64 protein-coding genes (2 of these 64 running past the window's edge) are annotated in these 57,252 nt (G+C 45.0%); 21 read left to right on the top strand and 43 right to left on the bottom strand.

Features of this window, described 5'->3' with window-relative positions:
• Positions 1-392: the 5' portion of a reverse transcriptase domain-containing protein gene (locus ACZ45G_RS04480; RefSeq protein ID WP_464175478.1), read on the bottom strand. It extends 382 nt beyond the left edge of the window; 392 of the gene's 774 nt are visible here — the first part of the coding sequence; it begins with the start codon at positions 390-392; the stop codon falls past the left edge of the window.
• Positions 393-1,183: 791 nt separating this feature from the next.
• Here ACZ45G_RS04480 and yjjJ point away from each other — a divergent pair.
• On the top strand, positions 1,184-2,509 hold the full coding sequence (gene yjjJ / locus ACZ45G_RS04475; protein WP_464175477.1) for a type II toxin-antitoxin system HipA family toxin YjjJ: 1,326 nt from the start codon (positions 1,184-1,186) through the stop codon (positions 2,507-2,509).
• A gap of 222 nt (positions 2,510-2,731) precedes the next feature.
• Here the strand turns inward: yjjJ and tig are convergent, their stop codons facing one another.
• The 4 genes from tig to dpaL form a co-directional block, all read right to left on the bottom strand.
• A complete protein-coding gene (gene tig / locus ACZ45G_RS04470) occupies positions 2,732-4,012 on the bottom strand; it encodes a trigger factor (RefSeq protein WP_464175475.1) in 1,281 nt (426 codons plus the stop codon).
• A 441-nt stretch (positions 4,013-4,453) separates the two neighbouring features.
• Positions 4,454-5,074, bottom strand: coding sequence for a hypothetical protein (locus tag ACZ45G_RS04465; RefSeq protein ID WP_464175474.1), 621 nt, complete (start codon positions 5,072-5,074; stop codon positions 4,454-4,456).
• A 123-nt stretch (positions 5,075-5,197) separates the two neighbouring features.
• The gene (locus tag ACZ45G_RS04460) at positions 5,198-6,256 is read right to left on the bottom strand and encodes an integrase core domain-containing protein (RefSeq protein WP_464175473.1); all 1,059 of its coding nucleotides are present in this window, start codon (positions 6,254-6,256) and stop codon (positions 5,198-5,200) included.
• Between the two features lie 83 nt (positions 6,257-6,339).
• Positions 6,340-7,545, bottom strand: a complete 1,206-nt coding sequence (gene dpaL, locus ACZ45G_RS04455; protein WP_464175472.1) for a diaminopropionate ammonia-lyase — start codon at positions 7,543-7,545, stop codon at positions 6,340-6,342.
• Between the two features lie 199 nt (positions 7,546-7,744).
• On the opposite strand from dpaL, the gene ACZ45G_RS04450 reads away from it, so the two are divergent.
• Positions 7,745-9,475, top strand: a complete 1,731-nt coding sequence (locus ACZ45G_RS04450) for a glutamine--tRNA ligase/YqeY domain fusion protein (RefSeq protein ID WP_464175471.1) — start codon at positions 7,745-7,747, stop codon at positions 9,473-9,475.
• Between the two features lie 170 nt (positions 9,476-9,645).
• Here ACZ45G_RS04450 and cysS read toward each other — a convergent pair whose 3' ends face one another.
• Both cysS and ispF read right to left on the bottom strand, forming a co-directional pair.
• The gene (gene cysS / locus ACZ45G_RS04445) at positions 9,646-11,079 is read right to left on the bottom strand and encodes a cysteine--tRNA ligase (protein WP_464175470.1); all 1,434 of its coding nucleotides are present in this window, start codon (positions 11,077-11,079) and stop codon (positions 9,646-9,648) included.
• 26 nt (positions 11,080-11,105) lie between these two features.
• Positions 11,106-11,597 (bottom strand): 2-C-methyl-D-erythritol 2,4-cyclodiphosphate synthase, encoded by a 492-nt coding sequence (gene ispF / locus ACZ45G_RS04440; RefSeq protein WP_464175469.1) that lies wholly within the window; start codon positions 11,595-11,597, stop codon positions 11,106-11,108.
• 154 nt (positions 11,598-11,751) lie between these two features.
• Between ispF and ACZ45G_RS04435 the strand changes: the two genes are divergently transcribed.
• The 5 genes from ACZ45G_RS04435 (at position 11,752) to ACZ45G_RS04415 (ending at position 17,147) form a co-directional block, all read left to right on the top strand.
• Positions 11,752-13,086: a DUF945 family protein gene (locus ACZ45G_RS04435; protein WP_464175467.1), complete on the top strand. Its 1,335-nt coding sequence runs from the start codon at positions 11,752-11,754 to the stop codon at positions 13,084-13,086.
• 145 nt (positions 13,087-13,231) lie between these two features.
• Positions 13,232-13,804 (top strand): DNA-3-methyladenine glycosylase I, encoded by a 573-nt coding sequence (locus ACZ45G_RS04430; protein WP_464175466.1) that lies wholly within the window; start codon positions 13,232-13,234, stop codon positions 13,802-13,804.
• Entirely contained in the window at positions 13,801-15,417 is a 1,617-nt protein-coding gene (locus tag ACZ45G_RS04425) for an NAD(P)H-hydrate dehydratase (protein WP_464175465.1), read from the top strand. Before ACZ45G_RS04430 ends, ACZ45G_RS04425 begins: the two co-directional genes overlap by 4 nt.
• 10 nt (positions 15,418-15,427) lie before the next feature.
• A complete protein-coding gene (gene tsaE, locus ACZ45G_RS04420) occupies positions 15,428-15,895 on the top strand; it encodes a tRNA (adenosine(37)-N6)-threonylcarbamoyltransferase complex ATPase subunit type 1 TsaE (RefSeq protein ID WP_464175464.1) in 468 nt (155 codons plus the stop codon).
• A 31-nt stretch (positions 15,896-15,926) separates the two neighbouring features.
• On the top strand, positions 15,927-17,147 hold the full coding sequence (locus tag ACZ45G_RS04415) for an aspartate kinase (protein ID WP_464175463.1): 1,221 nt from the start codon (positions 15,927-15,929) through the stop codon (positions 17,145-17,147).
• Positions 17,148-17,168: 21 nt separating this feature from the next.
• Here ACZ45G_RS04415 and pyrF read toward each other — a convergent pair whose 3' ends face one another.
• Entirely contained in the window at positions 17,169-17,909 is a 741-nt protein-coding gene (gene pyrF / locus ACZ45G_RS04410; RefSeq protein WP_464175462.1) for an orotidine-5'-phosphate decarboxylase, read from the bottom strand.
• A 726-nt stretch (positions 17,910-18,635) separates the two neighbouring features.
• On the opposite strand from pyrF, the gene ACZ45G_RS04405 reads away from it, so the two are divergent.
• Positions 18,636-19,010: a hypothetical protein gene (locus ACZ45G_RS04405; RefSeq protein WP_464175461.1), complete on the top strand. Its 375-nt coding sequence runs from the start codon at positions 18,636-18,638 to the stop codon at positions 19,008-19,010.
• A 416-nt stretch (positions 19,011-19,426) separates the two neighbouring features.
• Here ACZ45G_RS04405 and ACZ45G_RS04400 read toward each other — a convergent pair whose 3' ends face one another.
• The gene (locus ACZ45G_RS04400; protein ID WP_464175460.1) at positions 19,427-20,002 is read right to left on the bottom strand and encodes a YkgJ family cysteine cluster protein; all 576 of its coding nucleotides are present in this window, start codon (positions 20,000-20,002) and stop codon (positions 19,427-19,429) included.
• Between the two features lie 203 nt (positions 20,003-20,205).
• Here ACZ45G_RS04400 and recQ point away from each other — a divergent pair, with 203 nt between their 5' ends.
• The 11 genes from recQ to moaA all read left to right on the top strand — a co-directional run bounded on the left by recQ (position 20,206) and on the right by moaA (position 32,553).
• Entirely contained in the window at positions 20,206-22,386 is a 2,181-nt protein-coding gene (recQ, locus tag ACZ45G_RS04395) for a DNA helicase RecQ (protein WP_464175459.1), read from the top strand.
• Positions 22,387-22,492: 106 nt separating this feature from the next.
• Positions 22,493-23,014, top strand: coding sequence for a response regulator (locus ACZ45G_RS04390; protein WP_464175458.1), 522 nt, complete (start codon positions 22,493-22,495; stop codon positions 23,012-23,014).
• Positions 23,008-24,054 carry a diguanylate cyclase gene (locus ACZ45G_RS04385; RefSeq protein WP_464175456.1) on the top strand — a complete coding sequence of 349 codons (1,047 nt, stop codon included), beginning with the start codon at positions 23,008-23,010 and terminating at the stop codon, positions 24,052-24,054. Before ACZ45G_RS04390 ends, ACZ45G_RS04385 begins: the two co-directional genes overlap by 7 nt.
• Positions 24,055-24,101: 47 nt before the next feature.
• Positions 24,102-24,587, top strand: coding sequence for an acetolactate synthase small subunit (gene ilvN, locus ACZ45G_RS04380; protein ID WP_464175455.1), 486 nt, complete (start codon positions 24,102-24,104; stop codon positions 24,585-24,587).
• 167 nt (positions 24,588-24,754) lie between these two features.
• A complete protein-coding gene (locus ACZ45G_RS04375) occupies positions 24,755-26,095 on the top strand; it encodes an HDOD domain-containing protein (RefSeq protein WP_464175454.1) in 1,341 nt (446 codons plus the stop codon).
• A gap of 20 nt (positions 26,096-26,115) precedes the next feature.
• Entirely contained in the window at positions 26,116-27,522 is a 1,407-nt protein-coding gene (gene selA, locus ACZ45G_RS04370) for an L-seryl-tRNA(Sec) selenium transferase (RefSeq protein ID WP_464175453.1), read from the top strand.
• On the top strand, positions 27,519-28,754 hold the full coding sequence (locus ACZ45G_RS04365; protein WP_464175451.1) for a tetratricopeptide repeat protein: 1,236 nt from the start codon (positions 27,519-27,521) through the stop codon (positions 28,752-28,754). Before selA ends, ACZ45G_RS04365 begins: the two co-directional genes overlap by 4 nt.
• 101 nt (positions 28,755-28,855) lie before the next feature.
• Positions 28,856-29,098, top strand: coding sequence for an FmdB family zinc ribbon protein (locus tag ACZ45G_RS04360; protein ID WP_464175450.1), 243 nt, complete (start codon positions 28,856-28,858; stop codon positions 29,096-29,098).
• 5 nt (positions 29,099-29,103) lie between these two features.
• The gene (hemC, locus tag ACZ45G_RS04355; protein WP_464175449.1) at positions 29,104-30,045 is read left to right on the top strand and encodes a hydroxymethylbilane synthase; all 942 of its coding nucleotides are present in this window, start codon (positions 29,104-29,106) and stop codon (positions 30,043-30,045) included.
• Positions 30,038-31,573: a uroporphyrinogen-III C-methyltransferase gene (cobA, locus tag ACZ45G_RS04350; protein WP_464175447.1), complete on the top strand. Its 1,536-nt coding sequence runs from the start codon at positions 30,038-30,040 to the stop codon at positions 31,571-31,573. The genes hemC and cobA overlap by 8 nt, the downstream gene beginning before the upstream one ends.
• Entirely contained in the window at positions 31,570-32,553 is a 984-nt protein-coding gene (gene moaA, locus ACZ45G_RS04345) for a GTP 3',8-cyclase MoaA (protein ID WP_464175446.1), read from the top strand. The genes cobA and moaA overlap by 4 nt, the downstream gene beginning before the upstream one ends.
• A 30-nt stretch (positions 32,554-32,583) precedes the next feature.
• On the opposite strand, the gene ACZ45G_RS04340 is transcribed toward moaA, so the two are convergent.
• Complete coding sequence (locus ACZ45G_RS04340) at positions 32,584-33,642, bottom strand: AI-2E family transporter (protein ID WP_464175445.1); 1,059 nt, start codon at positions 33,640-33,642, stop codon at positions 32,584-32,586.
• Positions 33,643-33,892: 250 nt separating this feature from the next.
• Between ACZ45G_RS04340 and ACZ45G_RS04335 the strand changes: the two genes are divergently transcribed.
• Complete coding sequence (locus ACZ45G_RS04335) at positions 33,893-34,909, top strand: sensor domain-containing diguanylate cyclase (RefSeq protein ID WP_464175444.1); 1,017 nt, start codon at positions 33,893-33,895, stop codon at positions 34,907-34,909.
• Positions 34,910-35,087: 178 nt separating this feature from the next.
• Complete coding sequence (locus tag ACZ45G_RS04330; protein WP_464175443.1) at positions 35,088-37,823, top strand: cache domain-containing protein; 2,736 nt, start codon at positions 35,088-35,090, stop codon at positions 37,821-37,823.
• Positions 37,824-37,909: 86 nt separating this feature from the next.
• Here the strand turns inward: ACZ45G_RS04330 and rplQ are convergent, their stop codons facing one another.
• The 33 genes from rplQ to rpoC form a co-directional block, all read right to left on the bottom strand.
• Complete coding sequence (gene rplQ, locus ACZ45G_RS04325) at positions 37,910-38,266, bottom strand: 50S ribosomal protein L17 (protein WP_464175442.1); 357 nt, start codon at positions 38,264-38,266, stop codon at positions 37,910-37,912.
• Between the two features lie 5 nt (positions 38,267-38,271).
• Complete coding sequence (locus tag ACZ45G_RS04320) at positions 38,272-39,294, bottom strand: DNA-directed RNA polymerase subunit alpha (protein WP_464175441.1); 1,023 nt, start codon at positions 39,292-39,294, stop codon at positions 38,272-38,274.
• A 48-nt stretch (positions 39,295-39,342) separates the two neighbouring features.
• Positions 39,343-39,969, bottom strand: coding sequence for a 30S ribosomal protein S4 (gene rpsD, locus ACZ45G_RS04315; protein WP_464175440.1), 627 nt, complete (start codon positions 39,967-39,969; stop codon positions 39,343-39,345).
• Positions 39,970-40,011: 42 nt separating this feature from the next.
• On the bottom strand, positions 40,012-40,407 hold the full coding sequence (gene rpsK / locus ACZ45G_RS04310; protein WP_464175439.1) for a 30S ribosomal protein S11: 396 nt from the start codon (positions 40,405-40,407) through the stop codon (positions 40,012-40,014).
• A 24-nt stretch (positions 40,408-40,431) separates the two neighbouring features.
• Positions 40,432-40,800: a 30S ribosomal protein S13 gene (gene rpsM, locus ACZ45G_RS04305; protein WP_464175438.1), complete on the bottom strand. Its 369-nt coding sequence runs from the start codon at positions 40,798-40,800 to the stop codon at positions 40,432-40,434.
• 12 nt (positions 40,801-40,812) lie between these two features.
• Positions 40,813-40,926 carry a 50S ribosomal protein L36 gene (gene rpmJ, locus ACZ45G_RS04300; protein WP_464175437.1) on the bottom strand — a complete coding sequence of 38 codons (114 nt, stop codon included), beginning with the start codon at positions 40,924-40,926 and terminating at the stop codon, positions 40,813-40,815.
• A 60-nt stretch (positions 40,927-40,986) separates the two neighbouring features.
• Positions 40,987-41,205: a translation initiation factor IF-1 gene (gene infA, locus ACZ45G_RS04295; RefSeq protein ID WP_006963723.1), complete on the bottom strand. Its 219-nt coding sequence runs from the start codon at positions 41,203-41,205 to the stop codon at positions 40,987-40,989.
• 38 nt (positions 41,206-41,243) lie between these two features.
• The gene (gene secY, locus ACZ45G_RS04290) at positions 41,244-42,563 is read right to left on the bottom strand and encodes a preprotein translocase subunit SecY (protein ID WP_464175436.1); all 1,320 of its coding nucleotides are present in this window, start codon (positions 42,561-42,563) and stop codon (positions 41,244-41,246) included.
• Positions 42,564-42,612: 49 nt separating this feature from the next.
• Positions 42,613-43,047 (bottom strand): 50S ribosomal protein L15, encoded by a 435-nt coding sequence (gene rplO / locus ACZ45G_RS04285; RefSeq protein ID WP_464175435.1) that lies wholly within the window; start codon positions 43,045-43,047, stop codon positions 42,613-42,615.
• A gap of 1 nt (position 43,048) precedes the next feature.
• A complete protein-coding gene (rpmD, locus tag ACZ45G_RS04280) occupies positions 43,049-43,231 on the bottom strand; it encodes a 50S ribosomal protein L30 (protein ID WP_464175434.1) in 183 nt (60 codons plus the stop codon).
• Between the two features lie 11 nt (positions 43,232-43,242).
• Complete coding sequence (rpsE, locus tag ACZ45G_RS04275; protein ID WP_464179867.1) at positions 43,243-43,722, bottom strand: 30S ribosomal protein S5; 480 nt, start codon at positions 43,720-43,722, stop codon at positions 43,243-43,245.
• Between the two features lie 31 nt (positions 43,723-43,753).
• Positions 43,754-44,122, bottom strand: coding sequence for a 50S ribosomal protein L18 (gene rplR, locus ACZ45G_RS04270; RefSeq protein ID WP_464175433.1), 369 nt, complete (start codon positions 44,120-44,122; stop codon positions 43,754-43,756).
• Between the two features lie 20 nt (positions 44,123-44,142).
• A complete protein-coding gene (rplF, locus tag ACZ45G_RS04265) occupies positions 44,143-44,685 on the bottom strand; it encodes a 50S ribosomal protein L6 (protein WP_464175432.1) in 543 nt (180 codons plus the stop codon).
• 14 nt (positions 44,686-44,699) lie between these two features.
• On the bottom strand, positions 44,700-45,098 hold the full coding sequence (gene rpsH / locus ACZ45G_RS04260) for a 30S ribosomal protein S8 (protein ID WP_464175431.1): 399 nt from the start codon (positions 45,096-45,098) through the stop codon (positions 44,700-44,702).
• A gap of 67 nt (positions 45,099-45,165) precedes the next feature.
• Positions 45,166-45,351 carry a type Z 30S ribosomal protein S14 gene (locus tag ACZ45G_RS04255; protein ID WP_464175429.1) on the bottom strand — a complete coding sequence of 62 codons (186 nt, stop codon included), beginning with the start codon at positions 45,349-45,351 and terminating at the stop codon, positions 45,166-45,168.
• A gap of 19 nt (positions 45,352-45,370) precedes the next feature.
• On the bottom strand, positions 45,371-45,910 hold the full coding sequence (gene rplE / locus ACZ45G_RS04250; RefSeq protein ID WP_464175428.1) for a 50S ribosomal protein L5: 540 nt from the start codon (positions 45,908-45,910) through the stop codon (positions 45,371-45,373).
• 21 nt (positions 45,911-45,931) lie between these two features.
• Positions 45,932-46,261: a 50S ribosomal protein L24 gene (gene rplX / locus ACZ45G_RS04245; protein ID WP_464175426.1), complete on the bottom strand. Its 330-nt coding sequence runs from the start codon at positions 46,259-46,261 to the stop codon at positions 45,932-45,934.
• Positions 46,262-46,287: 26 nt separating this feature from the next.
• Positions 46,288-46,656: a 50S ribosomal protein L14 gene (rplN, locus tag ACZ45G_RS04240; protein WP_464175425.1), complete on the bottom strand. Its 369-nt coding sequence runs from the start codon at positions 46,654-46,656 to the stop codon at positions 46,288-46,290.
• 16 nt (positions 46,657-46,672) lie between these two features.
• Positions 46,673-46,933, bottom strand: coding sequence for a 30S ribosomal protein S17 (gene rpsQ, locus ACZ45G_RS04235; RefSeq protein ID WP_464175424.1), 261 nt, complete (start codon positions 46,931-46,933; stop codon positions 46,673-46,675).
• 16 nt (positions 46,934-46,949) lie between these two features.
• A complete protein-coding gene (gene rpmC, locus ACZ45G_RS04230) occupies positions 46,950-47,147 on the bottom strand; it encodes a 50S ribosomal protein L29 (RefSeq protein ID WP_464175422.1) in 198 nt (65 codons plus the stop codon).
• Positions 47,148-47,149: 2 nt separating this feature from the next.
• The gene (gene rplP / locus ACZ45G_RS04225; protein WP_464175421.1) at positions 47,150-47,560 is read right to left on the bottom strand and encodes a 50S ribosomal protein L16; all 411 of its coding nucleotides are present in this window, start codon (positions 47,558-47,560) and stop codon (positions 47,150-47,152) included.
• Between the two features lie 22 nt (positions 47,561-47,582).
• Positions 47,583-48,236 (bottom strand): 30S ribosomal protein S3, encoded by a 654-nt coding sequence (gene rpsC, locus ACZ45G_RS04220; protein ID WP_464175420.1) that lies wholly within the window; start codon positions 48,234-48,236, stop codon positions 47,583-47,585.
• Positions 48,237-48,252: 16 nt separating this feature from the next.
• Positions 48,253-48,588: a 50S ribosomal protein L22 gene (gene rplV, locus ACZ45G_RS04215; RefSeq protein WP_464175419.1), complete on the bottom strand. Its 336-nt coding sequence runs from the start codon at positions 48,586-48,588 to the stop codon at positions 48,253-48,255.
• Positions 48,589-48,621: 33 nt separating this feature from the next.
• Positions 48,622-48,900 (bottom strand): 30S ribosomal protein S19, encoded by a 279-nt coding sequence (gene rpsS / locus ACZ45G_RS04210; RefSeq protein WP_464175418.1) that lies wholly within the window; start codon positions 48,898-48,900, stop codon positions 48,622-48,624.
• Between the two features lie 13 nt (positions 48,901-48,913).
• Complete coding sequence (gene rplB / locus ACZ45G_RS04205) at positions 48,914-49,747, bottom strand: 50S ribosomal protein L2 (protein ID WP_464175417.1); 834 nt, start codon at positions 49,745-49,747, stop codon at positions 48,914-48,916.
• A 12-nt stretch (positions 49,748-49,759) separates the two neighbouring features.
• Entirely contained in the window at positions 49,760-50,047 is a 288-nt protein-coding gene (rplW, locus tag ACZ45G_RS04200; RefSeq protein ID WP_464175416.1) for a 50S ribosomal protein L23, read from the bottom strand.
• A 2-nt stretch (positions 50,048-50,049) separates the two neighbouring features.
• The gene (rplD, locus tag ACZ45G_RS04195; protein ID WP_464175415.1) at positions 50,050-50,670 is read right to left on the bottom strand and encodes a 50S ribosomal protein L4; all 621 of its coding nucleotides are present in this window, start codon (positions 50,668-50,670) and stop codon (positions 50,050-50,052) included.
• 123 nt (positions 50,671-50,793) lie between these two features.
• Entirely contained in the window at positions 50,794-51,426 is a 633-nt protein-coding gene (rplC, locus tag ACZ45G_RS04190; RefSeq protein WP_464179865.1) for a 50S ribosomal protein L3, read from the bottom strand.
• 17 nt (positions 51,427-51,443) lie between these two features.
• A complete protein-coding gene (gene rpsJ / locus ACZ45G_RS04185) occupies positions 51,444-51,752 on the bottom strand; it encodes a 30S ribosomal protein S10 (RefSeq protein WP_413831741.1) in 309 nt (102 codons plus the stop codon).
• A 15-nt stretch (positions 51,753-51,767) separates the two neighbouring features.
• Positions 51,768-52,961, bottom strand: coding sequence for an elongation factor Tu (tuf, locus tag ACZ45G_RS04180; protein ID WP_464175414.1), 1,194 nt, complete (start codon positions 52,959-52,961; stop codon positions 51,768-51,770).
• A 48-nt stretch (positions 52,962-53,009) separates the two neighbouring features.
• Entirely contained in the window at positions 53,010-53,477 is a 468-nt protein-coding gene (gene rpsG, locus ACZ45G_RS04175) for a 30S ribosomal protein S7 (RefSeq protein WP_464175413.1), read from the bottom strand.
• A 49-nt stretch (positions 53,478-53,526) separates the two neighbouring features.
• Positions 53,527-53,898 (bottom strand): 30S ribosomal protein S12, encoded by a 372-nt coding sequence (rpsL, locus tag ACZ45G_RS04170; protein ID WP_041279619.1) that lies wholly within the window; start codon positions 53,896-53,898, stop codon positions 53,527-53,529.
• A gap of 105 nt (positions 53,899-54,003) precedes the next feature.
• A protein-coding gene (gene rpoC, locus ACZ45G_RS04165) for a DNA-directed RNA polymerase subunit beta' (RefSeq protein WP_464175412.1) crosses the window boundary here: on the bottom strand, positions 54,004-57,252 show its 3' portion. Its footprint extends 1,131 nt past the window's final position; 3,249 of the gene's 4,380 nt are visible here — the last part of the coding sequence; the start codon falls outside the window, past its right edge; it ends in the stop codon at positions 54,004-54,006.

Here is a 57,252-nt window from a genome sequence, read left to right as displayed (position 1 = left end):
AGGGGCTCATAAATGCTTTCCAAAACCTTTTGCATCATTTTCTGTACAATTTTATCCTCAAAATTACCGATTCCTAACGGCCGTGTCGCTCCCGGTTTTCCCTCTTTCGGGATAAGTGTTTGTCGCACCGGTCCAGGCCGGTATCCCATCCGCTTCATCCTTTCGACCAGGTTATACAGGTTTGCGTCCAATTCGGCCTCGTAGTGGGCCTTATTCACTCCATCTATTCCAACGGCTTTTCCTCCGTCCAGCTCGTTGAAACAGCTTCTGAGAGATTCTTTGTTAAACAGGTGCATCAAATTGTTGAACACCTTCTTCTTATCTCTCGATGATAACCAGGCTATTCTATTCAATTTCGTTTCCGTCGAAACTTGAAACTCGGTTGGTTCCATGACGTTTCCTCTTATAGATCGATTTCACCCAGGGTCCTTCCCTCCACAGGCATTACCCCGCTTCATCGGTACTATGACCCATCTGACTTCCTGACTGCCTTCTCAGCATCCTCGCTTTTACACTTGTCTGCTGATACTTTCCTCCTTGAAAGAGCGGTCAGGATCTCCCACGTTCACCTATCTACTTTTGTTACATGCCATGCTCTCAGACCCCGGGAATGCCACATATATCTGCCCATTATCGACATATGCGGTATTGCTTTCTGATAAATCGACATCATCAGCCATTCCAACAATTAACTTTACGGGGCTCAATCACTTCAGCCCTTGGCTTACGGCCTGCAACCTCCCTGTCTACGCTTAACCCATGCCGTTACCGACATGTGCTCAAGACTCGGTACGGAATGCGTTGAGTCAACACTTTTCCGATGGAACTTTCATCCACGAGTAGTATAGGCGCCTCGTGGCGCACCGATCTTTTTCAATAAAATCCAGACTATTTCCATCCCCCCACTTAATGCCTATGTTTTATTTCAGGAATGTTAAGACTCAACCAGGTACTGGCACAACATGTTGTGCTAGTACCTGGTTGAGTGCATATTTCAACTCTTAAATAATTTTTCATACTTTTCTTGACTAAAAGCATCTTCCTATCTGTTATAAGTCATGTTCTAAGCCAAATCAATTTAAGCATATAAAATAATATATTGATTTTACAACTTATATGCCATAGTATAGCGTAACTATTTGTTAGTCACTATACAAACCAAAATACAAGTATGAGTTAGCCTATGCCGCTGTCAATCAAAGAGTATCTGAAACGAGGCCCTTCAACATCCAAAGAAATCCAGGCTGCAACCGGCCTGAGTCAGAGTTCTGTTGCACGCAGACTCAGGGAGCTGGGCGACAATATTGCACAGATTCAGGATGGAAGATCAATCAGGTATGCAGCAACCTGCAATGCATTTGGTGTGAATGATAAAATACCATTAGGTCAGGTGGACCACCTCGGTAAAATCAGTGTGGTGGCATACCTTCGCCCGTTAAGCCACGGTGGTTATTTTCTGCAACCCGTAACAAATATTTCTCCTCTACTGCTGGGTGAGAGTGGAAACGGATTGTACGATGATTTGCCATATTTTCTTTACGAGTTAAGACCCCAGGGTTTTTTAGGTAGACAGATCTCACGTAAAATGGCAACACACCTCGAAGAGTTTCCCTCTGATCCAAGGCAATGGACAAATACCCATATCGGGAAATATTTGATATCCAACGGCAATGATCTGCCCGGAAATTTTATCCTTGGAGAACAGTCCATCTTGCGTTTGGCCCGCCGGCCTTATGGGGTAACTCGGAAATTATATCCAAAGGTGGCAGAGGATGTCCTGAAAGGGGAAGTTCCGGGGTCCTCAGCTGGGGGAGAACAGCCGAAGTTTACCGCGTTCAGCAGCCTTTACGAGTCCCATGTTATTGTTAAATTTTCTCCCAAGGATGACACCGATATTGCAAAGAGATGGCGTGATATTTTGATAACCGAATATCATGCAGCGCAAATCATCAATGATAATATATGTCCTGCTGCCCAGACCAGATTCCTCGAAGCAGAAGGACGTCTGTTCCTCGAAACACAAAGATTTGACCGTTTGGGAGAATCCGGTAGATACTCAATGATTTCATTGCAGGCAATTGATAACGAATTTACTGGCCTCGGCCATAACTGGGTCCGCGTGATGGGTGCATTGAAAGAGCAGGGGATAGTACGTGATCAGGATGCGCATGTTGCCGGGCAACTATTGTATTTTGGGCAGCTAATTCACAATACGGACATGCATTTGGGTAACCTCAGCTTATTCATAGACGGGGAAATGTTTAAACTATTACCCTGTTATGATATGTGTTCCATGGGCTTTGCCCCAAAAAGTGTCGGCGAGGTCGGGCCATTCTTTTTTGATGCCTCGGAAATTTCTGATCCGGAGCTTAATAAAAGCGACATCACCCGCTTACAGCGATTGGCATATACCTTCTGGGAAAACGTCTTAGGAGATGAACACATCTCTAGTGAGTTCAGGGCCTTTTTGAGCAGAGGTAATCCAGTGGCTTCCCTTCTGGTAGATTAAGAATAAAAACTGCCATTGAGTGAACTTTGACCCCGTTCAGCGTGGTATCGCCTCACTTTACAAATTAAATAATTAGAAATTATTTTGAATCAAGTGGGGTCAATTTTCGACGCTGTTTTTTCTAAAAAAAGGGGTCATTATTGCATGCTGTTTAAGACCCGGGATTCAAGCCCTCCCTGATTGATCTGCTGGAGCTGGGAGGGGGGCCGTTACTGAGCCGAATTAAGCGGCAGGGGTAATACAGGCATGATTGTAGAGAAAGTCGATAACCAGCTCTACCATCAGATCTTTTTTGATCTGTGAGAACCGTCCTGATTTTTGTGCCTGAATAATAAAGTCTTTTATATCTTTTTTGTCCCGGGCAGCCAGCTCGTAGATCTTTTTCCCAACCATCTCTTCAGAGAGGGTTATTTTTTCCTTCATTGCAATGCACATCATCAGCAGCTGGACTTTAGCGGCTTTTTCAGCAAAAGGCTTTTGTCTTTTCTCCAGGGCCGGTAATTGTTTTTTGGCCTCCTCCCAGGGGACACCAGCGGCTTTCAATGGTTTAAAATGAGATGCCACGGCCTTATCCATATGGTGGCGCACAAGACTTAGGGCCAAGGGCACATCTATTTTTTCAAGAAGGTGTTTCACCAGTCTCTGTTTGGCCTCCTGGGTATACTCCCGATCCAGCCTGGCCAGCTGTCTCTGCTTAAAGTTTTCGCGCATTTGCTCAACAGAAGAGACATTGGCCACTTTCATGGCAAAGGCTTCATCCACCTGGGGCAGCGTTTTCTGATAAATCACTTTAAGGGTGACCTGCACAGCAGCGCTTTGCTCTGCCATCTCAGGGATATGGAAATCTTCCGGGAAATCCAGTCTTTCTGTACGGGTTTCACCAGGTTTCAGGGTATAAATCAGGGCGTCAAAGGAATCAAAAAAGCCTCTTCCCACGGTCATCTGAAAAGGGGTATCTCCGGAGTTGAACAGGGACGCAAAATCCCCATCTGCCATGAAGACGATTTCAGCGACGTCATCTTTTTCAGGTCCACGCGGCTCTGTTATTGGTTCCAGAGTTGAAAAGTCTTCCTGGGATGCCGCCACAAGTTCATCCACCTCTGCGTCAGTGATTGTTGGTGTTTTCTGGCTAATCTTTATGCCTTTGTACTCGGGCAGATCTAATTCAGGCAGAACTTCCACCACAAAGGAGAAGGTAAGGTCCTTCCCACGCTCAATCGGTCCGGCTGCAGAAACCTGAAAGCGGTTAAGTGGTGAGAGTTTCGCCTTTTTCAGGACCGCTCCGGCGTGCTGGTTGTAAAGCAGCTCCCCAGCCTGGGCCATGATCTCATCCCGGAATCTGGATTCAATGCTCTTTAAAAGAACCTTGCCTTTGCGAAATCCTTTTCGGCTGGTTTGGCTCTGATACCGCGCTACCACTTTATCAATGACAGCATCCACCTCCCGGGCCGGGATGGTGAGTTCTATTTTTCTTCTAACCTGGTTTAAGGTCTCTATTTTCATTTGGGCCTAGCCTTTCATCTGATATTAATCCCAGCATCTGTCCTATGCCGAGGCCTGGGCAAAATAAACTAACCAGGCGGTTTTGGCAACGGTTTTGTGGAAGAGAAGAAACAGGCATTGAGTTCGAAATTCTGGAAAAGAGTCAATTTTGCATGCTGTTTAACCATGAACATCTGCGACTTGCCCGTCAGCATGTTTCTTGTTTAGTTTGCATGTTTTATCCAACAAGAGTTATCTGAAGATTTGACCCTCAGCCTTTTAATCGGCGCTTTCGGGCCGACCCCATTTCTCCGACCGCCCGGTTGATTTGATTTGTTTTAAAGTTATTGTTTGTTTTGAGAGAATCATAATCAACCACTAATAAAATTGTCTATAATTTCAGTCAATTCGAATTAATGCGAGGGACACCCTCTTAAGCGATGGGTTATATTTTTGGGCATGTTATTCATTTGCTTTTCTAAAAGTCATGATATTTGAAAAAAGCTTTTCTAAATCTTTTGATTTTATAAAGTTGATTATATTTTTAGATGAATCAGAAATTTTAGTTATAGTACTAACCAATTTAGTTTTAGTATCTGGGCTTTCTGAGATCACTTCACCTGGAACAACACCAACTAGTTCACCATCCGCAACTGATTTGTCGACCAAATCTGCATTCATAAAGGCAACAGATAACTTGTTATTTTCTTTATTTAACGAATACTTGAAAAACATATACCCATCATTTTCTTTTGATATATTTCCAGTTTCATCTAAAAACTGAAAGTTACCAAAACTAACTTTGTCTATGACTGTAGGATACATAGTGAAAAGACCAAAGTCTAAAGAAAGATCATCTTTATGCTCAACATATATTATTTGAGTCCTATTATCTTTAGATTTCCCGAAGTGAAGATACACTTTATCGGAGTCATCTGAAAACATCCATAAACCATTTATTCGTTCATCAAATTGTTTTTGAGACGGGTCAGAAAGTGGGTGTTTAGAAAAGGGGCCACATGATACAACTAAAACTATTAGTAAAAAAGCTAAACTGACCTGAACTATGAACCGTTTTTTCATATATAAAAACCTCATGATATTTGTAAAATATAATGCCGAGTTGAGCTTGTCCCTCGCATTAATCTGTACTGTTTGAAATTATTGATAATTTAGGCCTATTTGTGAAAAAGTTATTTAACGGAATTAAGCAGCCTTTTTCCAGACATAACGATGGTGAAGCCCTCCAACTCTGGGAAGAGCTATCAGTTTTCCATTTTCCGGTTCAGTCTGTATTTTGCGCTTATAAAGGGTATCTTTTGAAAGGCCAAGGTGAGTCCTGTCATGGAGGTAATACTCGAAATAATCTGACAAAATGCCTTTCAAATGTTCCTCGTTAAGCACAATTATATGGTTTAGACAATCACGGCGGATGCTACCGATAACTCTTTCACAATATGGATTTTGCCAGGGGCTGTGGGGCGCTGTCTTAACTTGTTCTATTCCCATATTTTTTATGCAGCCCTGGAACACTTTCCCATAAATTCCATCACGATCTCGTAATAAATATTTCGGTACTTTATTCCAGGGACAGGCTTCTATTATTTGCTGGGCAGTCCATTGGGCTGTGGGATTCATGGTAACATTGAAGTGAATAATTTTTCGCCGTTCATGCCATAGCACTATAAATACATATAGAATTTTAAAATCAACTGTTGGTACAGTGAAAAAATCTACAACATAGGTATTATGCATGTGATTTTTCAGAAAGGTTCGCCAAGTCTGGGATGGGGGCTTTTTAATTTTATATCTCTTAATCATATTTGATACCGTTCGTTCAGAAATTTTAATGCCCAGCTTAATGAGTTCATCATGCAATATCGGTGCTCCCCAAAATGGATTCTCCTTTATCATTTTTTTGATTAGTTTATGAACTCTTTTATCAACAGAAGGTCTTCCTGATCTTCTTTTTTTTGATTTGAACGTCCAATACAACTTAAAACCCTTTCTATGCCATTGAATAACGGTTTCAGGCTGCACTACAATTAATACATTTTTCCAATCTCGCCACAATCGGGAAAGTATAACCCAGAACAGGCGATCTCTTTTTCGAATTTTAGAACGATGAATAGATTGCTTCATGATTGCCAACTGCTGTCGAAGGGCAAGATTCTCAATTGTAAGTCTATAATTCACTTTGAATATCAAAAATAGGATAAAAAATGTGCAAATAATTGTTTCCATAATGCTTGACGGAACTATCATTCACCACCAGAATTGTCAATCATTTCAGATAAATCGAATTAATGCGAGGGACAGGTAGATGATACCATTCCCAAGACAAATCCTTAATAGGCCTTTGGTCCATGGATAATTTTTTGGTAATTTTCCGGGTCTGTATCCCCTTCGGTACTGAAACAAAGGACGGAAGAGGTCTGGTTTAACTTCATTTTTTCTTTTAAATCTGAAAATTTCGGATCTGTCATCAGGCAATGGACAAGGCCCGGCCCCAGGGCACCGGACTCTCCGGAAACGATGGGCTCGTCTCCAAGTCCGGGTTTGGCGAGTAGCTGCATTCCCTGGACCGCCACGCCATCGGAGCAGGAAATGAATCCGGTTGAGAAATCCCTCAGGATCTCCCAGGCAAAGGGATTGGCTTCACCACAGGCAAGTCCGGCCATGATGGTATTGAGCTGCCCCCCCACGACCCTTGGCCTGCCGTCATCGGCCAGAGCAGATTTGTACATGCAGTCGGCCTGGTCCGACTCCATGATAAAAAACAAAGGACAGTCCTGGTTCAGCTGGTTGGCATAATACCCTACCACAGCCGCCGCCATGGATCCCACCCCTGCCTGGATAAACACATGGGTGGGGAGATCAAATCCAGCGTCCTGGATCTGTTCCAAACTTTCCCCTGCCATGGTGGCATATCCCTGGACAATCCAGGCCGGTATCTGTTCATACCCTTCCCAGGCCGTATCCTGGACGATTATCCAGCCATTGTCCCTGGCAGCATCGGCCGCCAGGCGGACGGTATCATCGTAATTCATATCGGTCACACACACCCGGGCGCCCTCTTTTTCTATATTTTTCACCCGGCTCTTAACGGTGCCGGCCGGCATATAAATAACCGCCCGGCAGCCCAATTGCCCGGCTGCCCAGGCAAGCCCCCTGCCATGGTTGCCGTCCGTGGCCGTCACAAAAACCAAATCCCGTATCTTTTCTCTGATAACAGGCTGTTTAAAGTAAGAAAAATCAAGAAGGAAAACCGGCTGTTCCAATCGTTCACCCAGAATCCGTGTCAGGGCCCAGGTCGCCCCAAGGGATTTAAATGCATTCAGTCCAAACCGGAAAGATTCATCCTTTACATAAAGATTTTTAAGGCCCAGGCGGCCGGCAAGTTCTGGCAGATGGAACAGAGGGGTAACAGCATAGCCATCCACGGATTCATGAAGGGTCCGGACCTGTTTTACCCGGTCCGGCGTGAGATCCTCTGGATAGTGTGGAAGCCTTTTTTCCGGAAAGACTGCTTTGATGGAAGTCTCTCTTATCATTCCTCTTTTTTCCCTCTCTTTTTTTCTTGTATGGAGGCAGAATAACATGATTCTTTGCCAGAGGCCAAAACAAAAATGGTTACATTCTACTCCAATACCAGGCGTCAAAATAACCCTGCTGCACTTTCCCTCTTTTCTCCCGGCGTTGAATATGATAATTATTTAGGGTTATATTCACATCCAACTACAAGAGGGACAAATGGAAGAAGAGAATAAAAAAGGGCATTTCATAGAATCCATCATCAAGCAGGACCTTGAAAACAATAAAAATAAGGGCCGGGTTACCACCCGGTTTCCACCGGAACCCAACGGGTATCTCCACCTCGGACATGCAAAATCCATTTGCCTTAATTTTAACATGGCCAAACAATTCAACGGCACCTGCAATTTAAGGTTTGATGATTCCAATCCAGCCAAGGAAAAACAAATCTACATAGACTCCATAAAAGACACGGTCAATTGGCTGGGCTTTGAGTTTAACACCCCATTTTTTGCCTCGGACTATTTTGATGACCTCTATGGATTTGCAGTGGAATTGATCCGCAGGGGAAAGGCCTATGTCTGCAGCCTGTCTCCGGAAGAGATGAGGGAATACCGGGGAACCCTGACGGAAAAAGGGAGAAACAGCCCCTTTCGGTCAAGGTCAATTGAAGAAAACCTGACCCTGTTCGAACAAATGAAAAATGGTGAGTTCAAAGAAGGAGAGGTAACCCTCAGGGCCAAGATTGATATGGAGTCCCCCAATATCAACCTTCGGGATCCCATCATCTACCGGGTCAAAAAAGCCAGTCACCCCAGAACAGGCGACCGATGGTGCATCTACCCCATGTACGATTTTACCCATTCTTTGTCTGATTCCCTGGAAGGCATTACCCATAGCCTGTGCACTCTTGAATTTGAGGATCACCGTCCCTTGTACGACTGGGTTCTGGACACCTTGGAAACCCCCTGTCATCCCCAGCAGATTGAATTTGCCCGGATGAATATCAATTATACCGTTCTGAGCAAACGAAAGCTTCAGCTTCTGGTGGATCAAAATAAGGTCGCAGGATGGGATGATCCCAGACTCCCCACCCTGGAAGGGATGCGAAGAAGGGGCTATACCCCCGAGGCCATTCGCAATTTTTGCAATATCATCGGGGTCTCAAAAAAAGACAGCCGCATTGACATGGGGTTGCTCGAATCCTGCCTCAGGGATGACCTCAATGAACGATCCCCCCGGGTAATGGGTGTTCTAAAGCCGCTGAAAGTAACCATTGAAAACTATCCCGAGGACCAGACAGAAGATCTGACGGCCATGAACCACCCCCAGCAAGAAAAAATGGGCAAGCGGTCCATCACCTTTTCCCGAGAGATCTATGTGGAACAGGATGATTTCATGGAAGATCCGCCCAAAAAATTCTTCCGCCTGGGACCGGGAAGGGAAGTCCGCCTCAGGTATGCCTATTTTGTAACCTGCAAAGAGGTGATCAAAAATGATCAAGGAGAGGTGATTGAGCTGATCTGCACCTATGATCCCCAGACAAAGGGAGGCAACGCCCCGGACGGCAGAAAGGTCAAGGGCACCATCCACTGGGTCAATGCCAATGACTGCCTGGATGCCAAGGTCCGTCTCTATGACAGATTGTTCAAGGATGAGAACCCGGAACAGGGAGACCAGGATTTCATGGAGAATATAAACCCGGACTCCCTTAAGGTTCTCACAGGCTGCAAGCTTGAACGAAGCCTTGAAACCGATATCGGGGAAACCACCTACCAGTTTGAACGTCTGGGTTATTTCTGCCGGGATTCAAAAGACAGCCAGAAAAATGCCCCGGTATTCAACCGGACCGTCACCCTGCGGGATGCCTGGGCAAAGATGGCCAAAAAGCAGCCCCCGAGAAAACCGGTCAACCCCAATAAAAAGCAAAAAATTAAACCGAAAAATTAAACCGAAAAAAATAAAAAGGACAGCTGGCATCATTTGCCAGCTGTCCTTTTTTTAGTAGCACTATTTTTTTTTTACCGGCTTTATATGAAACTTTGGCCAAGGCATTGCAATCATAAAAATTTCATTTTCCATTGTGGCCAGGAGCAAATACCATGCTCCAGTGACGCCGGTTATTCAACGGTCCAGGTGGTTCCCTGGGGTCCGTCCTCCAAAATAATATTCATCTCTTGAAGTTGATCCCTGATCTCATCGGCTCTGGCAAAATTTTTGTCCTTCCTTGCTGTCATCCGCTGTTCAATCAAGTCATCCACCATGGCCGGATCAATGGCCATATCCGCCACGCCCTTGTCTTTCTTGGTTTTAAAATAATCCGTGGGGTTCACAAGGAAAATACCCAGAATTTCGGAGATGGACTGGATATCGGTATAAACCTGGGCCAGGGTTTCACACCCATCCGGTTCTGGATTGTTATGGGTGCGATCCAGTAGTTTGTTCCCTTTTTTCACGGCCTCAAACACCAGTCCCAGGGCCTTTGCCGAATTAAAATCATCGTTCATGGCATGGGCAAATCCCGCCCACAATTCACCGGATTTTTTAGTTTTCAAAACCATGTTGGTCTCTTCAAGTCTTTCCAGAAAGGCATAGATCCGATCCAGTCCCAGGGAAATTTCGTGCATTGAATCCTCATTATAATCAATGGGGCTTCGATAATGTTTGGACAATAAAAACAACCGGATCACTTCAGGGGAATAATTGGCCAACACTTCTTTGATCATGGTAAAATTGCCAAGGGACTTTGACATTTTTTCGTTGTTAATATCCACAAACCCGTTGTGGATCCAGTATTTTACAAACTGGCATCCAAAGACAGCCTCGCTCTGGGCAATCTCGTTTTCATGGTGGGGAAATATCAGATCCTTGCCCCCGCCGTGGATGTCAAAACTTTCCCCCAGATATTCATAGCTCATGGCCGAACATTCAATATGCCAACCGGGGCGGCCACGGCCCCAGGGGCTTTCCCAGAATGGCTCTCCGGGTTTTGCCGGTTTCCACAGGGTAAAATCCAATGGGCTTTGTTTTTTCTCATCCACGGCAATTCTAGCACCGGCTCGCATATCATCAGGATTCCGGCCGGACAATTTGCCATATTCCTTAAAGGAATCAATGGAGAAATAAACATCCCCGCCTTCCACATGGTAGGCCTTGCCCTTGTCAATGAGCATCTGGATAAAATCGATGATGTGCCGGATATGTTTTGTGGCCTTGGGTTCCATGGTGGGCCGAAGCACATTCAGGGTATCCATTTCATTGTGGAACTCATCAATATATTTTTCCGTTATCTCAGTGCACGAGACCCCGGTCTCATTGGATTTTTTAATGATCTTGTCATCCACGTCCGTAAAATTTCTCACATAGGTGACCTCATAATTAAGCCGGGTCAGCCACCGGTAAACCATATCAAAGACCACCACAGAACGGGCATGACCGATATGACTTGTGTCATAAACCGTGGGGCCGCATACATACATACCGACCTTGCCTTCATGGATGGGAATAAATTCTTCTTTTTTGCCCTTCAAGGTATTATAAACTTTTAAACTCATTTTTCTTTCCCTATGGGATGCGCATATTATCCAACAGCGCGTATTAATAATGTTGTCTGGGCAGCAATGCCCTCTTTTTTTCCGACAAACCCAAGCGTCTCCGTTGTGGTTGCCTTTATATTTACAAGATCCGGTTCCAATTCCAGCACCCGGGCGATGTTTTCTGCCATCGCCCGCTTGTGGGGGCTCAGTTTGGGTGCCTGGGCAAAAAGGATACAATCCATATTGACAATTTCATATCCTTTGTCCACAAGAAGATCATGGCATTTCCCAAGAAGGATGCGACTGGAAATCCCCTTGTATTGGGGGTCTGTGTCGGGGAAATGGTCTCCGATATCCCCAAGACCTAGTGCCCCGAGAATAGCATCACAGACTGAATGAATCAATACATCTGCATCAGAGTGACCCTTCAGCCCTTTTTCATGGTCAATCTTCACGCCGCCGAGGATCAGATCCCGCCCGAAAACCAATTGGTGGATATCCATTCCTGATCCTATTTTTATATCCGGTCTTGTCATGTATAGAATATCTATCCTTTTTTAAATCCTGCAAGCAAGAAAATAAAAATATTATATTTGTCTTTTCTTTAAAAGTCAAAGTGTTGCTAAGCTGTCTGGTTTCTGGTACCAGGAGGGATTATAGTGGTAAAAACCGGAAATAAAAGGAATTTACATGAAAAAAATTATGCTGTCCCTTGTCTTGATTCTCTTGATCGCAGGAATCGGAGCTCCTATTTTCAACGGAATGATGATCGAACGGGTGGTCAAAAACGCGGTTGATAATATCAACACACGGTATGCAGACACAGGCTCTGATATAAGGCTTCGGATTGTTCAGTATGATCGGAATTTTTTATCTTCTAAAATCCAATGGGAGATTTATCCGGGCGCCCTTGGCAGAGTTTACGGCATTGAAAAGGTTATCTTGATTGAGCGTGCCAAACACGGGATTTTAGGGACTACATCCACCACAAGTCTTGAGAAAAACCGCTGGTTTTCAACCTTTGTTAAAAATGAGCTGGAGGGGAAAAATCCCCTGGATATCCAAACCCGGTATGATGTTCTGGGCAATATAAAATCAAGTCTTACCCTGGATGGATTTTCAATCAAAAAAGAAGATGAGCTTGTGGATATCCTACCGGCGCATTTTTTTATCCAGAGTGACAAAGAGGTTAAAAACCTCATTTTCAAAGGCAATTGGGAAGGGATAATAGCCCCCGGAAAAATCAAATTAGCCGGGGTTTCCCTTGATTCAACCCAGGATAAAATAACATCTTATATCTGGCAGGGGAAGACGTCAATTTCAGCCGACCACATCTCCTTGGATGACGGGCAAAATCTTTTTGAAATCGCAGGGTTCACATCCGACACCACCGTGGCCTATGATAAAAAAACAGATTCAATATCCCTTGAAATGGCCCCTGGAATCACCCGCATCAAATTCCAGGGGGACACGGGTCGTGATCTCTTTGTCCGATTGTGCATCAACAAGATAGATGCCCGGGGGTATGAAGAGATTGTAAAAATCTATTCCAGGGCAGTGAACGACACCATAAAAAGTATTGAGTCACAACAACCTGCCGAGGACATGACCGATTATATAATGGAAAGGATGGAGAAACAGATTTCCAAAACTGCGCCCCAATTGATCACGGCCTGTGAAAAGCTATTGAGAAAAGGACTTGAAATCAAGATAGCAGATCTCAGGGCTCAGCTGCCCCAAGGAAAGATCAAAGGGGATATATCATTGAGCCTGAGCCAGGACATGACAATGATCCAGTTCATACCCATTGCCATGCAGCCTTCGGCAGCCCTTGAACTATTTTCCTTGAAATCCGACATTTGTATTCCCCATGGGCTCACAGGGGACAACCCCAACCTGCTTTCTCCGGTGTATCCCGGAATGCAGACCGGCCTGTTCCTGAAAAAGGGGGATAATTTGATCCACAGCGCAGAAACAAGGGAAGGCAAGCTCTTTGTCAATGGACAGGAAGTGTTGTTCAACTAAAACAGGGACAAATCATACCGCTTCCATGGGATGGGGCAGGCCAGGAAAAGAGTGCCGGGGTTCCTTGGTTTTTATATTGGTAAATTACCAATGAATACTGTATATATTTTCCATGGACACAAGGACAAAAAAAGGGCAAAAAAAAATGGAAAGATGCAATTGGGTGACCCATGATCCTGTATATATCCATTACCATGACCATGAATGGGGGGTTCCGGTTCACGACGACAAAACATTGTTTGAGTTTCTTATTCTTGAGGGAGCCCAGGCAGGTCTCTCCTGGATCACCATTCTGAAAAGAAGAGAGGGATATAGAAAGGCATTTGCCAATTTTGACCCTGAACAAGTGGCAGGGTTCACCCAAAAAAAAATTGACCAGCTCCTCTTGAACCCGGAAATTATCCGAAATAAACTCAAGGTCAATTCAGCCGTCACCAATGCCCGGGCCTTTTTAAACGTCCAAAAAGAGTTTGGATCATTTGACACCTATGCCTGGCAGTTTGTGGAGGGGAAACAAAAGATTAACGCCCTTACCCGTAAAGATCAGCTCCCTGCAACCTCAAAGGAATCAGATACCTTTTCAAAGGACCTGAAGCAACGGGGCTTTAAATTTACCGGGTCCACCATTATCTATGCCTACATGCAGGCCACGGGCATGGTCAACGACCATTTGGTATCTTGTTTCCGATACCATGACGTGATGGAGAACCAGATATGATTCTTGTAACAGCCAGTCAAATGCAGCGAATGGACCATAAAACTATCAATTCCTTTGGCATCCCCGGGGTGGTATTGATGGAAAATGCCGGGCGAGGTGCAGTGGACATGTTCCTTAAAAAATTTGGCCTCCTCTCTAAACAAAATCTGGCTAAACAAAATCCGGTCAAACAAAATCCGGTCAAACAAAAGGTAGGGGTCATTGCGGGGCGGGGAAACAATGGTGGAGACGGGTTTGTCATTGGCCGCTATCTCATGGAAAAAGGGATTCCCACCACGATTTTTCTCTTGTCCACCCGGGACAAATTAACCGGGGATGCCAGGACCAACATGGGCCTGGCCCAAAAACTTGTCGAACAAAACCCAAACGCAAACCTCATAGAAATCCCGGATGCAGAGGAGCTTGCCCGGCAAACGAGACATCTCCTCGATCAGGATCTCTTTGTGGATGCCATCTTTGGAATAGGCCTCAACGCTGATGTCAGGGGCTTCTACAAAGAGGTGATTGAACTTTTAAACGGGTCTGAAAAACCGATTTTTTCCGTTGACATCCCCTCGGGCCTGAATGCAAACACAGGAGCGGTATGCGGCGTCGCCATACGAGCTGCTGCCACTGCTACCTTTGCTTTTGCCAAAATAGGCCATATTCTCTCTCCGGGAAACCAGTATACCGGAGACCTTGAAGTCATTGACATCGGCATCCCTGATTTCATTGTACGAGATGAAAATCCCCGACTGTTTTTGATGGCGCCCAGGGATATAGCACCCCTGTTTGTGCCCAGAAAATTTGAAAGCCACAAGGGCAGTTTTGGTCACCTTTTGGTTATTGCCGGCTCCCCGGGAAAAACAGGTGCCGCCGCCCTTTGTGCCAATGCCGCCATGCGAAGCGGTACCGGCCTTGTCACCCTGGGGGTGGCCAAGGGCCTGAACCCCATCCTTGAATCACAGGTAATTGAGCCCATGACCGTGCCCCTGGCACAAACCCCGGAAGGATATTTATCCGACCAAAGCCTGGCAACCATCCAGGCCCTTTTAAAGGGTAAGCAGGCATTGGCCCTGGGACCCGGAATTGGAACCCAAGGCCCCACCCAAACCCTGGTAAGACGACTGGTCACTGACACCCAGGTTCCCATCATCCTTGACGCCGATGGAATCAATTGTATTGCCGGCCACACAGAACTGATCAAAGCAAGAAAGGCTCCCACCGTCCTGACCCCCCACCCCGGTGAAATGGCAAGGCTCACTCAAAAGACAACCCAGGAAATCCAGGCCGACCGTAGGGGAATTGGTACCCAATTTGCCCAGGAATACCAGGTGGTTCTGGTCCTGAAAGGCGCCCAGACTCTTGTCTGCTGTCCAGATGGCAGAACCTTCATTTGCCCCACAGGGAACCCGGGCATGGCCTCGGGGGGCATGGGAGATGTTCTCACCGGACTGATTGCCGGATTCATCACCCAGGGATTTTCCATTGAAAAAGCTGCCATGGCAGGCGTTTTTATCCATGGGCTTTGCGGAGATTTTTTGGCTGAGAAGACCCCCTTTGGATTTCTTGCTTCTGACATGATCCCTGCCATTCCCAGGACCATCCATGACCTTTTAAGACAAAAAGAATAACGGGGGAAAATTGATAAAAAAATTACACTCCCACACCGCTGAACAAACCCTGGATCTGGGCAAACAAATCGGACAGGCTGTATCCGGCCAGTTTTCCATTGCCTTGATAGGAGACCTTGGAGCAGGCAAGACCACCTTGGTCCAGGGCCTGGCAAAGGGCCTGGGTGTCGATGACAGCTATTATATCACAAGTCCCACCTTTAATATTATAAATGAATACCCCGCCCGAAACCTTCGCCTGTGTCATTTGGATCTTTACCGGCTGGGCAGTGCAGAGGAACTGGAATATATTGGGTTTGACGACATGATGGGACCCGATGCCGTCATTGTGGTGGAATGGCCCGGGTTCCTGGAAGAAATACTATTTAAATTTGACCTTGAGATTAAATTTGAATTTAATGAAGATTACAACCGAATCATATCCCTTTTCCCCTCTGGACAACCCGGTGTAAATCTGGTAAGCAAACTATTTTTATAGATATTAACGAACCTAAACTTCTGGAGTTATCATGGCGTTAAGAGTACAAAAATATGGCGGCACTTCCGTGGCAGATATCGAGCGGATCTCCAAGGTTGCCGACCGGGTACAAAAAGCCTATGACAAGGGAGATCAAGTGGTGGTGGTCCTATCTGCCATGTCAGGTGTCACCGACAAATTGATCACCCTTGCACACCAGGCCTCCAAAACCCCCGACAAAAGAGAACTGGATGTGCTCCTGGCCACAGGAGAACAGACAACCGCTGCCCTGCTTTCCATGCTCCTCAAATCCCGGGGGTACAAAGCCAAATCCTTCCTGGGCTTCCAGGCAGGTATCCACACGGACAAGTCTTCGGGCAAAGCAAGAATTATGAACATCGATTGCAACAAAATTCAATTGGCCCTTGATAACGGGATTATTGCGGTTATGGCGGGTTTTCAGGGGATTGATGATAACGGAGATATCACCACCCTGGGCAGGGGAGGTTCCGACACCTCGGCCGTTGCCATTGCCTCCTCCCTGAAGGCGGATGTCTGTGAGATCTTCACCGATGTCGACGGGGTTTATACCACAGACCCCAGGATCTGCAGTGCGGCCAGAAAGATATCAACAATTTCCTATGAAGAAATGCTTGAAATGGCGATTTTAGGCGCCAAGGTGCTTCAGATTCGATCGGTTGAATTTGCCAAAAAATTTAATGTACCCTTACATGTCCGGTCATCATTCAATGAGGAGGAAGGAACAATGGTCATCAATGAAAGTGCTGATATGGAAAGTGCCATCGTCTCAGGCATTACCTGTGATATGAATGAAGCAAGGATCACCCTGAAACGGGTACCGGATCAGCCCGGCGTATCTGCAAAGATATTCGGCCCCCTTGCAAGGGCGGAAATCATGGTGGATATGATCATCCAGAACACCCGGTCCGGCGGGGAAACTGACCTGACCTTCACGGTGACCAAGGATGACTTTGATCGGGCCAAGGAAATTTCCGAAAAAGTAGCAAAGGAAATAAGTGCGGGGGAAGTGCTTATTGCCAAAGATATTGCCAAGGTCTCTGTAATCGGTCTGGGCATGAAAAGCCATTCCGGGGTTGCTGCCATCATGTTCGAAGCCCTAGCTTCTGAAAATATTAATATCCGTTTGATCTCCACTTCCGAGATCCGGATCTCCTGTGTTATCCTTGAAAAGTATGCAGAGCTTGCCGTTAGGACCCTGCACACCGCCTTTGGCCTGGACCGGGAAGAATAGGTCAATGAACCCGGGCAGGGATCAACCGCCCGGGGTTTGTATTCCCAGGACAGCATCAATTTCCCGGACCACTCGCTGGGCTGCCCCGGCAGGGTCAGCCGCATCCCGGATAGGCCTTCCAATGACAATGAGGTCACTTCCCTGCTTTACTGCCTGGGCCGGGGTTGTAACCCTTTTTTGATCATCATTTTCAAGCAGGCTCCATTCCGGCCGTATCCCCGGCGTCACCGCCAGAAAATCCCGACCAAATTCCTGTTTAATCTGCGCCGCCTCCCTTCCTGAACAGACCACCCCGGCACACCCGGCTCTCTGGGCCATGCAAGCCCGGACCAGCACCAGTTCATTGGGGTCGTTCACATATTTTTCCTTAAACCCGCCGGCTTCAACTGTCGTTGAATCATTATCCGTTAAAAGGGTCACCCCCAGCACCCCTGTTTTCCCCCTGCCCCCTTCCACTGCCATTTCAAGCATCCGGACAGACGCACAATGGACCGTAACCAGATCCACCCCCAGATTGGCAACCCGGCCCATGGCCCGCTTTACCGTGGCGGAAATATCATGGAGCTTTAAGTCCAGAAAAATCTTTGCATCACTCAACTGTCTTACCATTGACACCACACAAGGCCCCTGGTCAATAAAGAGTTCCAGACCGATCTTGAACATCCCCACATGGCCGTCCAAAAGACGGACATAGGATTTTGCCTCTTTGAGTGAGGCAAAATCCAAGGGAAATACCATATAATCCTTACCTGTTTTCTGCATAAAATATCCTTCCTAAGAGGGGTCATAAAATTTAAAATCATACCATAATCGCAATAAATTTTCCCAGGGTAAAATTTGCCCAGGGTAAAATTTTCTCAAGGTAAATAAACCCGGCAGACCTGTTGCGTTAAAAGCAATCACATAAAGGCTTAAAAAATTGAAATTGAAATTGAAACTGAGATTGGGAATGACATTATTCCACCGGTTGGAATGGGTTGCAGCTCACTGATTGAACAATTCCTACAGGTTCTAAATTCCGCCGGGCTAAAAGCCGTGAACTGCGGTCCAGTAGGTCCTCAAACAGCACGTCTTTCTTAACGCCCAACTCCATTAAAAACCTGTACACAATTGCAATCAATGGTTCGCCCGCAACCCACCCCAAACTCCTATACAGCACCTATCCTCATTTATATCCGGTCAGAAAAAAACCAACTAAGGCCAAAAACTGATTACTCAAAATTTTTGATTATGAAGATACCCCCTCCCAAAAAAAATAAATTTTTAATTTTTAATTCGATTATATATCCGGTAAACAATGTATAGAGTTTCTAAAACCATGATTTCAAACTGGAATGTCTTTTTCCAATTAAATTTACCATTGAAACTATGGATAAAAAAAATAATATACCATATTATGTGGTTGGTGTTTTGAATAAGATGTTGCATTCCTTCACTATACCGCTTGTTTGGAAACGTTTATGTGTATGAAATAATAAGAAAAAAAATATGAAATATAGACTTGATAATTTATCTGAGTTGGCACTTCTTCTTAACTTTATTCTTGCAAAGGCATTTTTAGCTAAGGGCCTTGAAAGTAAACTGAAATCACCTCTTTCAGTATTTTCTAAGAGCCTTTTCATTAATGAAAAAAAGATGGATTTAATTCTTCAGAAGATTGAAGACGCCTTTATCGAAATTCATAACAACCAATTTGTTAAGTACAAATTTGAAGTGGTAATTTCACCAAAACAAAAAGATATGATGATTCATATCTCAATAATAAATAACGATATAATCAGAATTGAATCAATAAAAAAAATGTTGCACGAAAATGCTCATAATTTGGATCGCATTGGATATGAAGCAACATTAAACTTTTAATAAGTCCATAAAAATCACATAACAATGCAAATCAACTTTATTCATTAGAAACATTCCGATTCAGATTTTTTTTGAACACCACTCGATAATATAATAACAGGTTTCCAAAATCTAATGGAATAGGATATACGCTGATCCTGATAATACACCGCCTAAATATGACTTATATTTTTGAATTTTTGATACCCTAAAATGAAATCATTAAAACCAATAGACGCTGCCTTGGAGGCTGGGGTGGGATGCGGGAGAATCGTTGATTGCAATTGTGTACAGGTTCAGCCTTCAGCGTAGCGGAATTTAGAACCTGTCAGAATTGTTCAATCAGTGAACTGCATTCCACCCCGGCCGGTGATGGTGAGCTCGATTATTTCAAAAATTTATTTGGGAGCTTTGATTTGAAATTTTGGCAGGTTCCCCTATATCATCATTTTATTAATAATAATTCCATGGGATTTTCCAAAGCGCATGATGGCCTCGGGTTTGAATTCCCCGGCCAGATAAGTTTCTAAAAAAGCAGGGGTATCCAGCATGTGGAGAACAAAAGAGATATGGCCGGAATACCCGGTGTCATCTAACTGTTGCAGCGCCCTGATGGACTGGGTCGCCATGTCCATGACCTGGCGGTTGACCTGGGGGGGATTTTCCCGGGTGCAAACATGATTGGAATAGATCCTGCGACAGGCAAAGGGTCTGACCGGGTAAATCATGCAGGCCCTGTTTTTCAACAAAAAGGGACAGGGATGGGTCTCTCGTTTTTCTCTTTTCCTGATATTTTTGGCCAAGGCCTTGTTCAGGGAGGTTTGCCGGGCCCGGGGAAGGGCCTTTATAGCACGTTGGATCTGCAATCCTTCCAGGCTTGTCGTATCAATACTGCCGGCATCGGTACAGCAAAAGCTGCAGCCTTTTTGACAGGCCCCCTGGTCTGTGTATACCTTTGTCCCCTGGGCAAAGGATGAATAAATCTTCGCCAATTCCGGTATTTTTTTTTCCATGGTCTTTTCCTTTTGTTTTCCCACCAAATCTATTGTGAGGTATTCTTTATCACAGTAAATGGGATGCGTCCAAAAATAGATTTCCAAACGCATTCTCCGTTAAAAGGCTTCCTCCATCATACTTTTTTTTAGGGGTGAAAAAAAACCTTGATCCCAGAGCATACAATCAAATATATAATAGGGAAAAGGAGAGAAAATACCCTATGATGGACCAGGCAAAAACAATTTTAGAAAAAACATTTGGATACCCGTCCTTTAAACCCTTCCAGGAAGCGGTTATTAAAGGGGTGCTAAACCGTCAGGACACGGTCGTGGTGCTGCCCACCGGCGGTGGCAAGTCCCTTTGCTATATCATACCGGCCATAATATTCAAGGGCCTTACCATTGTGGTCTCTCCCCTGATTTCCCTGATGGAAGACCAGATTGGCCAACTGACCCAAACCGGAATCCCTGCTGTCTGTTTAAACAGCATGCTGACCCCGGAAGCCTATGGCAACAATATCCGTCTTCTCCAGGCAAACAAGGTTAAATTATTGTACCTGGCCCCGGAAACATTGATGATGCAAAGAACTCTGGAATTGCTGGAAAAACTTCCCATAGACCTCTTGGCGGTGGATGAAGCCCATTGTGTGTCTGAATGGGGGCACGATTTCAGACCGGAATACCGCCAGGTTCAAAAATTTAGAAAAAAAATTCCCCATGCAGTTGTCATGGCCCTTACCGCCACGGCCACCCCCCAGGTCCGGACCGATATTTTAACCCTGTTTAATATTCCGCCGGCCAATTTTTTCATGGGCAGCTTTAACCGGGACAATCTATTTTTGGATGTTCAGATCAAAAATGACCCCCAGGCCCAATTACTCAATTTTATTAAAAAATTTCCCAGGGAATCCGGAATTGTTTATTGTACCACCCGCAAATCCGTGAACATGCTATGCGAGGTATTAACGGCCAATGGATTCTTGGCAAAGCCCTACCATGCCGGGTTAGAGGATGAGCAACGCCGTCAGAATCAGCTGGGATTCATCCGGGACGATATCCAGATCATGGTGGCCACCATTGCCTTTGGCATGGGCATTGATAAACCAGATGTGAGGTTTATTGTCCAGTATGACCTGCCCAAAAACATTGAGACCTATTACCAGCAAATCGGAAGGGCCGGACGGGACGGGCTCAGATCCGATTGCCTGTTGCTGTATTCCCAGGCTGACACCCAGACCATCACCCGGTTTATCCTGCAAAAAGAAGCCGACATCCAGGCGGTGGAACAGGAGAAACTGGCAGCCATGCTTGCCTTTGCCCGGTCAGAACTTTGCCTTCGAAATCCCCTGCTTGGGTATTTTGGAGAATCTTTTCCCGGGAACTGCCAACTGTGTAAAAACTGTCGGCCCGATCAACAGGAACAAATAGACATCACCCTGTTTGCCCAAAAATTTTTATCCTGTGTCAAACGAACCGAGGAGATCTTTGGTGCCAACCATATTATTGATGTCCTCAGGGGCTCAAGGGCAAAAAAAGTTTTGCAATTCGCCCATGACCAATTATCCACCTATGGGATCGGAAAAGAACTGGCTGCCCAGGAATGGAAATTTATCTGTGAACAACTTCTGGCCCAGGGGCTGATGGTCACCACAGCTCCCCACGGCAGCCTGAAACTTACCCCCAGGGCCTGGACCGTTTTCAAAGAAGAACAAGTTGTCAAGGCACCCAAATTTAACAGAACACCCGTTGTCACAGACAAAGGGTTTGCCATGGCATCCTGTGACAATAAATTATTTGAGAGGTTACGACAAAAACGAAAAGGTTTGGCTGACCAGATGGGTCTGCCCCCCTATGCCATACTGACGGACAAGACCCTGACGCAAATGGCCCATATTTTCCCTAGTTCAAAGGAATCCCTTGACCATATCCATGGCATTGGCGCCTATAAACGAGAGACATTTGGCCGAACATTTTTAGATGAAATCCAGGCATATTGCAATGAAAACCAAATTGATGAGATGGACCGGTTTGATGTTCCCCCCCCCAAAAAAAGAACCCGGTCTGCCGGGGACAAACCACCCCGGTATCAATATTTTGGAGATCTTTTCAACACCGGAATCTCTGCCCAGAAACTTGCCGACACAAACCAGATCAAACTAATCACGGTTCTCACCCATTTAGGGGCCTATATCCGTGGGGGGTTTATCCTGAGAGAGACCCGTGAATTCATCCAATTGTCCAATACAGACCCTGACACATGGGAACGGGTGAAACAGGCCTTTGAAGAACAGGGAACCCTGGCGCTGAAGCCTGTCTTTCTCCACCTGGACCAGGAGATCTCCTATGAGAGGCTCCATCTGCTGAGGCTCAATTATTTAATACAAAATCAGAATCCCGATTAAAATATATTTGAATGTTTGAATCGAATCTGGTAACAAATACACTCCAGCCCAGGTTTTACTAAAGGTCAGTTGCAATTCATTGTTTCAAAGGGGGATAAATTTGTACATGAACGACAAAGAAAAATCCAGGGACGAACTCATTGCAGAAATCAGGTCTCTTCGTATGGAAAACAGCCGGTTAAACAAAAAAATTTCTGAACTTCACCCCATGGGAAATCAGTCTTTAAAAAAAACAATCCTCATCGTGGACGACAATAAAAATGCCAGGACGGCAGCGGCTGAAATGGTTAAAAGGATTGACTATACAGTCATTGAAGCAGACTCCCCCCAAAGAGCAGTCGAGCTTTTCACTGATCAAAAGGTACCCATTGATCTGATACTCTCCGACATTGTCATGCCCGACGGCGGCGGACTTGCGATGGTAAATAAAATCAGAACATTAAACCCGGATATCAACGTCATCTTCATGTCCGGATATGCTGAAGATGAGATTGTCCACGACCAGGTATTTGAAATTCAGAACTCTTGTACAACTTTTATTAAAAAGCCCTTTACCATGGAAGAGATTGGTTCACTTCTTCGTCAACAGCTTGACAAAAAGGCAGGAAATCAGGGTGATGCATGTTAGATAATATATATCCGGAATCCATCGATGCGTCAGGAAAATATCTACGGCTGACCCTCCAATATATTTCCCAGTATAATCTTCCGTATAATCCCATAACCTATGCATTGTGGTATGAATATACCACTGGGAGAAATGAGAAATTGCTCGCCGATATACAGGCCCTGCAAAAAAATGAAATTGATATCTCCTTTGAAATCGTCCTCAAATTGTTCAGAAAACATGTGGTAAACAATCAGGTGCTTCTGGCAGAAAAAAAAGGCAGTGAATTTCAGACAATTCTTACGGAAATGGCCAGGCAATTGGGCAATTCTGGCGACGAACTGGATGACCAGGGCAATTCATTGAAAAACCATGCCAAGAAACTGAGCCGGACGACCTCAATAGAGGATGCCTCAGCCATTGCCCAGGAAATTGTGTTGAAAACAAAATCAGTGGTGACATCCAGCCGGAACCTTAAAAAAAAGATGGATGAAACGATTTCGGAAATCAGCACCCTGAACGAGGAACTGAAAGGGATAAAACAGGCAGCAAAAACGGATATACTCACCGGTCTGTTAAACCGGAGAGGGTTTGATGAAGCCATATCTGAAGCACAGCAGTATTCTATCACCCATAAAAAGGCTTTTTCCATCATCTTCACAGACATTGATCATTTTAAAAAGGTCAATGACACCCATGGCCATCTCATCGGGGACAACGTGTTAAAAATGCTTTCCAGGCTGCTCAATGAACATATCAAAGGCAAGGATACTGCCGCACGTTTTGGGGGAGAAGAATTTATCCTTATCCTGCCCGACACCCCTCTGAAAGGAGCCTTTATTCTCGCCGAGCAGATCAGAAAAAATCTTCAAACCATGAGATGGGTTGCCAAAAATTCAGGCCAATCCATCGGCGCCATTACCATTTCCCTTGGTGTGGCCCAATATAAACCAGAGGAGACGGTTAAATCCCTGATCCAACGCGCTGATAATGCCCTTTATTTTGCAAAGGAAAACGGAAGGAACAAAACCGTGACGGAACTGGATATGGCAACTGCCTGATCCTCCCCCTGGGACATAAAAAAGCAAAAAAAAACCAAAGGATTTAAATGAACACGACAAAATACACCCTTACCATGCTGGTTGAAAATGAACCTGGTGTAACTGCCAGAATCACAGGCCTTTTTGCCGGAAGAGGGTATAATATTGAAACCATCTGCGGTGCGCCCACGGCAAACCCGAAAATGTCCAGAATCACCATCACCACCCATGCCAATCCCTTGCTGCTTGAACAATGCATGAAACAGATCAAGCGCCTTGTCAATGTCATCAAACTTCGGGACATGACCGGAGAAAAAGCCATCAAACGAGAAATGGCACTGATCTGCGTCAAGGCCAAGCCTGAAAACCAGTCAACAATAAAAGAAATTATTGCCGACTTCAACGGAACCATGATGGATGAAGGAACGCAGCAATATATGTTTGAAGTCACAGGAGATGAAGATACCATTGACATCCTCCTGGAAAAACTTGAGCCCTTTGGTATCAAAAGGCTTGCCCGATCTGGGGTTCTAGCCCTTTACAAAGAATCCTAAGTACCTGGAATTTTCCTCCGCCTTTTAAGAAACACACCCTCTGACAAGGGTCAAAAACGACTCGTTAACCAAGTCCGGTGTTTAGAACAATCAGATAAGGGTTGAAACCTTTGGAGGATTAATGATATTAATTACAATTTTTAATGTGGATAATATTAGACTGACACATGAGTTATCAGAGAATTGAACATATTGCTGCGGGGTTTCTGAAAGCGGATATAAGATCCTCAAGTATCTACCAGGCCTATCTGGGCACTTGCCTGGGGGTAGCCCTTTATGATACGGCTCTTAAAATCGGTGGAATGATTCATATACTGCTTCCCGAACCCCTGGGGAGTGCAGGGGCTCATTTTCCGGAAAAATATGCATCCACTGGAATCCCCATACTGATCAACCAGTTCATAGGCTTGGGCAGTTCCCCTCAAAATATCAAGGCGGTCATTGCCGGAGGCGCTCTTGTGGGACCGGTTTCCCACCAGGACATCGGGTTGGATATTGGCGGGCGGTCTGCTGACATTGCAAGAAAAATCTTACAACGCCATAACATTGAGGTTATCAAATCTGAAACCGGCGGTTTTTTTATCTGCACCCTTGAGCTCAACATGCGAACAGGTAAAACCACCATCAATCCAGCTTGGGAGGATGTCTGCAAATCCCAGCAAGACCTTACCCCACCCACCCTGGATGATATTAAAAAAACCATTGAAACCATCAAACCCATTCCCCAGGCCGCCTTGAAAATCTTCAGGATGGTTCAGGAAAACCGTTTCGGAATAACAGATATTACCCGGGAACTTTCCCAGGACCAGGTATTGAGCGGTCAGACCCTCAAATTGTGCAATTCCGCCATGTTTTCCGGCCCCGTCAAAATTGAAACCCTCACCGATGCTGTTTTATTGCTGGGGGAGGACTTGCTAATTAAATCTGTTATCACGGCAGCAGTGAATGCTTACTATAATCAGACCGGGACATCCGGATATTCCCTGTGCCGGGGCGGCTTGTTTTTCCACGCCGTGGGGGTGGCAATAACGGCTGAAACCATCGCAAAAAAAACAGGAAAAGCTATTGCCAATAAGGCCTATACCGCAGGACTTCTCCATGATATCGGCAAGGTAATTCTGGACCAGTACATATCAGACCGGGCCCCGCTGTTATTCAGAGATCTCAGCCTGGAAACACAAAGTTTTCTCAGTGCAGAAAAAAAACTGCTGGGCATCACCCATTGTGAAGTAGGCGCTTTCCTGGCCAAAAAATGGCAGTTTTCCAGGGCTCTTTCCCAGGTCATCCGCCACCACCACCACCCGGAAGAAGCAGAAGACAACAAGAACCTTGTTTATATTGTCTACCTTGCCGACCTCTTGATGGAAAAATTTCATACCGGCCATGACCTTGAAAAAATGCAGACCCAAAGTATCGGCCCTGTTATTGCACATCTTGGACTCACCCTGGCAGATATACCGGAAATCATTGATGCCACCCCCTTAAATGTCATGAATACTAACGAATAAAGGCCGAGAAAAAAACAAAAATGCCCCCTACAGACAAACACCAGCAGTTAAGAGACCTTCCAGGGGTGGACCATCTTCTGGAAAGCATTAAAGGGGATGAGCGGTTCGTTGAAATCCCCCGGAAGGTTATCCTTGAATCCATCCGCTCAATTTTAGGAAACATCCGTCAAGATATCCTTGACAACCATACCACAGATATTCAAAGCAACAAGATTATTCAACAAACCCTTGATGCTGCCCGGGAACGAATCAAAAACAAGCTGGTCCCGGTGATCAATGCCACCGGAGTGGTCCTTCACACCAACCTGGGTCGAGCGCTGCTGTGCGAGGATGCCCTGAAAAACATCCAAACCATTTCCCAGTCCTACTCCAACCTGGAACTGAATCTTTCAACCGGCAAACGGGGAATCCGGTATACGGCTGTGGAAAGCTTGATCTGTGAACTGACAGGCGCCCAGAGTGCCATTGCCGTCAACAACAATGCCGGGGCGGTTTTACTGGCCTTAAATACCCTGGCAAAGGATACCGAAGTGGTGGTTTCCCGGGGGGAGCTGGTTGAAATCGGCGGATCCTTCAGGATACCGGATATCATGTCCAGAAGTGGATGTCATTTAAAAGAAGTGGGCACCACCAACAGGACCCATTTAAGGGATTATGAACAGGCGGTTACACAAAACACCGGCCTTTTTCTCAAGGTACATACCAGCAATTACAAAATAGAGGGGTTTACCGCCAGTGTCGGACTTGATGAGCTGTCTGAATTAGGGAAAAAAAAGAACATCCCGGTGATGGAAGATCTTGGCAGCGGAACCCTCATCAATTTCTCCAAGTATGGACTTCCGGCAGAACCCCTGGTGGGAGATTCAATCTCATCGGGAATTGACGTGGTCACCTTCAGCGGTGATAAGCTTTTAGGAGGCCCTCAATCCGGGATTATTGTAGGAAAAAAAGAGGCCATTGAAAGAATTAAGGCCAACCCCCTGACCCGGGCTTTGCGAATTGACAAACTCACCCTGAGCGCTCTGGAAGCCACCTTAAAGCTTTATAGGGATGAAAAACGTGCCATCAGGGAGATCCCCACCTTGAGAATGCTGACCATGTCCTATGACCAGACCTGCAAAAAGGCCAGGAACCTGGAAAAACAGATCAAAAAAATCATTCATACCACCGCCCGGGTAGAACTGGAAGACCTGGAATCAAGGCCCGGGGGCGGGTCATTCCCAGAGCTTAAATTGCCCACCCAATGTATCACCATACGCCCGGAAAACATGTCGGTTGCACACCTTGAAAAAAGCCTGCGCCAGGCATCTCCTGCCATCATCGGCAGAATAGAGGGAGATCGCTACATAATAGATCCCAGAACCATTCAAACAGGGCAGGACGAAATTATTTCAAAAAACCTTGGAGAAATACTATTAAAAAAATGATTCATAAATTTACATCAAAGGAAATCCATTTTTTAAAAGCCGAGTCAGACGGGCACCCCATTCAACCGCCCAAAACTTTTTTTTCTGACCTTCTCCATGACCAGACCCAACAGATTGAAACCTTGAATACCCGTCTTGCAGCGGCGGATATACCAGGGGATGCCTTTATCTGTGCCGTGGTTCAGATATCAGAAAGCGCATCCGGGAAAACAAAGGAAAGGGCAAAGGATATTTTTGAAGCCTGCTTTCACTCGGTTCTGGACAAAGAACGGGGACTCTGGGAAAGCCTGGATGACACCTCATTTGCCCTGGTATTCTGGGACTATATCAAAGAGGAAAATGGATCCCGCCTCCTTTCCCTGTTAAAGGAAAAAATATCAACGGCGCTGAAAGCCGATATCCTCATGGGAGTTGCCACCTTCCCCTTCCACGCCTTTAAACAAAACGATATTCCGGGCAATGCCCTCAAGGCCATTGACCATGCGGCTTTTTTCGGACCCAATCACATGATTTATTTTGATGCCGTTTCCCTGAACATCAGCGGAGACCGGCTTTACCAGCTCAACCACTATAACCGAGCCATCCAGGAATATAAACGAGGCCTTGAGATAGCACCCCAAAACATTAATCTCATCAACAGCCTCGGGGTCTGTTACGGCGTCATAGGCAAAATCGACCAGGCAAAAAAAGAATTTGAAAAGGCCATTGCCATTAATCCCAGGGAGGTGATGGTCATCTATAATATCGGCCTGGTCCATCGAATCAATGAAGATGAGGACAAGGCCATCCTCTATCTTAAAAAAGCCCATGGCATTGACCAGAACCTATTTGAAATTGAACTGCTTTTGGGACAACTGCTGTTTAAGCAGGAACACTGGCAAAGGTCTCTGCCCCATCTTGACGCGGCAGCCAGGTTAAATCCAGATGCCGCCACAGCCTTTAGAATGAAGGGAGAAATTTTCCTGGATAAGCTAGGTAAAAAAGATCCCCAACGAGCAAGCGCTGAATTTAACAAGGCCTTGAAGCTGAACCCATCGGATGCCATTTCTCTATCCGGATATGCCCAGGCCATGGCACTTCAGGGGAAAAACCTGAAGATAGCCTTGAACTTTGCCAATCGAAGTGTGGCATTGGAACCGGACAGTCTCCTGTTCAAAAACCGCCTAAAACAGATCCAGAAAATCTGTGACAAGTTAGAAGCCACCCGGACCACCACCATTAAATCAGCTTAATCAAAAATAAAAATAACCAAATTGATGCCTTGAAAAACACCTGTTTAGCCACTATATTAATTTGATTATTAAATATTTAAAAGATAAGAGGTTATAAACCAATGCCAATTTACGAATATAAATGCAATGCCTGTAAAAAAAAATTTGAAACCCTTGTCATGGGAAGTTTTAAACCCCAATGCCCTGACTGCGACAGCCAGGACCTGTCCCGGCTCATGTCCACCTGCGGGTTTGTGTCCAAATCCACCGGGGCCAGCGGCGCCCCCCAGGTGACCACTTCAGCAGGCGCTTCTGCCTGCAGCGGCTGTTCCTCCACCAACTGCAGCTCATGCGGTATGGGATAGCGTTCATGAAAAAAAACATCCGCATCGGCACAAGGGGAAGCCAGCTTGCCCTGTGGCAGGCCCATCATGTCAAATCTCGTATTGAAACGCTTTTTCCGGAACTTAAAGTGGAAGTTATCACCATTTCCACCAAAGGAGACAGGATCACCGACCGTCCCCTGGCCCTGGTGGGGGGAAAGGGACTATTTGTCAAAGAGATTGAAACAGCCCTCTTGAACAAGGAGATCGACCTTGCCGTCCACAGCATGAAAGACATGCCCGGAGAAATGCCCGAAGGACTTGTCATCGGTGCCATACCCGAAAGGGAAAACCCCTTTGATGTAATGATTTCACGGGAAAACAAACTTTTGGCCGACTACCCGGCCAAGGCCAGAATCGGCACCTCCAGTCTTCGACGGGGCTCCCAGCTGAAAGCAGCCCGGCCAGACCTTGAAATTTTGTCCATCAGGGGAAATCTGGATACCCGGCTCAAAAAACTAAAAGCTGGGGATTACGATGCCATTGTTCTGGCAGCGGCAGGCCTGATACGGTTGGGCCAGGAACATGAAATCACCCAATATCTGGATGAAGTCCTCATGGTTCCGGCAGTGGGCCAAGGGGCGCTGTGCATCCAAACCCGGGAAAATGACAGGGACATATCCCCTGTCATGGAACGGCTGGACCATGGCCCCACCCGGCTCTGCGTCACAGGAGAACGGGCATTTCTCAAACAGATCGAAGGCTCCTGCCACATCCCGGTGGCCTGTTATGCCCAGATCAAGGACAACCAGGTAATCCTGACCGCATTGGTGGCCTCGGAAGACGGTCGAAAAGTTATTAAACGACAAGCTACCTGTCCTGAAGCCTCCCCCGTGTCTACCATTGAAGACCACGGTCGAGGGCTTGCAACTCAATTGCTTGATAATGGCGGAAAACAAATATTGGAGAGTTTAAACTCAAATGACTGATAAAACAGGCACGGTATATCTTATTGGGGCAGGTCCCGGAGACCCGGGTCTTTTAACCATACGGGCAAAAGAATGTATTGAATCCGCCGATGTGGTGGTCTATGACTACCTGGCCTCCCCCTTTCTGCTGAAGTATGCCAGACAAGAGGCCGAAATTATTTACGTGGGTAAAAAAGGTGGGGATCATACCCTGACCCAGGATAAGATCAATTTATTGCTGGTGGACAAGGCAAAGCAGGGATTGTCCGTGGCCCGGCTGAAGGGCGGGGATCCCTTTGTCTTTGGACGGGGGGGAGAAGAGGCCCAGCTGCTTTTGGAGCACGGGGTCCAGTATGAAGTAATCCCGGGGGTCACCTCGGCCATTGCCGCCCCGGCCTATGCAGGGATTCCCGTAACCCACAGGGATCATACCTCCTTTGTTTCCTTTATCACCGGCCATGAGAATCCCAATAAACAAGACTCAAGCATGCAATGGGATGTATTTGCCAAATCCAATGCCACCCTGGTCTTTCTCATGGGGGTTAAAAACCTGAGAAATATCGTTAAAAACCTTGTGGCAAACGGCAAACCCGCAGACACACCGGTGGCCCTTGTCCGCTGGGGAACCACCAGCCGGCAGCAGACCGTAACCGGTACCCTTGAGACCATTGTGGAAGTGGTAAACAAAGCAGGCCTGAAATCGCCTGCCATCATTGTGGTGGGCCATGTGGTTTCCCTTAGAAAAGAACTTGCCTGGTTTGACAAAAAGCCCTTGTTCGGTAAACGGATTGTCATCACCCGGGCCCGGGCCCAGGCCAGCGGCCTTGTCTCCCAACTCACCAAGCTGGGTGCCCACTGTCTTGAAATCCCCACCATTAAAATTATCCCGGCCGAAGATACGGCTCCCCTCAAAAAAGCCATTGATAACCTGAACCACTATGACTGGCTGGTACTGACCAGTGTCAACGGGGTCAAATCTTTCTTTGACACCCTCTTTGACATGGGCAAGGATGTCAGGGCCCTGGGCCATTTAAAATTTGCCTGCATCGGTCCGGTTACCAAGGAACGGTTGGCCGACTACGGCATCATCAGTGACATCCTGCCCGAAACATACCGGGCCGAGTCGGTGGTGGATGCATTTTCACATATGGATATGCAGGGAAAAAAGGTGCTGCTGCCCCGGGCAAAGGTGGCCAGAACCATTTTACCCGAAGAGCTGATTAAAATGGGGGCTAGTGTGGATGAGGTGACGGCCTATGAAACCATCCTGTGCGATGATGACAAAGAAACGCTGATTTCCCTGCTCACCGACCAAGAAATTGATGCTGTGACCTTTACCAGTTCCTCCACTGTCTCAAATTTCATGTCATTGCTGGAATCCCAAGATGCTGCCAAGTTGTTAAAAGGGGTCACCATTGCCAGTATCGGACCCATCACCTCGGATACGGCAAGAGCCCTTGGCATTGAACCGGATCTTGAAGCCAATCCCTATACCATCCCAGGCCTTGTGGATGAACTGCTTAGCTATTATAGCGACAATAACTCATGATTGCCGGCAATCGAACCATCAATTATCTGCGAATATCCGTCACAGACCGGTGCAATTTTCGGTGTCGTTATTGTGTTCCCTCGTCTCCTTTCTCCGTCATTGAGCATGACAAAATTGCCCGGTATGAAGAAATCTTGCGGATTACCCGTCTTGGCTGTGAACTGGGAATCACAAAGGTAAGAATCACCGGGGGGGAACCCTTTGTCCGTAAAGGGATCTTCTCTTTTCTGGAACAATTGTGTCAACTTGATGCCCTCCAGGATATTTCCATTACCACCAATGGTGCTCTTTTAACCCGGGATAAAATAAAATCTCTGATCCAGATGGGGATACACCGATTAAATTTCAGCCTGGACACCCTTGACCCCGCCAAATTTGCAGCTATCACCAACAGGGATCGGTTCCACCGGGTATGGGATTCCATCATGGCAGCCCATGAGCTTGGCATCTCCCCCATTAAAATCAATGCCGTGGCCCTCAGGGGCTTCAATGATGATGAGATTTGTGCCATTGCCGGCCTCACCCTGAAATACCCTTTTCATATTCGGTTTATCGAGTATATGCCCATGGGGGACTCAGATATTGAAAGTCAGCAGCAGATCCTGACCCGGGAAATACAAGATAGAATTGAATCCAGCTTAGGCCCACTGATTCCCATGGAAAGGGAATATAACGACGGACCTGCCAAGAAATTCAAACTGGCCAATGCCCAAGGGGTGGTGGGATTTATTACCCCCATCTCTTCCCATTTTTGCTCTGAGTGCAACAGACTGAGACTGACCTCCCGGGGAAACCTGCGCCCCTGTCTTTTGAATGATTATGAACAAGATATTCTAACCCCCCTGCGCGCTGGGGCATCTGATCACCAATTAAAATCGATCATTGAATCAAGCCTGACCCACAAGCCCCTGTTTCACTCTCTCAATGATCTGAAAGACAAAAACATTCCCATCAGTCATATGAACTCCATTGGCGGATAATTTTAAAGGAGATGTTCGTTAAAGTGGTGTTTAAGACCTGTTTTCTTGTTCCATCAAAAATGCAGCCGCCTCCTTGTTTGAGCCCAGAAGGATAGACAGCCATCGGGTTGAGTCCCCGCCCCCAAGGGCAATTTTGACCGCCATGGTCAGGGGGACAGAAAGCAGCATCCCCACCGGCCCCAGAACCCATCCCCAAAATGCCAGGGAAAGAAAAACAACCAGGGCGGACAATCCGATTCCTTTCCCCATGATCCGTGGTTCAATCACACTGCCCACAACTGTGTTCACGGTCAAGAAGCCCAATCCCACGAAAGCAGCCGGCACGGGCCCCAGCTGAACCAGGGCCAATAAGACGGTTGGAACCGCAGCAATAATAGATCCGATATTAGGAATATAATTGAATAAAAAGGCAAAAACCCCCCACATCACCGGGTAATCAACCCCCTGCACCACCAGCCACAGGAAAATGGCCAGACCCGTTGCAAGACTTGTCAGTGTTTTAATACCAAGGTATTGGTTCACCCCCATGGTAATTTCAGAATAGCGGCTCAGATCGGCATTCCGGCCACTGGAAAGTGCCCTCAGTTTATTGGGAAACCCGGCTGCCTCGGAAAGGATGAACAAAAAGGTCAAAAAGACAAAAAAGGTATTGGTCAGCACACCTCCCAGGCCGTTCAGTGTATTTGCCGCCAGCTTGAAAATATGGCCTGGGTCAAACATTTGGGTCAATTTAGCCGCATCCACATGAACCCCATACCGGGACAAAACCCCTATAACCCTGTGAATCAGAGCCATGAGCCGTTCCTGGTAGAAAGGAATATTGTTAGAAAAATCAACAATGGAAGAAGAAACAAGGGTTACCAACACCATTTGAACCACTATTACCCCGAGCATGAGAATCAAAATTGCCGCAATACTGGGGATCCTTTTTTTTTGCAGCCAGAATAAGGGCGGCGCACAGATAATGGCAAGAAAGACTGCCAGAAGAAAGGGAACAACCAGGACAGAAGCAGCCTTCATCCCGGCTACCACAATGACAAATGCCGCACACCCCATAAGGGATCCATTGCGAATACGTATGGTTTCCATATGCTTTTCCCTTAAACCGTTTGAGAAATAATCTGCCCTCTATTTATCAAACCCGTCTGCAAAGTCAAGAACACTGATAAAAACAGAACTATTCTGGTGGTTATTAATCCATCGGCCCGGTGGATTTGCCTAAAATCCCCTAAAACGATTTTGACAGTTGACTTTCTGGTCCATGCCCATTAAAGGAAGGTAAAGAAATGGTATTGTTGAATACAGGATCTGGAAATTTAAACTATCAGGATTATGAAAAATGGAGATTCCACACTCTCTTTTACAAAGGTTAAAAGAAAATGAGAATACTGCCCGCAAATTCAATGAAATAGAGATCAGTATCCTCACCATATTAAATTTCCAGGATTTTCTTGAAAGACTTTTATTTGAAATACGGGATAAATTTTCCATTGGCTATATCTGGATTTCGGTTATCGAAGAAAGCGATATTGCAAAACAGCTCCATGATATTCAAGATTCTGAGCTGTTAAGGACCTCCACTGCCTTTGTCCGCCAAAAAAAGTTTTTATCCGTGACAAATAACAGCAAACGCCCCTTGCTGGCCAATAAAAATCTGGATATTTTTCACGCCCTGGTTCCCGAGATCCCCACCTATGAAATGGGCTCCATTGCCATTGCCCCGATTACGCTGGATGGAAAAATCATTGGAAGTATCAACCAGGCAGACAAGGACAAAACCCGGTTTGAACCCGGCATAGACACCTCATTGTTAGAGCAGCTCGCCCTAAAGGTCTCCTTGTGCCTCTCAAATGTCACCGCCCATGAACAATTAAAATTTTTAGCCTTCCACGACCCGTTGACAGGTCTGTTGAACCGAGGGGTTATGGAACGAATCCTTGAAAGGGAATTTCAACGTGCCCGACGGTATCAGATTGAGTTGAGCCTTCTTTTTCTGGATCTTGATGACTTCAAAGCGATCAATGATACCTTTGGACACGACAATGGAGATCGCGCCCTTTGTCATGTTTCAGACTGCCTGTCCCGGCTCAAGCGGGATTCTGATATTGTGGCCCGGTTTGCCGGTGACGAATTCATTGTCATCCTTCCCTCCACCAGCAAGGCCCAGGCAGAGCACTATGTTACCCGGGTGACAACCCGTTTGGAATCAACCCCCTTGTCTGCCAATGAGACTCCCTTTTATGTAAACCTAAGTTATGGAATTTCCACTGTCTCGGAAAAGGACATTGATTCATCAAAGAGCTTGTTAAAAGCGGCAGATAAGAGACTATACCAGGCAAAGCAAAGCAAAAAATAATATTTTACCATGGGGTTACGCTTCATCCAGCAAAATTTCAGGTCTGTCATCAAATCCTCTTTTCTAATCGCCCATGATTTTAGTATCGCAATGATTATGAAAATGCGGTATATAATACCTTAAAATTGGCCATAATAAGAATAGTTTGGACCCTTTGATATGCAATTGCCCATGGTATATGTTATTTAAACAATTCAAATTCAGGAACAAACTGCTGGCATCATTTTTAGCAGTCTTTGTACCGCTGATTCTTATCGGAAGTACCATTGCCTACCTCCAGACAAAAAAAATCCTGGAAACCAGCATTGAAAATAAACTGAGTCAGACTACCACTTCTTTGACAAACCTGATCCAGACCTCGGCAAATATCTCCATTCAAAACCGGTTGCGGGCCATTGCCGAGAAAAACCTGGATATTGCCGAATATTATTATAGCAAACACCGGTCTGGTTTGATAACTCGTGAACAAGCCATTCACACCATTGAAGAAATTTTTCTAAACCAATCCATTGGAATCAGCGGATATATTTATTGTTTGAACAGCAAGGGTATAATAATCATCCATCCCGATGACAAGGTAAAGGGGACCAATGTTTCAAATTTCGATTTTGTGAAGCAACAATTAAAAACCAAGGAAGGATACCTGGAATACAACTGGAAAAATCCAGGGGAATCCCAAGTTAAAGCCAAAGCCCTGTACATGGTCTATTTTAAGCCCCTTGACTGGATTATTGGCGTTTCCTCCTACCGGAGTGAATTCAAGCATCTGGTGGATCTAAAAGATTTCAGGACGGAGATTCTTTCTTTCAAGTCCGGAAAAAGTGGATATGCCTTTGTAATGGATATAACCGGTAAGGCGCTTATCCACCCGAGTCTCCAGGGAACAAATTTATTTAAGCACTCCGATAAGGCCAAACAAATCCTAGGCCAAATCATTAAGCAAAAAAATGGAAAACTCCGGTATACCTGGCAAAACTCCAATGAACCATCGCCCAGGGAAAAAATTGTTCTTTTCAAATATCTGCCGGAATTCAACTGGATTATTGCCTCCACAAGCTATGAAGATGAAGTATATTCACCCTTACAGACATTTAAAACCTTCGTTATGGCAGTACTGGCAATCATGTTATTTTTTTGCGTTATTCTAACCTTTTTTATCAGCCGATCGGTCACCAAACCCCTGGACAAACTAATTCAAAAATTGGAAGCCGGAAGCCAGGGTGATTTTTCAGGGAGGATGGAATATGAATCCCCGGATGAATTGGGGAAAGTATCCAGCCATTTTAACGCCTTCATGGACCGCCTGGAAAATTACCATGAACAACTTAATGATGAAATTCAAAAGACCCATAATACCCAGGCAGCACTGGTGGAAAATGAGCTCAAGCTTCGGGGGCTTTTTAACCAGTCATTCCAATATACCGGTATTCTATCTCCCAGTGGTATCCTTGAAGAAGTCAATCAAAGTGCCCTTGATTTTGCCGGATGTACTGAAAGCGACGTCCTATATAAACCCTTTTGGGAAACCCTCTGGTGGCGCCATGATCCCAACAGTCAAAAAGGGATACAAGATGCAATCCAAAGGGCCATTAAAGGGGAATTGGTCAGAATGGAAACAACGAATACAAATGGAAGCGGTGACATCAAAGATGTTGATGTCACCGTAAAGCCCGTATTTAATACTGCCAAACAGGTCGAATTCATCATTGTAGAAGGTCGGGATATCACAAATCTGAAACAGGCGGAATTTGAAAAACGGCACCTGGCGGTACAGCTTGAAAAATCCCAGAAAATGGAAGCAATGGGGACCCTGGCCGGTGGCATTGCCCATGATTTTAATAATATTCTCTCGAGCATTTTCGGTTATAGCCAATTGGCGGAAATGACCCTTGATACCCCTGAAAAAACAAAAAGACATATTGACCAAATCGTAAAAGGCGCCCAGCGCGCAGCAGACTTGGTCCAACAAATTCTAACCTTCAGCCGCCAGACAGAATTTAAAAAACATCCTTTAAAAATCCATCTGGTAATAAAAGAAACCCTTCAATTGTTAAGATCTTCCATTCCAACCACCATTGATATTCAGGTAAATATTTTATCAAAATCAATGATTATGGCCGATCCTACACAAATGCACCAGGTCATCATGAATTTGTGCACCAATGCCTACCATTCCATGCTTGAAACCGGCGGAAATTTAATGGTTCAATTGGAGGAAATTGATATCGCCCAACGCGATGATCAACCGGTGAGTTTACCAAAACCTTGTCCCTATTTAAAGATGACTGTAAAAGATACAGGCCAGGGTATGGATCGAAACACCCTGGAAAAAGCATTCGATCCCTATTTCACCACCAAAGAAGTGGGAAGGGGAACTGGTTTCGGCCTGGCCTTGGTCCGTGCCATTATTGAAGAACATGAAGGTGTCATCCATGTGGAAAGCCAACCGGGAATTGGCTCCACTTTTTCACTCTATCTGCCGGTTGTTGAAAGGAAACCAGCAACGCAACAAAGAGTGAACAGAATGGGTGACCCCAGGGGAGGAAAGGAAACCATCATGGTGGTGGATGATGATGAAGATATCCGAGCACTGACAACAGATCTGCTTGAACGTTTCGGTTACACCGTTCATTCCTTTAAAAATGGTGAGGAGGCCCTTGTTCACTTTAAGCTCAATCCAGACCAATTTGATCTAATCATTACAGATATGACCATGCCCCGGATGACGGGATATACACTTGCAAAAGAGGTCCTTCAAATCCGGAAAGGAATGCCGATCATTTTGTGTACCGGCTATAGTGAAACCATTTCTAAAACCAATGCCCTGGAAATGGGTATTCGTCGATACCTTGAAAAACCATTGCAAAACAAGGATCTTTTATTCAACATCCGGGAAGTTCTGGACGCTGAGTAAAACGGGTTCACCATAAAAAAATCCCTGGTAAAATCGACCTGCCTAAGATCGGTCTACCAGGGATGTTTTAGTCTAAACGAGCGAGATCAATCTAAGATCAATTCAATCTGGACCATGGAAGCGACATCGCCTTTTCGGGGTCCAAGCTTCGTAATTCTTGTATAACCACCCTGTCTTGAATCAAACTTCTCTGCAACTTCATTAAATAGCGTATGAACAACATCGGATTCCTGAATATATGCCAAGGCTTGTCTTCTGGCATGTAAATCACCTCTTTTTGCCAGGGTGATCATTTTGTCCGCAATGGATCGCAGTCCTTTTGCTTTGGCTTCCGTGGTTTTAATGCTACTGTGTTTGAACAGAGAAGTTACCATGTTTCTAAACATAGCCTTTCTATGGCTGGAGGTTCTGTTCAGTTTTAATACAGATTTTCTATGTTTCATGGAATTTACTCTCCTTCCTGAATGTTCTCATCTTCTGGCGGGTCAAATCCTTCAAGATCCATGCCCAGGGAAAGCTCCATGGTATGCAGGACTTCTTTAATTTCGTTCAAGGATTTTCTACCAAAATTCTTGGTTTTAAGCATTTCACCGTCAGTTTTTTGAACCAGTTGATAAATGGTATGAATCCTGGCATTTTTCAGGCAATTGGAGCTTCTGACAGACAACTCCAGTTCATCCACTGATCGATAAATATTTTCGTTAAATCCCCGGTCTGCATCATCGGCATTGTCTTCCACATCATCGGGTTCCATCTCCTCATCAAAATTGATGAAGGGATTCATTTGTTCCTTAAGAATTTTAGCACCAAAGGCAACGGAATCGTCGGGTGTTACACTGCCGTCTGTCCAGACTTCCAGAGTCAACTTGTCATAATCGGTTTTCTGGCCGATCCTAGAGGTACCCACCACATATTTAACCCGTTTAATGGGCGCAAATACGGAGTCGATGGGGATTGTACCAATGGGGGCATCGTCGTCTTTATTTACCGATGCCAAGGCATACCCCTTACCGGTTTTTACAACCATCGTCATGTTCAGCACACCATTTTTTGATAATGTGGCAATATGCTGTTCGGGATTAAGAATTTCAACTCTGCCGTCGGGACTGATAATATCAGCACCGGTCACACTGCCTTCACCCTTTGCCTGGAGGGTCAGAATTTTATCTTCCGTGTCGTCGACCATCAACTTCAACTCTTTCAAGTTTAAAATGATCTCGGAAACATCTTCCCGAACATCCGATATAACACTATATTCATGAAGGGCATCATCAAATTTCACAGATACAATGGCAGCGCCGTAGATAGATGACAAAATGATTCGTCGCAGAGAGTTACCAATTGTAATACCATATCCTCTTTCAAGGGGTTCGCATACAAATTTTCCGTATGTTGAAGTAGTGGTAACATCAAGCTTTTCCGGCTTGATCATCTCTCGCCAGTTTACATATGCTAGTTTTTCAGATGACATTTAAATCTCCTGAATAAATATTTGGATAGACCATATAGAATGATGACCCTATTTTGAATATAGCTCAACGATCAATTGTTCCTGAATCGGAAGAGTAATGTCCTCTCGCGTGGGAATGCCAACAATCTGACCTTTGAAAGTATCTTTATTAATTTCCAACCACGATGGAACACCTCTTCTTACAATAGCATCCAGAGAGTCCGAAATAGCCTGAACCTTACGACTTTTTTCACGCAACTCTATGACATCACCTTTTTTAACCTGATAGGAAGGGATATTCACTTTTTTCCCATTTACGGTAAAATGGTTATGACGGACAAAATGTCTTCCCTGATTCCTGGAATTCACAAACCCCAGTCTAAAAACAGTATTGTCCATACGGGTTTCGAGAAGGCTTAACAGATTTGTACCCGTGATACCTTTAATTCGATCCGCCCGTTTAAATGTAATTCTGAATTGTTTTTCAGAAATCCCATAAATTCGGCGAACCTTTTGTTTTTCCCTAAGCTGCATTCCATAATCAGACTGTTTACTTCTTCTCTGACCATGTTGCCCCGGCGGATAACCTCTTCTATCATAACTGCATTTATCTGAAAAACAACGGTCGCCCTTCAGAAAAAGCTTCATATTCTCTCGTCTGCATTGACGGCAAACAGAACCTGTATATCTTGCCAACGTTCTCCTCCTTTATAACTCCAAGAGCTTAATTCTAATATTTTATACTCTTCTTCTTTTTGGCGGACGGCATCCATTATGGGGAACCGGTGTAACATCCTTGATCATTGAAATATTGAATCCAAGTGCATGGAGCGCTCTTAAAGCGGATTCTCTTCCAGGTCCAGGACCTTTTACATAGACGCCAATATTTTTAAGCCCGTGCTCCATTGCCTTTGCACCCGCATCTTCAGCCACAAGTTTTGCAGCAAAAGGGGTACTTTTCCTGGAACCCTTAAAACCCTGAACACCGGCGCTGGACCATGATATGGTGTTGCCGTTTTCATCGGCAATGGTGACGATGGTGTTGTTAAAGGTAGACTGAATATGCACAATACCTGTGGAAATATTCTTTCTAACCCGTTTTTTGGTTACAGCTTTTTTAGTCTTTTTTGCCATAATTAATTTACCTTTTGTATTATACTACTTTTTCTTTTTAACTGCTGCTCGTTTGGGACCTTTTCGAGTCCTGGCATTTGTACTGGTCCGCTGACCATGACAGGGGAGACCTCGTCTGTGGCGCAATCCTCTATAACATCCAAGATCCATCAGCCGCTTGATATTCATGGAAACTTCGGACCTGAGCTCACCTTCAACCTTGAATTCTGAATCAATGACTTTTCTGATTTCGTTGACTTGAACTTCTGTCAGGTCATTTGCTTTTATTGTTGGATCAATCCCTGTTTTTTCAAGTATCAGTTTTGATCTGCTGCCTCCGATACCATAAATATAGGTCAAGGCGATCCATGCGTGTTTATCTCTTGGTAAATCTACTCCTGCGATACGTGCCAAATTTCCTTCCCCCTATCCCTGACGTTGTTTATGGCGTTTGTTTATACAAATGACTCTGATGACACCTTTTCTTTTAATCACTTTGCAATCTCTACAAATTTTTTTAACAGATGCTCTTACTTTCATCTATTTACTCCTAATCTTTATTTATATTTCTTATCAATTTAATATATATTTGAAAAAAAATTATTTAAATCTATATGTAATTCTGCCACGGCTTAAATCATATGGTGATATTTCAACCGTCACCCTGTCCCCGGGTAGAATCTTTATAAAATGCATTCTCATTTTCCCGGAAATATGGGCCAACAAAACATGTTTGTTTTCCAACTCAACTTTGAACATGGCATTGGGCAATGTTTCTAATACTTTCCCGTCAACTTTGATGGGTTCTTCTTTTGCCATAATCTTATTTCATCTCCTATTGGTTTAGAATGGTTTATTTAAGATCTACCCTTGACACGTTTTGCCCCGGATCTTCCCATAAAGCCATCGTAATTACCAGATATCAAATGGGACTCTATCTGGGAAATGGTATCAATGGATACCCCGACAACAATCAAGAGAGCCGTGCCGCCAAAATAAAAGGGTACATTAAATTTATTCATGAGCATGGTCGGCAGAACACATACGGCAGAGACATAGAGAGCCCCACCAACAGTAATTCTTGTCAACACTTTATCAATGTACTCAGAGGTCTTTTTCCCCGGCCTGATACCGGGAATATATCCCCCATTCTTTTTCATATTATCCGCCACATCGTCTGGATTAAACTGAACTGCTGTATAAAAAAAGCAGAAAAAGACAATAAACCCGATGTATAAAAGATAATACCAGATGGTACCAGGGCTGAACATGGCTGCAACGGTCTGCATTGCCGGGATATTTATAAATTGGGCCAAGGTTGTCGGAAACATGATGATAGAAGAGGCAAAAATCGGCGGTATGACACCGGCGGTGTTAATCTTCAAAGGAAGATGAGATGTTTGTCCTCCATACATCTTCCGACCCACCACCCGTTTTGCATAATGAACCGGTATCCGACGCTGGGCCTGTTCCATATAAATGATACAGGCAACAACAGCTACCATCAGTACAATCAGGATAATCAGGGAGAAAAGGCCCATCTCACCGGTACTCATCAGTCGAATCGTGTTTCCAAGGGCCGACGGCATATTTGCAACGATACCTGCAAATATAATCAAGGAGATACCGTTGCCGATACCCCGTTCGGTAATCTGCTCCCCCAGCCACATGATAAATGCGGTACCAGCAGTCAGGGTGATAATGGTTACCAAACGAAATCCCCAACCCGGATAGGGCACTATGGCAACGCCTGCAGGAGAGCTCATGGCTTCTAATCCAACACTGATCCCAAACCCCTGAATAATACTGAGAACAACGGTTCCATAACGGGTATATTGTGTCTTCTTTTTCCGTCCCGCATCCCCTTCTTTTTTTAATTGTTCAAGATGGGGGACCACCACGGTCATCAATTCTAAAATAATAGAAGAACTGATATAAGGCATTATCCCCAGGGCGAATATGGAAAGTCTTTCCAAAGCCCCCCCGGAAAACATATTAAACATTGAGAATAAGGTCCCAGATGCAGCGGCAAAAAAGGACGACAATGCGGCCCCATCAATCCCGGGTGTCGGCACATGGACACCGACACGATACACAAACAACAATGCAAGTGTAACCAATAGTTTCCGTTTGAGATCAGGAAGTTTAAACAAATTCTGGTAGCTGTTCTCGATCATCTGTAATATATCCTTAGATCACTTTGATATCAATTATTCGAGCCATAACTTATTCTATGCTGCCGCCGGCAGATTCGATCTTTTCTTTAGCCGTTTTGGAGACAAGAATATCCTTTAGAGAAAATTTCTTTTGTGTGTCACCATTACCGAGAAGTTTTGCCCCGTCCACTTTGCCTTTAACCAGCCCGACCTGTCTTAGAGCGTCCATATCAATGGCTGCCCCATCATCAAATCTATCCAGATCTTTAATATTTAAAACAGCAAATTGCTTTTTAAATATATTGGTAAAGCCTCTTTTGGGAAGTCGACGATAAATTGGCATCTGACCGCCTTCAAACCCGGGTCTAACACTCCCACCGGAACGGGCCTTCAGGCCCTTATGTCCTCTGGTAGAAGTCTTGCCCATTCCAGAACCCGGTCCTCGACCCACTCGTTTACTTTTTTTTCTGCTGCCGGGAGCAGGTGCTAAATCATGAAGCTGCATATTACACCTCCTCTACTTTCACAAGGTGTGAAACCTTGTTTATCTGCCCAATAATGACAGGATCATTGGCGTGCTCAACTGTATGATGCATCCGTCTGATGCCAAGAGAACGAATGATTCGTCCTTGTACCGCCGGACGACCTATGGTACTTTTTATCTGTGTGATTTTCAGTTTCTTAGTCATTGCAAACCTCTTTATATATCTTCAGGTCTAAGACCTCGTCTTCTGGCAACTTCTTCCTTAGAACAAAGGGACTGGAGACCAGCCATGGTTGCTCTGACAATATTTTGAGTGTTATGGGTACCGATACATTTGGTCAAAATGTCTGTAACGCCCACAGCTTCGAGCACCGCACGGATACCGCCACCGGCAATCAATCCTGTTCCAGGTGAAGCAGGCTTCAAAAGTACCCGACCGGCACCAGCATGGCCCACAACCTCAAAGGGTACGGTGCCGTTTAGAAGAGAAATTTTAACCATATTCCGTTTGGCTTTCTCCATGCCTTTTTTGATGGCTTCAGGAACCTCTTTTGCTTTTCCAAGACCGTAACCAACGCTGCCTTCACCATCTCCAACCACGACCAAAGCGCTAAAGGTAAAATTTCTACCACCTTTTACAACTTTTGCAACACGGTTGATTCTAACAACCTTATCTATTAAACCACTATCTTCCATCTGTTGTCTTGCCAAGGGTCTTCCTCCTTAATTAGAATAGCAAACCGGCTTCGCGGGCCGCGTCTGAAAGCGCTTTGATTCGACCATGATAAAGAAAACCGTTCCTGTCCAGAACCACTTTTGTAATTCCTTTATCAACGGCTCTTTTGCCGATAAGGTTTCCAACCGCCTTTGCAATTTCCTGTTTTTTGCCGGTCACAGGATTTTTTTTGTATTCTTTATCCAGAGTAGATGCTGAAACAAGCGTTATCCCTTGCGTATCATCAACGATCTGTGCATAAATATGGTTTGCAGTTCTGAAAACACTCATTCTTGGTCTATCCTGATTTCCAAAAATATTCTTTCTGATTCGTTTTTTTCTTTTAAGCCTTGATACAAGCCTTGGTGATGTATTTCCCATAATCTTTAGTTTCCCACCTATTAGTCTTTACCAGCAGTCTTACCAGCTTTTCTGATAATTCTTTCATCCGAATACATGATTCCTTTGCCCTTGTAAGGTTCGGGAGGTCTTATCCGCCTGATGTTTGCTGCTGCCTGGCCAAGAAGTTCTTTATCGATACCGGACAGAGTAATTTCTGTGTTTTTCTCAACATTGGCAGAAATTCCGTCTGGAAGATCAAAATTAACAGGGTTTGAATATCCTACATTGAGGACTAGCTTCTTTCCACTTGTTTCGGCACGATATCCGATACCGGAAAGAAGAAGTTTCTTTTCATAACCTGTGGTAACACCCGTCACCATATTGAAAATCAGAGATCTGAAAAGCCCCTGAAGCGCCATTTTTTTCTTATCGTTGAGATCTGTTTTAACGTTTAAAACGTTCTCATTAATTTCTATATCAATTGCCGGGTGCAATTTTCGATCAAGCTGGCCTTTGGGTCCCTTAACATTGATCATGTCTCCATCAAGGGTAATTACGACCTTATCTGGAAGCTGAACCGGCTGTTTTCCTATTCTAGACATATTCTACTCCTGTCTTACCATACGTTACAAAGAATTTCACCGCCGACGTTCGCTTCGATAGCCTGTTTGTCCGTCATCAACCCCTTGGAAGTTGAAACGATGGAGATACCCAGACCGTTTAAAACCGGCTTAATCTGTTTTGCCTTGTTGTAAACCCTGCAAGAAGGTTTACTCACTCTGTCAATGCCATAAATTGTGGGTTTGCCATCAGAAACATATTTTAAATAGACACGTAGGACACCCTGTGTCTCATTTTCAAGGAATTTATAATCTTTGATATATCCTTGTTCTTTAAGCACCCGCACCAGTTCCACTTTGATCGTTGATCCGGGGATATCCACTTTAGCAAGACTTGCTTTTCCACCATTTCTTATGCTAGTCAGCATGTCTGCAATTGGATCACTAATTGCCATTTTTAAATCTCCTTAAAATCCACTGGTATTATAATTTAATAATAAATTTGATTCGAAATTGTTTTTTTTACCAACTTGATTTGGTAACACCGGGTAGTTTGCCTTCAGAAGCAAGTGTCCGGAAACAAATTCTGCAAATACCAGCTTTTCTGATAAATCCTCTTGGTCTACCGCATAAGGGGCATCTGTTATATGCACGAACAGCAAACTTTGGTGTTCTTCCCGCCTTTGCGATTAAAGATTTTTTAGCCAAGCTTTCCTCCTTAAGAACCTTAGTTTTTGAAGGGCATTCCCATGAGTTTCAGGAAAACCTTACCTTCTTCATCTGTTTTAGCTGTGGTAACAACTGTAATATTAAGACCTTTAATACTTTCGGTCTTATCATAGTCAATTTCCGGAAATATGATGTGCTCAGTGATACCCATGGAAAAATTACCACGGCCATCAAAGGATTTCCCGGATATCCCTCTAAAATCCCTCACACGAGGGAGTGCGATATTAACAAGTCTGTCAAGAAAATCGAACATTTTCCCCCGGCGCAGAGTTACCTTGCATCCAATGGGAAGATCCGCCCGCAGTTTGAAGTTAGCAATGGGTTTTTTCGCCCTTGTAACAACCGTTTTCTGGCCGGCAATCATTGTCAGTTCCTGGGCAGCAACTTCAACAATTTTTGGATTTCTAACTGCTTCGCCCAGTCCCATGTTCAATACGATTTTCTCAAGCTTTGGGACCTGTAATTCATTTGCGTAATTAAAGGTTTCCCGAAGCTTGGGAACAACTTCGTTAATATATTTTTCCTTAAGAGTGGTCATTTATTCTCTCCGCCTTTGGTCTTAAGAATCTATCTGCTGGTTGCATTTTTTGCAGATTCTGACCCGTTTACCATCTTCCAGTTGTTTGATTCCAATCCGAGTAGCTTTTACACAGGAATTACACATGACCATAAGATTGGACACATTGATGGGCATGGTTTTATCAACGATACCCCCCTGTGGATTTGCCTGTGTAGGCCTCTGATGGACTTTCACAACGTTAATGTTTTCAACAACAACGCGGTTGGTTTTTTTGACAACTTTCAATACTTTCCCGATCTTGCCTTTGTCTTTTCCGGTCAGTACCTTAACCTTGTCATCTTTTTTAATTCTTATTTTTGCAGCTTCCATCGATTTTTCTCCAAGTAACCCGAAAATTAAAGTACGTCAGGAGCAAGAGAGACTATTTTCATAAATCTTTTAGCCCTTAATTCTCTTGCAACCGGACCAAAGATACGGGTGCCTATCGGTTCATTATTTTTACTTAAAATTACAGCAGAGTTGTCATCAAATCTGATGGACGACCCATCCGGTCTGGATATCTCTTTTTTGGTTCTTACTATAACCGCCTGGACAACGTCTCCCTTGCTAACCTTTGCATTGGGAATGGCTTCTTTAACAGAAACAACAATGATGTCTCCAATGCTGGCGTATCTTCTTTTGGATCCGCCTAAAACTTTGATGCAATACAGTTCCTTTGCGCCGGAGTTATCTGCCACAGTAAGTCTGCTTTCGGTCTGAATCATTTCACAACTCCTTTAGCTAAACCGCTTTTTTAACGATTTCGGTTACCCGGAAACGTTTAAGCTTACTCAACGGCCTGGTCTCGATGATTTTCACTTCATCACCAATCCTGCACTCATTTATTTCATCGTGAGCATGGTATTTTTTATACCGTTTAATGAACTTTTTATAAACTTTATGCTGAACAAATCTTTCAACCTGAACAACCACTGATTTATCCATCTTATCCGATACAATCAGCCCCATGAGCTCTTTTTTATTATTTTGAATATTTTCCATATCTATAACTCTTACATTAAATAATGTTTAAATTCATTTCTTTTGATATTGTATAGAGTCTGGCAATATCTTTTTTGACATTTGAAAGGGTTGCTGTGTTCTCAAGCTGTCCAACATCATTTTGGAAACGAAGGTTGAACAATTCTTTTTTGAGCTCAACAAGCTTTTCTTTAACCTGATCCGCACCCATTTCTCTTATCTCGGCAAGTTTCATCTTTATTTACTCCTCTCCACAAATCGTGTTTTGATGGAAAGTTTTCTTGCAGCAAGCCGCATGGCCTCTTTTGCCATGTCTCTTGGGATTCCTTCCATTTCATAAAGGATCTTGCCGGGTTTGATTCTTGCCACCCAGGCGTCTGTTGCTCCTTTACCTTTACCCATCCTAACCTCTGCAGGTTTTTTTGTAACAGGATGATCAGGAAAAAACCGGATCCAGCTTTTACCAGCTCTCTTTGCATGTCTGGTCATTGCAACCCTGGCCGCTTCAATTTGTCTTGCATTTATATAACCGCATTCCACAGCCTGGAGACCGTAATCTCCAAAACTCAAGGTGTTTCCCCTTGTGGGAACCCCTTTGGTTCTGCCCCGGAATTCTTTACGGTATTTTACATTTTTTGGACTAAGCATTTGCTTTTTCTCCTAATCGCCTCTATTTTGTCGCCAAAGCCTTTTCACCAGGACGCAACACCTCACCTTTAAAAACAAAGGTCTTGATGCCAATGAGCCCGTAAGTGGTCTTCGCTTCGATAAAGCCGTAATCCACGTCTGCCCGCAATGTATGCAGGGGGATACGTCCTTCTTTGTACCATTCGGTTCTTGCCATTTCAGCTCCGCCCAAACGGCCCGAGCAGATAATTTTAATTCCCTTGGCACCAAATCTCATGGCAGTGGAAACGCTTCGTTTCATTGCCCGTCGGAATGCGATCCGTTTTTCCAATTGCTGGGCAATATTCTCAGCCACAAGTTGCGCATCAATTTCAGGTCTTCTAACCTCTTTGATGTCAATAAGAACAGCTGGTTCGATCATATTTTCAAGCTCTTTTTTGAGCAATGCGATTTCAGACCCTTTTTTACCGATAATGATACCCGGTCTTGCGGCAAACACCCGCAGTCTGATCTGTTTTGAAAAACGCTCGATTTCTATTTTTGATATGCCGGCATGGTAGAGTTTCTTTTTAAGGAATTTTCTTACCTTAAAATCTTCTTCAACAAAAGAAGCATACTCTTTGTCTGCATACCATCTAGAATCCCATGTCCTGATGATGCCTAATCTTAATCCGGTAGGATGTACTTTCTGGCCCAAGCCTGTTCCTCCTTATTTAAACAGTTTCGCTGACGATAACTGTTACATGACTGGTTCGTTTCAAAATTCGACTGGCTCTTCCCCTGGCCCGCGGCCGAAACCGTTTCATGGTAGCGCCCTGATCGACATAAATATTTTTTACAACCAGTTTGTCCACGTCCAGGCTGTTATTGTGCTCGGCATTGGCAATTGCTGACTGCAATGTTTTATAAATTATTCCGGCAGCTTTAACCGGCATAAATTTTAGGATGGTCAGCGCTTGGCCCGCGTTTTTACCCTTGACTTCACTGATCGGCAACCGAAGCTTAAGTGCTGAAGTCCTTGTATGTCTTGTAGTTGCTTGTACTTCCATATCAATAGTGTCCTTTAATCATGCTCGATAAGATTACCTTTTTTTAGATCTCTTATCTCCGGCATGACCCCAAAATGTTCTTGTAGGTGAAAATTCACCAAGCTTATGACCGACCATATTTTCAGAAACAAAAACAGGAATGAATTTTCTTCCGTTATGGACGGCAAAGGTAATACCTACCATTTCAGGGAAAATGGTTGATCTTCTAGACCAGGTTTTAATGACTTTGTTGGTTTTAACCTTGTTTGCCTCAAGTACTTTTTTCAAAAGTTCAGAAGCGATATAAGGTCCTTTTTTTAATGATCTTGGCATAATTATTCACCTATTACTTTCTCTTAGCCCTTCTTTTAACAATATACCGATCCGTTCTGGCATTATTCCTGGTCCGTTTACCTTTTGTGGGAACACCCCAAGGAGTACAGGGTTGTCGGCCACCGGATGATCGGCCTTCGCCGCCACCCATTGGATGATCCACCGGGTTCATGGCAACACCACGGACAGAGGGGCGTTTGCCCATCCATCTGGAACGGCCCGCTTTACCGATACTCACATCTCCATGTTTTTCATTGCCGACCCTGCCGATGGTAGCTTTGCACTTCACATGGATCAAGCGAACTTCGCCCGAGGGTAACAACACCTGGGCGTAAGTACCTTCCTTGGCCATGAGTCTTGCATATCCACCGGCACTTCGGACAATCTGTCCACCCTTATTTTCCTTGAGTTCGATATTATGAATCCGGGTACCAGTAGGGATATTTTCAAGTGGCATACAATTGCCTGGTTTGATATCCGCTTCAGGTCCCGTTTCCAGAACATCACCCACCTTGATTTCCAAGGGTGCCAGAATATATCTTTTTTCTCCATCGGCATAGACCAGGAGTGCGATTCGGGCACTTCTGTTGGGGTCATATTCAATGGCAGATACCTTGGCAGGGATTCCGTCCTTGTCCCGCTTAAAATCGATGATACGATATTTCTTTTTTGCCCCGCCACCCCTGTGCTTACTGGTAATTCTTCCGTAGCAATTTCGACCAGCTCGCTTATTAACACTTTTGGTTAGCGATCGTTCAGGTTTTGTTTTCGTAATTTCTTCAAAAGAAAGGTATTCCTGAGCACGCCTACCGGGAGATGTCGGTTTTGTCTTGATTATTGTTGACATATATATACCTCTTTAAACACCTTCAAAAAAATCAATTCGTTGTCCTGGCATTAGTGTGACAATGGCTTTTTTCCAGTCTTTCTTTTTGCCAAGAATCTTACCGCGCTGTTTCACCTTACCTTTGACTTGAATCGTTCTGATCTGTTTCACTTTGGTATTAAAGTTTTTTTCAACAGCATCTTTGATTTCAACCCGGTTGGCTCTTTTATCAACTTTAAAAGTAAGCTGGTTGTTTAATTCTTTTTGAAGGGTTGTTTTTTCTGTAACAAGCGGCCCTCTAATGATATCATATTCTTTCATAATTAGCTTAACCTCCCTTCAATGTTCTTGATGGTTGATTCAACCAGCAGAAGGTTTTTAAACTTTAGAATATCATAGACATTCAGGCCCGCTGTTTTGATCACTTTGATATCGGGTATATTTCTTGATGACAACGCAAGGTTTATATCTTCTGAATCTGATACAATAAGAAGATCCTCAAGATTGAGCGTCGCTAAAACCTCGGACAACGCCTTGGTTTTAACCGCTTCAAGTTTAAAATCATCGATAACATAAAGTGTTTTATCCGTCAGTTTACAAGTTAGGGCCATTTTCAGAGCCAGACTGCGCACTTTTTTTGGCACCTTATAAGCAAAGGATCGCGGGGATGGACCAAAGATAACACCTCCACCTTTTCTCAGGGGAGACTTCACACTACCGGCACGTGCATTTCCGGTTCCTTTTTGCCTGAATAGCTTTTTCGTACTACCCTTAACCATCGCCCTTGTCTTAGACGCAGCTGTCCCCTCTCGTTTTGCAGCGAGCTGGGATCTAACTACTTCATGAAGAACGCTTGTCTTTACGGGTATATTGAATATCTCATCAATAAGCTCTGCTTCAGACACTTTATTACCTGCACTGTTTAATACATCGACAGCAGCCATATTCTTCCTCTTAATTTTTGATCAGCTATGCATCACTGCGAATTGCTTGCAATACCCATAGCCGCTTTTGTTTTCTATGTACGGTTGTCTTTTTAGGACCGACCTACACTATACTGTGTATTTTTACTTTTTTTTGTCAGTCTTATGCACTTCGATGATACCTGTTTTACAGCCAGGCACGGGGCCTTTGACCAGCAACAGGTTTTCGTCATGCCGAATATCTACAATGGTAAGATTTTTCATGGTCTTTTTATCAACGCCCATGTGCCCCGGCATTTTCTTGCCCTTAATGACCTTACCTGGCCAGGCACTATTACCGATGGAACCAGGGGCTCGATGGTTTCTACAACCATGGGTTTCAGGTCCACGGCTAAATCCATGCCGCTTAATGGTTCCCTGGAAACCGCGTCCCTTTGAGATACCAGATACATTTACCACATCACCCACGGAAAAGATATCTATTCCTACGGTCATGCCCGCTTTCATTTCTTCCACGTTATCGGATCTGAACTCTCTAAGAACCTTGAATCCCTTATCTCCAGCTTTTTTCAAATGACCTGCGACAGGCTTGTTCAACTTTTCAATGGGTTTTTCATCATACCCAAGCTGAAGCGCTGTATACCCGTCGGTTTCAATATTCTTAACCTGGGTAATCACACATGGTCCGACCTGTAATACCGTAACAGGAACGAGTTTTCCTTCTGCGGAAAACACATTGGTCATCCCGATTTTTCTTCCAAGAATTGCGCTCATAATTTGTTCCTGTTATTGAACTACAATTTAATTTCCACATCAACGCCGGGCGATAGATCCAATTTCATCAAGGCATCAACAGTCTGTTGAGTCGGCTCGAGAATATCCATCATCCGCTTGTGGGTTCTGATTTCAAACTGCTCCCGTGATTTTTTATTCACATGGGGAGACCGCAGTACCGTAAATTTGTTGATTCTGGTTGGAAGGGGTACCGGCCCCACTATTTTGGCGCCGGTTTTCCTAGCCGTATCAACTATATCTACCGATGACTGATCAAGCAACTTATGATCATAGGCCTTAAGCCTGATCCGTATTTTAGTTTTCAACATTATAATAGCTCTTTCTTATTCAACAATTTCACCGATAACGCCGGCGCCGACAGTACGTCCACCCTCTCTAATGGCAAACCTAAGTCCTTTTTCCATTGCAATGGGATTTATCAGCTCAACATTAATATTTGCATTGTCCCCTGGCATGATCATTTCAACGCCTTCATCAAGGGTCAAAACACCCGTGATATCAGTTGTTCTGAAAAAGAACTGGGGTCTATATCCACTGAAAAACGGTGTATGACGGCCACCCTCTTCTTTGCTCAGTGCATACATTTCAGCTTTAAATTTTGTATGGGGATTGATGGTGCCGGGCTTAGCAACAACCTGACCTCTTTCAACCTGATCCCTCTTGGTACCACGAAGCAAGAGGCCTACATTGTCGCCTGCCTGGCCTTCATCCAGAAGTTTTCTGAACATCTCAACACCAGTACAAACTGTTTTTTGAGTGTCTCTGATACCGACAATTTCAACTTCTTCTCCGGTCTTAACGACACCACGATCAATCCTGCCCGTAACAACCGTACCACGACCGGAGATACTGAACACATCCTCAATCGGCATCAGGAACGGTTTTGCAACATCCCTTTCCGGCTCGGCAACATAGGAATCCAAAACAGCGAGCAGTTCATGAATCGGTTTTGCGTCTTCGCTGTCAGTATCATCACTTTCAAGTGCCTTCAGAGCAGATCCTCTGATAATGGGCGTATCATCCCCGGGAAATTCATAGGTATCTAAAAGTTCCTGAAGCTCCATTTCTACCAGCTCAATGAGTTCTTCATCATCGACCATGTCACATTTGTTCAAAAAGACAACAATCGAAGGAACCCCAACCTGGCGAGCAAGAAGGATATGCTCACGAGTCTGGGGCATGGGGCCATCATCGGCGCTCACAACCAGAATCGCACCATCCATCTGGGCAGCCCCTGTAATCATATTTTTGATATAATCAGCATGGCCCGGGCAATCCACGTGGGCATAATGCCGGTTAGCCGTCTCATATTCAACATGGGCCGTTGCGATGGTAATACCGCGCTCTCTTTCTTCAGGCGCCTTGTCGATCTCATCAAACGGAACAAAGGTACCGCCACCCTTCAAAGCAGCATGTTTAGTGATTGCTGCAGTAAGCGTCGTCTTACCATGGTCAATATGGCCGATTGTCCCTATGTTCACATGCGGCTTGTTCCGCTCAAATTTTTCTTTAGCCATCTTCTTTACTCCTCCTGTGAATTGTTTTCAGGATATTTTAAAAAATATTTAGAACCGAAAGTGGGCAAATGCCTTGTTAGCCTCTGCCATCTTGTGTGTATCCTCTCTCTTCTTGACTGCTCCGCCCCGTTTGTTGTATGCATCCAGCAACTCAGAAGCCAGTTTATTTGCATACCCTTTTTCGGACCGTTTACGGCTGAAGTTAATCAGCCAGCGAAACGCAAGAGCTGTCTGCCTGCTGGGCTTAATATCCGTAGGCACTTGATACGTGGACCCACCGATTCTTCTTGACTTCACCTCAACAGAAGGCCTGATATTATCAATTGCCTTTTTAAATATATCCAGTGCCGGCTCACCGATCTTCTCCTGGGTCATTGACAATGCTTCAGTCACCACCCTGCGGGCTGCGTTTTTCTTTCCTTGCTTCATAACGCAGTTCACAAATCTCGCAGCAAGCTTTTCTTCCTGCGTGGCATCCTTCGTTAGGTTTTCTATACTAATTTCTTTTTCTGCCATTTGTCATATCCACCAATATTATCTATTAAAACTTCCAATGCATACACGGCTATTTTGGCCGCTTGGCTCCATATTTGGAACGACCCTGTCTTCTGTCGTCAACGCCCAGAGTATCGAGTGCCCCCCTGACGATATGATAACGAACGCCGGGTAAATCCTTTACCCTGCCACCCCTTACCAGAACAACTGAATGCTCCTGCAGGTTATGACCCATGCCCGGAATATATGCAGCGACTTCCATACCGGTTGTCAAACGTACCCTTGCCACTTTTCTCAAAGCAGAGTTAGGTTTTTTCGGAGTTGACGTATACACTCTGGTACACACACCGCGTTTTTGAGGTCCACCCTTAAGTGCAGGTGTGCTAACCTTTTTTTCTGCTTTTTTCCTACCTTTTCTAACCAACTGATTTATGGTCGGCATAACTTTCCCAACGCTCCTTATCAATGTAATACATCGTCATATACGACAAAATATTCAATTTTACTTTCACTCCACAAAAATGTCAAGGTTTTTTTATTATCACCTCTAAACCTCTGCCACCTCACCAAACCCAACTTCAACGTTCTGATACCCCTTAAACCCTGTACCGGCCGGGATAAGTCTCCCCATTACCACATTTTCCTTTAACCCCTTAAGGCTGTCATACTTACCTTCGATGGAAGCAAGGGTCAACACCTTAGTGGTTTCCTGGAAAGAAGCAGCAGACAAAAAGCTATCCGTTGACAAAGAGGCTTTTGTAATACCCAGGATCAAGGGTTCACCCTTTGCAGGCTCCCCACCGCTCATGGCCACTTCACGGTTCTTTTCTTCAAAGAAAATCCGATCCACCTGCTCGTCGGGAATAAAATTGGTATCCCCGGTACTGATAATCTTGACCCGTCTGGTCATCTGCCGGATCACAACTTCAATATGCTTGTCGTTGATTCGAACACCCTGAAGTCGGTAAACTTCCTGGACCTCATCCACCAGATATTTGGCAAGGGCTACCTCGCCTTTAATATTCATGATATCCTGGGGATTGGCAGAGCCTGCAATCAACGGATCGCCTGCCTTGACATAATCACCGTCATAAACAGTTACATGCTGCCCCTTGGGGACGGAGTATTCTTTCTTTTCTCCAATATCAGTCGGGGTAACGGTTACTTTCTGACGCCCTTTGGTACCCTTGGAAACCAATACATATCCATCAATCTCGGTCAGCATCCCGGGATCCTTTGGTTTTCTGACCTCAAAGAGCTCAGCTACCCGTGGAAGACCACCGGTGATATCCTTGGTTTTAGTGGTCGCCCTTGGCAGCTTGGCAATAATTTCACCCGCCATGATATTGTCGTCTTCTTCCACCGTCAAAATTGCATTCACCGGCAAATAATAGCGTGCCACCTTTTTTCCATCATCCAGCTTGACGGCTTTACCCTCTTTGTCCCGGAGGGTAATTCTCGGACGAATCTCAGAGTCTTTCCCCTCAATAATGGTCCGGCTTACCTTACCCGTAACCGGATCTATCTGTTCTTGAACCGTATTGCCCACCTCGATGTCGGAGAACCGAACCCGTCCGGTCACCTCGGTAATAATCGGCGTGGTAAAGGGGTCCCAGGTAGCAATAACATCCCCGGGATCAATTTTTTGACCATCCTTGGCATGAAGCGTTGCACCATAGATTACGTTTTCTTTTGCAAGCTCACGGCCTTCCAGTCCAACGATGCTGATACCGCACCCCTTACGATTCATAACAATCACTTGATTCTCTGAAGAAGTTACGGTGTGAACATCCTCATTGAATTTGAGCACACCGCCGACCCGGGCTTTAATTTCAGCAACCTCGACCTTTCTGGATGCGGTACCCCCAATATGGAAAGTACGCATGGTGAGCTGGGTACCCGGCTCACCAATGGACTGGGCAGCAACAATACCAATGGCCTGTCCAATTTCAACGGTGACACCATGGGCAAGATCTCGACCATAACATTTGGAACAAACGCCATTCCGGGAATTGCAGGTTAAAACCGACCGGATCTTGACCTTTTGGACACCGGCCTTTTCAATTGCCACAACATCGGCCTCACTGAGCTCGGTATCCACCCCAACAATAAATTCATCGGTATAGGGGTCCACAATATCTTCCTGGGTAACCCTTCCCAGGATTCTTTCCCCCAGGGTCTGGATGATCTCCCCCCCTTCGTAGAGGGACTCAACCTCGATTCCATTAATGGTACCGCAATCTGTCTCGACGATGGTGCAATCTTGTCCCACATCAGCAAGACGCCGGGTCAGATATCCAGAGTTGGCTGTTTTAAGCGCTGTATCGGCAAGCCCCTTACGGGCACCATGTGTGGAAATAAAATACTGGAGAACTGAAAGACCTTCTCTAAAACAAGCGGTAATGGGATTTTCAATAATCTCACCGGAAGGTTTGGCCATCAACCCACGCATACCCGCCAGCTGGCGCATCTGATCCTTGGAACCACGAGCCCCGGAATCTGCCATTATATAAACGGCATTCAATACCTCAGAGGTTTCAGGTTCTTCGCATCCGGTCGGGTTTTTCATGACTTCCATCATGGCATTGGCAATATCGTCCGTGGCCTGGGCCCAGATATCAACTACCTTATTATATTTCTCACCCTGGGTAATCAATCCTTCTGAATACTGGTCTTTTATATCTTCAATATTTTTTTCCGCCTTGCCGATGAGTTCCCATTTTTGATCGGGAATAATCATATCATCGATGCAGATGGACAATCCACCCAGCGCGGAATGTTTGTAACCAATATCCTTGAGCCTGTCGGAAAGGACAACCGTTTCCTTGAGCCCGATATTTCTATAGGCATAATCGATGAGCTTAACAACGGAAGATTTGTCCATAAGCTTGTTTACCAGCTCAAAGGGCAGTGTTGTTTTACGCTTGTCCACCTTAAAAATAGTGTACTTATCTCCCACCATTCGAACATCGGTGAACTGATCTTTTTTCAGGCCGAACAATTGTTCGACCACAACGTCGGATACCTGGAAAAGGTTTTTAAATTCCTTGCGGGTCAGTATACCGGTTTCACCCCGGCTCTTTTTAATTTCATCATCGGAATATTTTTTTAAAACAGTATCAAAGGTTTTACCTGCTTTTAACTCGGCCAGAGCGGCCTCACAGGTTTCCATTGAATCGGTTCGTATCCGGCTTAAAGCGAGAAGGGTATCCCCGGGAATGGTTTCCCACAAAAGGATTCGACCGGTGGTGGTCTCATAGATTTCATCATCAATTCTAACCTTAATTTGCGCATGCAATGCCAACTCACCGGCATCATAGGCATAACTCACTTCATCAATGCTGGAAAAGCTGATCCCGGCACCTTTTTGGTCCCTTACCGCCCGGGTCATATAATAGATACCCAGTACGATATCCTGGGTGGGGACAATGATGGGCTGTCCATTGGCAGGAGACAAAATATTATTGGTGGAGAGCATCATTATCCTGGCTTCAAGAACCGCTTCCAGGGAGAGCGGCACATGAACCGCCATCTGATCCCCATCAAAATCCGCATTAAAAGCAGGACAGACAAGGGGGTGAAGCTGGATGGCCTTGCCCTCTATCAATACCGGTTCAAATGCCTGGAACCCAAGTCTATGGAGGGTTGGTGCCCGGTTAAGCATAACAGGATATTCTTTGACAACCGATTCCAATGCGTCCCAGACCTCTGGTTCCTCACGTTCCACCATTTTTTTGGCACTTTTAACCGTGGAGACCAGTCCTTTTTGTTCCAGATAATTATAAATAAAGGGTTT

Source organism: Desulfoconvexum algidum (genome assembly GCF_055382125.1).
Note: the sequence above shows the minus strand (reverse complement) of the source record. Positions and strands in the feature narration are given on the sequence as shown.

Excerpts from the sequence above, each read along its gene's own strand:
- yjjJ (WP_464175477.1), top strand. The coding sequence starts at position 1,184 with ATGCCGCTGTCAATCAAAGAGTATCTGAAACGAGGCCCTTCAACATCC.
- tig (WP_464175475.1), bottom strand. The coding sequence starts at position 4,012 with ATGAAAATAGAGACCTTAAACCAGGTTAGAAGAAAAATAGAACTCACC.
- ACZ45G_RS04465 (WP_464175474.1), bottom strand. The coding sequence starts at position 5,074 with ATGAAAAAACGGTTCATAGTTCAGGTCAGTTTAGCTTTTTTACTAATA.
- ACZ45G_RS04460 (WP_464175473.1), bottom strand. The coding sequence starts at position 6,256 with ATGATAGTTCCGTCAAGCATTATGGAAACAATTATTTGCACATTTTTT.
- dpaL (WP_464175472.1), bottom strand. The coding sequence starts at position 7,545 with ATGATAAGAGAGACTTCCATCAAAGCAGTCTTTCCGGAAAAAAGGCTT.
- ACZ45G_RS04450 (WP_464175471.1), top strand. The coding sequence starts at position 7,745 with ATGGAAGAAGAGAATAAAAAAGGGCATTTCATAGAATCCATCATCAAG.
- cysS (WP_464175470.1), bottom strand. The coding sequence starts at position 11,079 with ATGAGTTTAAAAGTTTATAATACCTTGAAGGGCAAAAAAGAAGAATTT.
- ispF (WP_464175469.1), bottom strand. The coding sequence starts at position 11,597 with ATGACAAGACCGGATATAAAAATAGGATCAGGAATGGATATCCACCAA.
- ACZ45G_RS04435 (WP_464175467.1), top strand. The coding sequence starts at position 11,752 with ATGAAAAAAATTATGCTGTCCCTTGTCTTGATTCTCTTGATCGCAGGA.
- ACZ45G_RS04430 (WP_464175466.1), top strand. The coding sequence starts at position 13,232 with ATGGAAAGATGCAATTGGGTGACCCATGATCCTGTATATATCCATTAC.
- ACZ45G_RS04425 (WP_464175465.1), top strand. The coding sequence starts at position 13,801 with ATGATTCTTGTAACAGCCAGTCAAATGCAGCGAATGGACCATAAAACT.
- ACZ45G_RS04415 (WP_464175463.1), top strand. The coding sequence starts at position 15,927 with ATGGCGTTAAGAGTACAAAAATATGGCGGCACTTCCGTGGCAGATATC.
- pyrF (WP_464175462.1), bottom strand. The coding sequence starts at position 17,909 with ATGCAGAAAACAGGTAAGGATTATATGGTATTTCCCTTGGATTTTGCC.
- ACZ45G_RS04405 (WP_464175461.1), top strand. The coding sequence starts at position 18,636 with ATGAAATATAGACTTGATAATTTATCTGAGTTGGCACTTCTTCTTAAC.
- ACZ45G_RS04400 (WP_464175460.1), bottom strand. The coding sequence starts at position 20,002 with ATGGAAAAAAAAATACCGGAATTGGCGAAGATTTATTCATCCTTTGCC.
- recQ (WP_464175459.1), top strand. The coding sequence starts at position 20,206 with ATGATGGACCAGGCAAAAACAATTTTAGAAAAAACATTTGGATACCCG.
- ACZ45G_RS04390 (WP_464175458.1), top strand. The coding sequence starts at position 22,493 with ATGAACGACAAAGAAAAATCCAGGGACGAACTCATTGCAGAAATCAGG.
- ACZ45G_RS04385 (WP_464175456.1), top strand. The coding sequence starts at position 23,008 with ATGTTAGATAATATATATCCGGAATCCATCGATGCGTCAGGAAAATAT.
- ilvN (WP_464175455.1), top strand. The coding sequence starts at position 24,102 with ATGAACACGACAAAATACACCCTTACCATGCTGGTTGAAAATGAACCT.
- ACZ45G_RS04375 (WP_464175454.1), top strand. The coding sequence starts at position 24,755 with ATGAGTTATCAGAGAATTGAACATATTGCTGCGGGGTTTCTGAAAGCG.
- selA (WP_464175453.1), top strand. The coding sequence starts at position 26,116 with ATGCCCCCTACAGACAAACACCAGCAGTTAAGAGACCTTCCAGGGGTG.
- ACZ45G_RS04365 (WP_464175451.1), top strand. The coding sequence starts at position 27,519 with ATGATTCATAAATTTACATCAAAGGAAATCCATTTTTTAAAAGCCGAG.
- ACZ45G_RS04360 (WP_464175450.1), top strand. The coding sequence starts at position 28,856 with ATGCCAATTTACGAATATAAATGCAATGCCTGTAAAAAAAAATTTGAA.
- hemC (WP_464175449.1), top strand. The coding sequence starts at position 29,104 with ATGAAAAAAAACATCCGCATCGGCACAAGGGGAAGCCAGCTTGCCCTG.
- cobA (WP_464175447.1), top strand. The coding sequence starts at position 30,038 with ATGACTGATAAAACAGGCACGGTATATCTTATTGGGGCAGGTCCCGGA.
- moaA (WP_464175446.1), top strand. The coding sequence starts at position 31,570 with ATGATTGCCGGCAATCGAACCATCAATTATCTGCGAATATCCGTCACA.
- ACZ45G_RS04340 (WP_464175445.1), bottom strand. The coding sequence starts at position 33,642 with ATGGAAACCATACGTATTCGCAATGGATCCCTTATGGGGTGTGCGGCA.
- ACZ45G_RS04335 (WP_464175444.1), top strand. The coding sequence starts at position 33,893 with ATGGAGATTCCACACTCTCTTTTACAAAGGTTAAAAGAAAATGAGAAT.
- ACZ45G_RS04330 (WP_464175443.1), top strand. The coding sequence starts at position 35,088 with ATGTTATTTAAACAATTCAAATTCAGGAACAAACTGCTGGCATCATTT.
- rplQ (WP_464175442.1), bottom strand. The coding sequence starts at position 38,266 with ATGAAACATAGAAAATCTGTATTAAAACTGAACAGAACCTCCAGCCAT.
- ACZ45G_RS04320 (WP_464175441.1), bottom strand. The coding sequence starts at position 39,294 with ATGTCATCTGAAAAACTAGCATATGTAAACTGGCGAGAGATGATCAAG.
- rpsK (WP_464175439.1), bottom strand. The coding sequence starts at position 40,407 with ATGGCAAAAAAGACTAAAAAAGCTGTAACCAAAAAACGGGTTAGAAAG.
- rpmJ (WP_464175437.1), bottom strand. The coding sequence starts at position 40,926 with ATGAAAGTAAGAGCATCTGTTAAAAAAATTTGTAGAGATTGCAAAGTG.
- infA (WP_006963723.1), bottom strand. The coding sequence starts at position 41,205 with ATGGCAAAAGAAGAACCCATCAAAGTTGACGGGAAAGTATTAGAAACA.
- secY (WP_464175436.1), bottom strand. The coding sequence starts at position 42,563 with ATGATCGAGAACAGCTACCAGAATTTGTTTAAACTTCCTGATCTCAAA.
- rplO (WP_464175435.1), bottom strand. The coding sequence starts at position 43,047 with ATGCAGCTTCATGATTTAGCACCTGCTCCCGGCAGCAGAAAAAAAAGT.
- rpmD (WP_464175434.1), bottom strand. The coding sequence starts at position 43,231 with ATGACTAAGAAACTGAAAATCACACAGATAAAAAGTACCATAGGTCGT.
- rpsE (WP_464179867.1), bottom strand. The coding sequence starts at position 43,722 with ATGGAAGATAGTGGTTTAATAGATAAGGTTGTTAGAATCAACCGTGTT.
- rplR (WP_464175433.1), bottom strand. The coding sequence starts at position 44,122 with ATGGGAAATACATCACCAAGGCTTGTATCAAGGCTTAAAAGAAAAAAA.
- rplF (WP_464175432.1), bottom strand. The coding sequence starts at position 44,685 with ATGTCTAGAATAGGAAAACAGCCGGTTCAGCTTCCAGATAAGGTCGTA.
- rpsH (WP_464175431.1), bottom strand. The coding sequence starts at position 45,098 with ATGGCAATTAGTGATCCAATTGCAGACATGCTGACTAGCATAAGAAAT.
- rplE (WP_464175428.1), bottom strand. The coding sequence starts at position 45,910 with ATGACCACTCTTAAGGAAAAATATATTAACGAAGTTGTTCCCAAGCTT.
- rplX (WP_464175426.1), bottom strand. The coding sequence starts at position 46,261 with ATGGAAGCTGCAAAAATAAGAATTAAAAAAGATGACAAGGTTAAGGTA.
- rplN (WP_464175425.1), bottom strand. The coding sequence starts at position 46,656 with ATGATTCAGACCGAAAGCAGACTTACTGTGGCAGATAACTCCGGCGCA.
- rpsQ (WP_464175424.1), bottom strand. The coding sequence starts at position 46,933 with ATGGAAAATATTCAAAATAATAAAAAAGAGCTCATGGGGCTGATTGTA.
- rpmC (WP_464175422.1), bottom strand. The coding sequence starts at position 47,147 with ATGAAACTTGCCGAGATAAGAGAAATGGGTGCGGATCAGGTTAAAGAA.
- rplP (WP_464175421.1), bottom strand. The coding sequence starts at position 47,560 with ATGCTTAGTCCAAAAAATGTAAAATACCGTAAAGAATTCCGGGGCAGA.
- rplV (WP_464175419.1), bottom strand. The coding sequence starts at position 48,588 with ATGGAAGTACAAGCAACTACAAGACATACAAGGACTTCAGCACTTAAG.
- rpsS (WP_464175418.1), bottom strand. The coding sequence starts at position 48,900 with ATGCCAAGATCATTAAAAAAAGGACCTTATATCGCTTCTGAACTTTTG.
- rplB (WP_464175417.1), bottom strand. The coding sequence starts at position 49,747 with ATGTCAACAATAATCAAGACAAAACCGACATCTCCCGGTAGGCGTGCT.
- rplW (WP_464175416.1), bottom strand. The coding sequence starts at position 50,047 with ATGAAAGAATATGATATCATTAGAGGGCCGCTTGTTACAGAAAAAACA.
- rplD (WP_464175415.1), bottom strand. The coding sequence starts at position 50,670 with ATGGCTGCTGTCGATGTATTAAACAGTGCAGGTAATAAAGTGTCTGAA.
- rpsJ (WP_413831741.1), bottom strand. The coding sequence starts at position 51,752 with ATGTTGAAAACTAAAATACGGATCAGGCTTAAGGCCTATGATCATAAG.
- tuf (WP_464175414.1), bottom strand. The coding sequence starts at position 52,961 with ATGGCTAAAGAAAAATTTGAGCGGAACAAGCCGCATGTGAACATAGGG.
- rpsG (WP_464175413.1), bottom strand. The coding sequence starts at position 53,477 with ATGGCAGAAAAAGAAATTAGTATAGAAAACCTAACGAAGGATGCCACG.
- rpsL (WP_041279619.1), bottom strand. The coding sequence starts at position 53,898 with ATGCCGACCATAAATCAGTTGGTTAGAAAAGGTAGGAAAAAAGCAGAA.